The following is a 48,855-nucleotide window of genomic DNA, read 5'->3' as shown; positions in this document are numbered from 1 at the left end:
TGAACCATGCGGTTCAAAATATTATCCGGTATTAGCTCCGGTTTCCCGAAGTTATCCCAGTCTTATAGGTAGGTTATCCACGTGTTACTCACCCGTCCGCCGCTAACATCAGAGAAGCAAGCTTCTCGTCCGTTCGCTCGACTTGCATGTATTAGGCACGCCGCCAGCGTTCATCCTGAGCCAGGATCAAACTCTCCATAAAAATTATGATGTTTGATTAGCTCATAAATACTAAATAATGTTTGTAACTTATAGTTACGTTTTTTGGAATTAACGTTGACATATTGTCATTCAGTTTTCAATGTTCATTTTTCTTACCGACAAGAATTAATTATACATTTTATTAACATTTAAGTCAACAACTTTTTAAAATTAATTTTCGTTAGTAATTCAAGTTATTTCTTAAGTTGAATTGTTTTGTTTGCCTCAACAAATAAATACTATACAGGCTTTCAAACTGCTTAACAACAGTAAAAATTACACCTTTGTCATCTGTACTGAACGCCCTTATCCTAAAAATCGAACTTAAAAAAAATCCCCACTTATAAATAGTACGTTTTTTAGAACAAGAAACAGATTTTTTTCTAACCATATCAATCAAAAAAACCGCAAAACAGAACGTTATTTTTTTACCAGAAATTAAAAATAAATTTACAAGTTTTAAATAATCTCTCAAAACACCGCTATACAGGCTGATTTAATAAGCTTTAGACCAAAGAAGTACAACTTACTAAGCCAGCATCTATCATTTCAATTACAAAAGAATTTCATTTGCATAGTCATTAACCGCATTTATCAAATTAATAGCACCAACACACCATAACCATAGATCTAATTCGATAATCCAATTCACATCATTACTATTAGAAGTAACAAATCACAACCAACGGCTTGCTTCCTAAAGATTACCCATCCCTCAGTAAAACTAGGTAAACCATACCACCGCCACACCGCAAATAAAGTAGTACATCACACCACACCATAAAAAAAGCCACAATGATTACACTGTGACTTTTCTTACTATAGTATTAAAATCAAAAATGTTTAATAGAAGACATTACATTTCTGTTCTACCTGCGATTGCTTTAGATAATGTTACTTCGTCAGCATACTCTAAATCGCCACCTACCGATAACCCTTGTGCTAATCTCGTCACTTTGATACCTATAGGCTTAACTAATCTAGAAATATACATGGCTGTAGATTCCCCCTCTAAGTTCGGGTTCATAGCTAAGATTAATTCGCTAACTTCATCGTTTTTCAAGCGTTCAATCAATGAAGGAATATTAATATCTTCTGGTCCAATGCCATCCATAGGCGAAATAGACCCATGTAAAACGTGATATAAACCTTTGTATTCTCTCATTTTTTCCATAGCTATGACATCTTTGTCATCTTCCACAACACAAATAACTGAACGATCTCTTTGCTTATCTTCACAAATATAACATGGATCATTTTCAGTAATGTGACCACATACGCTACAATATGTTAATTCTCTCTTAACATCTACTAATGCTTTGGCAAACTGAACAACATCGTCTTCTTTCATATCTAAGGTATGAAAAGCCAGACGTTGGGCTGTCTTTGGACCAATGCCTGGCAATTTCATAAAGCTATCAATAAGTTTTGATATAGGTTCTGGATAATGCATCTATGATCACATTCCAGGGATGTTTAAGCCTTGAGTATGTTTACCTAAACGTTCTTGAGTAAGCTCATCAGCTTTATTCATCGCTTCATTAGTAGCTGCTAACACTAAGTCTTGTAGCATTTCAATATCATCTGGGTCTACAGCTTCTTCTTTGATTTCAACGTCGACAACTTCTTTATGACCAGTTACAGTAACTGCAACCATGCCACCGCCAGCTGTTCCTACAATACGCTCTTCTTTAAGTTTTTCTTGTTCTTGAGCCATTTTCTTTTGCATTTTTTGCATTTGTTTCATCATTTGTTGCATGTTTCCGCCACCGCGCATATTCCATTTCCTCCTTGAAAATCAATAAATATTTATCAATAAAATGATGTTTCTTTCATTATACATACGATTATATCGCTTGTCATGTATCACTCTTCATCTATCACATGTACAGTTTCTTCACCGAAAAGATCTTTTGCTTTTTGAGCAATATCTGTTTGTTGTGCTTGTTGCTTTGGCATATCATCGCCTTCGTTTTTACGATTTTGTAAATACTCCGTTCGAACTCTTTGCCATTGATCTGATGGTACACCAACAACTTTAACGTTTTTATTAACGATATTACATACAACACTTTCTATACTACTACGTTTCTCGTCGTCTTTATTGACGATTTCACAATGGATCTCTTCCTCAAATTTCACAAGTACGTGATCTTCACTTGCCGCCACAGGTTCCGAATTTTGCAATAAACTAACGAGTGATTTTTTATCATTGTTTTTGGCATGATCAATCACTTCTTGCCAATGATCTTTCAACAATTTGATATCTGCCTTATTCGCTTTATCTAGCACTTTTGCAATTTGTTGCATTGAAAATGCATTTTTAGATTTTTGTATGCCTCTCGCAGGCTTTTTCGAAGATTTTTGAACAGGAGCGACACTCACTCCTTGTGCTTTTAGTGTTTTTAGTTCTTGCTCTAACTGTTCCATACGTTGCAACAATACATCTGTGTTTGGCGATGAAGCAATTTGTGCTGGTTCAGCTACATTCGCAATCACTTGTGGTTGACCCTTAATCTGCTCAGCTAATTTTACTAACAACACTTCAAAATGAACGTTTTGATTCACACTAAAACGAATCGACACTAATGTATCATTAATAAGATCAATCATTTGATATAACATATCTAATTCTAAGTTCATCAGTGCTCGATACTCAGTATCTTTCTCAGATGTTTTATTCATAATCGTATCTCTGACAAAATAAATCATATCATTTATTAGGCGATTCACTTCTTTACCCTCTGTTATAAACTGATGGTATTTTTTAAAAGATGCTTGTACGTCACCTTGTACAATATCATCAAACAAGTGATCCAACGCTTCATCATGTACGCTACCTGTGACATTCAACGCATCTTGCAATGTTAACGTACCATCACCAAATGCAATAGCCTGATCCATAATACTTAATGCATCACGCATACCCCCTTCAGACGCTTTAGCGATAAATGCCAAGGCTTCATCTTCACATTCAATTTGTTGTGCATCTGCTACAAATTTTAAACGTTCAACAATTTGATTTAGGCTAATTGCTTTAAAATCAAAACGTTGTGCCCTAGAAATGATTGTTGGAGGGATTTTATGTGGTTCTGTCGTTGCCAATATAAAAATAGCGTGTGCTGGAGGTTCTTCTAACGTCTTTAAAAGGGCATTAAAAGCACCTGTTGTTAGCATGTGCACCTCATCTATAATATAAACTTTATATTTCAATTCACTTGGTGCATATTTAACTTTGTCTCTAATATTTCTTATTTCATCAACGCCATTATTACTAGCAGCATCAATTTCTATCACATCTGAATTAGTCCCCTGCGTAATGCCTTTACAAATATGACATTCATTACAAGGTTCTCCATCAGTGCTATTTAAACAGTTGATTGCTTTAGCAAACACTTTGGCAATACTCGTTTTCCCCGTGCCTCTCGGACCACTAAAAATATAAGCATGCGACTGTTTTTCTTTAGAAATCGCATTGCGCAATGTCTTCGTGACATGTTCTTGTCCGACGACATCCTCGAAACTTTGGGGTCTGTACATACGATATAAGGCTTGATAATTCAAGTTAGCACCTCCATAAACAATTACCTCTCATTATAGCATGATAATACCTTTACTTCTTAATTGAACAATTAATAAAAATGTTCTGGAAATTTTACGATTCCGTGTGGTGCATCCGTCAAATTATCCCATAAATATTTTACAAGTAACGGTGCATCACCAGATTCTAATTTAATGTCATGCTCAGCAGCATTTTGATAACCCAACTTTTCAAAGTAGTCAAAACAATGGTCTACAACAACCGTACTATACTCTTGTGCTTTGGCACGCTCTTCTACTGCTTGAACCAAGCCACGACCTAATTTTTGTCCACGTAATTCAGGATGAACTGATAAAGAGGCAATCGCCAAACCATAATACGTCTTATCATCACTATTAATTTCTACTTCAATTAATAAAACGTGTCCAACGACATCGTTATTTTCATTTTTCGCTATTACTTCTAATTCAAAATTATAGCAAGGAGATTTTCTTAAATGTTTTACTTTCGCAAGTGCTTGCCAACTCGTTTCAGGATTATCATCAAAACTTTCTTCAATACTATTTAAAGATTTATCATAATCTAACTCTGTTAAAGTACTTAAATATATTTGCATATGTCCTCCGTAGGCATTTGATTGTCAATAATCATAACGTATCTCATTAATAATTCTATTGTAAGATACTCCCCCTCATTTCACCATCATTTCTTTATCATCAAATAATAACTTCTTACTTTTCATTGACACAAAAATCATTCAAACTGCACATCGATTTCACTTGAATCAAACTTCACATATAAAAAAGCTACTTCCCACAAACATGTTCCACGTATAATACGCTGAATTGTCTTCAAGAAAGTAGCTTCTATAAATAAATATATATTTTCAACTCTTAATAATCGGTTTAATATTTAAAAAATAAAAAACCGTGCACCTAAGCATCGAACGTAATTCACGAACGTAACCAAAGTCGTTAGCTAAATCTCGGCTACCCTACGGCACATATGATGATCCACTTAATGCTGCTTCCGTCAGGACCTGACATGGTTCATGGGTTCATATTGCATAGGACCGAAATCTTCAAACACTACGTGCTTTGGGCAGACTTCGCAAAAATACGGCCTCAACAAAGGAATTAAGCCTCGCATAAAGCGGATTTCGAGTACAGGGAACCGCTACCTCCCCACCTAGCACGGCAAGATATATATTACTATATTTTAATAGTTAATTGCAAGTATAAATCATTTATATCATTGTTTACTTTATACGACGTCTTGAGAAGTCGTTAAATTTAAATTCATTTGCAAGATGTTTTGAAATATTATATTGAAACGGCATTGTATTTTCTAAATACACAATACTTCGAACTGTTGCTGAATAAGCCACCGATACATCACCAAACAATTGATATGCTTGTTCATCAAACGGTTCAAAAGTAATAGACTTACTTGAATAACTAATATTAAGATTTAATACCTTTTCCAAATAATCATAAATAGAATCACTCGCAACATCATTACCTATGTCTGAAACAATCGACTTTAGAAAATAATCTTCATCAACAATCTTCACATGTTGGTTAAGCCGACGAGTTCTAACAATATGAATGAGTGATTCACTAGAATTGATGTTTAAAGCATGTTGAACTTCTGGAACTTCATGCGCTTCAACAACCTCATTCACAACAACTTCAGTTAAATATGCGACGCCCATTTCTTCTTGCATTTCTTTAAAACTAACCAGTTCAGAAAATGGAAACTCTGTAACCTCCTGATAAATGACAAGTGACCCTTTACCATGAATCTTTTGAATCATGCCGTCTAATGCCAACAAATCTAATGCCTTACGCACGGTCTCTCGAGATGACTGGTACAATTGCACCAAATCATGTTCAGACGGAATTTGTTCACCATATTGAATCTGCCCGTTTAATATATCTTCTTTCAACGCCTCATAAATCTTCATAAACTTTTTTTGTTTCGCCATATAAACGCATCCACTCAATTTATTTTACGCGTTTGTTTCGATTACAATTGCACCAAACCCGCTTATCGTATTATTTTCCACTGTGCCTGTTTGAATCACAACACGACCTTCTCTAGCCAATCCTTCTGGCAAATCAACAGCCGATGCTGAGAAATTCGCAATTACTAGCCATTGTTGATTCTTATAATGACGTTCATAAACAAATAAATGATCATGATCCATAAAACGTGGCACAATGTCTCCATACGTAATAATATCATGCGTATGTCTTAATTGTATTAATTTTTGATACGTATAGAAAATAGACTCTTTATTCTGAAGTGCTTGTCTAACGTTGACCTGATGATAATTTTCCGAAATATCAATCCAAGGCTTACCAGCTGTAAATCCAGCATTAACATCATCACTCCATTGCATAGGCGTTCTCGAATTGTCTCGTGACTTCTGTCCTAAAATCGTTAACACATCCGCTTCAGCATGCCCTTCACTTAACAACTGATGGTAGGCATTAATCGATTCAACATCGCGATATTGTGCTATTGATGTAAAATGTGGGTCCGTCATACCAATTTCTTCACCTTGGTAAATATATGGCGTCCCTTGCAACATATGCAGTGCGATAGCTAACATTTTAGCACTTTGTATCCTCATCTCTTCCGACGTATCATCACCAAATCTAGACACTACCCGTGGCTGATCATGATTACACCAGAAAATCGCGTTCCATCCGCCACCGTCATAAATACCTCGTTGCCATTGCATCAGAATTTTCTTTAACTTATGGAAATCAAGCTTCGCATTTGTCCACTTTTCACCATCAACATAATCAACCTTTAGATGATGAAAATTAAAAACACTATTCAATTCTTGGCGTTCTGGCTGTGTATACTTAATACAATTTTCAATCGTCGTCGAAGACATTTCTCCTACAGTCATCATGTCAGTGTTACCAAACGTTTGACGATTTAATTCATGCAGAAACTCATGCACTCTAGGACCATCCGTATAAAATTCTTTACCTATTTTGTCAGAGTCCTTAAATTCACCTTTAGAAATTAAGTTAATGACATCAAATCGAAAACCATCAACGCCGAAGTCTATCCAATGATTGACTATGCGATATAACGATTGACGTACTTCCGGATTATCCCAATTTAAATCAGCTTGACTGACATCAAATAAATGTAAATAATATTCATCTGTCTCAGAATCAAACTTCCATGCATTACCACCGAATTTAGAATGCCAATTTGTTGGCGGCCCGTCTTCAGATGATCTGAAAAAGTAATAATCTCTATAAGGGTTGTCTTTAGATTTACGGGCTTCTTTAAACCATTCATGCTCCGTCGACGTATGATTAATGACAATATCTAACATCACTTTCAAGTCTTTTTGATGAGCAACTTTGATTAACTTTTCAAAATCATCCATCGTTCCAAAGTCTTCATTGATTTCTAAATAATTGCTGATATCATAGCCATTATCATTCATCGGTGATTCATACACTGGTGTTAACCAAATATAATCAACACCCAATAACTTGATATAATCCAATTTTTCTATAATTCCATTGATATCTCCTATACCATTCCCCGTCGTATCATTAAACGACTTAGGATAAATTTGATATACAACGGATTTTCTCCAATCTATTTCTTTCGACACACAATTACCACCTTATAACGTAATAAAGGACGTCCAAATAACGAACGCCCCTTTTTTATTTTATTAATCTTCAACAATTTCTTTCGCTTTTTGTTTACTAAAATGAGACATCACAATTGTTAGTATACATGGTACAACAATAGCAATAGCTGTCACAATGAGATATACTGGCCAAAATTCTTTTTGAATTGAAATGAATGCTGGCACGCCACCAACACCAACTTTTCCAAGTACGTTATTCATACCAACGATTGCCCCCAATACACAAGATGTTGATATCGCAGCGATAAATGGATATTTCAGAGGTAAGTTCACACCAAACATGGCTGGTTCAGTAACACCTAACATACCAGAAATACAAGATGTTAATGCCAAGCCTTCTTCTTTAACCATTTTACGACGTTTATAGACAAACCATGCTCCAAATGCTGCAGAGCCCTGACAAATATTGGAAATCGCAACGATTGGCCATAAGTACGTACCACCTAAGCTGCTACCCATCAATTGGAAATCTACTGCTAAAAACATATGGTGTAGTCCTGTAATTACAAGTGGTGCATATAACAATCCATATATTGCTCCGCCAAGCCATCCTGCATGTTGGAATATAAATGTAACACCAGATGTAATACCTGTACCAATCAATAACGCAACTGGTCCAATGATAATAAATGCTAAAAATCCAGTAACTAAAAGCGCTACGGGTCCAACGACCAACATTTTTATCGAATCGTGAACGACTTTATTTAATCCTTTTTCAATTTTAGCTAGAACATAAGCTGCAATTAAAACTGGCAACACTTGACCTTGGTAATTCAACTGCTTAATCTCTAAGCCAAATAAGTTCCACGTCGGAATATTCCCTTTTGCCAAATCATACTGAGATACTAATTGCGGATGCATTAAAATCAAACCTAAGACTATGCCTAGAATCGGACTACCACCAAATACACGCATACTACTCCAACCAATTAATGCTGGTAAGAAAATAAATGCCGTACTCGCAATCACATTAATGATGTTTGAAATATCAGCAATTTGTGGATACATCTCAATAAGTGCTTTTGGACCAAATAAACCTTTCATTGTAAGTAAATTATTGATCCCCATTAACAAACCAGCTGTCACAATCGCAGGTAATATTGGTATAAAAATATCCCCTAACAATTTGATCAAACGTTGTACTGGATTCCCTTTTTGCGCAGCTGCTTGTTTCGCTTCATCTTTCGAAGCTTCTTGAGCACCTGTTTCATCAATAAACTGCTTATACACTTCATCGACTGTTCCTGGACCAATGACAATTTGATATTGATGGTCTGCTTTGAACTGCCCCTTGACCAACGCGTTATTACTTAATGCGTCTTTATCAACTTTGCTTTCATCTTTAAGCACTAAACGTAATCGTGTTACACAATGCGTTGCAGCTTCAAGATTTTCTTTTCCCCCAATAGCGCTTACGATGGCTTTTACATCTTCTCTTTTTACAGCCATATATTTCACTCCCTTAATGTCTTAAAACGAGTATAACTTGTCTAGACAAGTTATGTAAAGGCTTTCAACAAATATTTTTTATTTTGTCACAATTATCTGGGGTAGCCATTTCAGAAAATCAATGAGCCATAACGACATATGTAGCAATAACTCCTCGCTACAATTGCGTGATTAACAATACCTCACCACGCTCTCACCATTATAAAGTGTAGATGCATGGCCAACTCCTAAATTGAAAAATGCATATCTATAAATAGCAAACTTGCCCACACAAGCCATCCATCATATTTCACAAAACAAAAAAGACATTTAGCTATGTATATTGCACAAGCCAAATGCCCTTCCAATCTCAATGCCCTATCATTTCTATAGCTAAAAAAACGAGCCATTCAAAGACAAATAAAAAAGGCAAATACTCAAAATTTGAGCACTTACCTTCATTATATATAGTATTTAATATAAATATTGATGGCGGAGGAAGAGGGATTCGAACCCCCGCGAGCCGTTAAGCCCCTGTCGGTTTTCAAGACCGATCCCTTCAGCCGGACTTGGGTATTCCTCCTAAACACAATATTTATCATATATGAACGTTCTGTAAAAGTCAATATTGTTTTTAAGCATTACATGATTACCACAAATCATTGTCTTCCACTACAGTTGACCTATAAACGAATGTAAAAAATCACTACTTATAATTAATCGATTTGTTGTCTTACAAACCTTTGTTTTTAGGTTACAAAGATGGCATGTGACGTTGATAGATACTAGATTATTTCAAACTCGATTCAGCATGCCACAACGTCAACGTAACCACCATTTCCATACAAAGATTATACACAAACTTTACTCGCTAAATACTGATCTACTGCTTTCGCTACGCCTCTACCTTCTTTAATCGCCCATACAACTAAACTTTGACCACGTCTAGCATCTCCAGCAGCAAATACCTTTTCATTATTAGTTTGATAGTTTGTATCATCCGCCACGATTCGATTTCTATCCGTTTTAATGTTAAAAGCATTCGGTACTGTTGGTTCTGTACCTTCGAAGCCGATTGATAATAATACAAGGTCAGCAGGCCAAAATCTTTCAGGTCCTTCTTTCATGACCATACCATTTTCGCCTTGCTCTAAAATTTGAGTATACAAACCACGTATGTGTCCTTTATCGTCAACATCGTAACGCATTGTTTGAACACCATATGCACGTGGTTCCTTACCAAACTTAGCTTCGTACTCTTGGTGCGCATAGTCCATTTTAAACACCGGCATTGCTAAAGGCCATGATGCATTTTCTGTAAATGTAATTGCTTCTGGCAATTTCGTATATTTATTAAATTGAACAATCGATTTACAATTTTCTCTTAATGCTGTCGCTACACAGTCTGCCCCTGTATCACCAGCACCAATGATAATGACATTCTTATCTTTTGCAGTTATTGTTATATCATCAATTTCTCCATTTAACAACTGCGTTTGTTCAGTTAAATAATCCATAGCGAAATGTATACCATCACCCATGCGTCCTTCTAAAGGTAAATCTCTACCTTTTTGTGCACCAGTACATAATATAATGGCATCATACTCAGATTCTAACGTTGCTTTATCAATATCAACGCCTACTTCAACACCATTAATGAAAGTAATGCCCGCTTCTTCCATTAACTTAATACGACGTCGAACCACATCTTTATCAAGTTTCATATTCGGAATACCATACATTAATAAACCGCCTGATTCTCTAGCACGTTCATAAATAGTTACTTGATATCCTAGTAGATTAAGTTCTTCAGCAGCAGCTAATCCTGCTGGACCGCTTCCAACGATTGCCACTTTTTCATCTCTACGGCGACTCGGAACTTTCGGCGCTACCCAACCATTTTCAAAAGCTTCATCAATAATTGTGCGTTCAATACCTTTAATCGCAATCGATTCTCTATTAATCTTCATCACACAAGCACTTTCGCATGGTGCAGGACATACACGCCCTGTAAAGTCAGGAAAGTTATTTGTTTCGCTTAAGCGTTCATAAGCAGTTTTAAAATCTTGATGATACACTAAGTCGTTCCATTCAGGAATGTAGTTTCCAATTGGACAACCTATTGTTTCCCTACCATACTGTTGTCCGGTTTGACAAAACGGCGTTCCACAATCCATACATCGTGCACCTTGGATAGAGGCATCTTCTTTAGTAAATCGTTGTTGATATGCTTTATGATGCTTCAAACGGTCTACCAGTGATAATTCACCTAAGTACTGTTTGTCATACTTCATAAATCCTTTAAATTCACCCATCGTATCTCCCCCTTTCCTTAATACACAACGGCTGGTTTATGTTTAGCGTCGATTGTTTTACTGTCATCGTAAAATGCAGCTAACATCGCTTCATCTTCATTGTCATGTAATGATTTGTGCAAATGAATTTTTTGCATCATTAATTGATAATCTTTAGGAATAACTTTAACGACGACATCTTCAATGCGATCAAAATGTTTTAACACATGAATCGCTCTCGTACTATTCGTGTGTGACACATGTTCTTCCAGCATTTGCTTAATGAATGCTTTTTCTTCTTGGTGTTTAATCTTTGTAAACGAAAGCGTATCTAGTTGATTATTTTCAACAAAAGCTTCTACATCAGACGGGATAACGTAAGCAATACCACCACTCATACCTTGACCGAAGTTCTTACCTACATCACCTAAATTAATGACATGTCCACCAGTCATGTACTCTAATCCATGGTCACCGATACCTTCAACGACAACATCTACACCACTATTTCTAATACAGAATCTTTCTCCTGCACTACCGTTAATAAATGCCTTACCACCTGTCGCACCATAGAATGAGACGTTACCAGCAATAATTTCATTTTGTCGTTCTTCAAAAGGTGCTTTGACAATGACCGTACCACCAGATAATCCTTTACCAACATAGTCATTCGCATCTCCAGTATGATGAATCATTAAGCCTTTCGGTGCATATGCTGCAAGACTTTGACCAGCATGACCATTCGTATAAACATTAATTGTATTTTCAGGAAGTCCTGCTTCTCCATATTGTTTCGAAATCTCACTACCTGTAATAACTCCTACATCACGTTGTTCATTATTTACTGTAAAGCTACCTGTATAGCGACGCCCTTCAGCAATATACGGCTTCGTTACTTCATATAAATTTGTTAAATCAAATCCATGCTCAAGATTATGATTTTGTTGAATTTCTTTTGTGTTTGGCCCATCGAAAGGACATAACAGTTTTTCAACATCAATACTAGCCGCTTTGCTATTCACTTTTAATGTTGATGATCGTTGTAATAAATCAGTTCTTCCAACTAAGTCTTCTACACGTTTCAAACCTAAAGATGCTAAAATTTCTCTTAATTCTTGTGCAATAAAATGCATAAAATTAACAACATGATGTGCTTTACCTCTATATAAAGCACGTAAATCTTTGTTTTGAGTTGCAACTCCTACTGGACATGTATCTTTATGGCATACACGCATCATAATACAGCCCAACACCACTAATGGTGCAGTTGCAAATCCAAATTCTTCCGCTCCAAGCGCACATGCGTACGCTACATCTTTACCAGTTAATAACTTACCGTCTGTTTCTAACTTAACACGACTTCTTAAGTCGTTTAGTTTTAATGTTTGATGTGTTTCTGCTAAACCAATCTCCCAAGGAACACCGGCATGCTGAATACTCGTTTTAGGTGAAGCCCCTGTACCACCATCGTAACCACTGATGACAATTTTATCTGCAAATGCTTTTGCCACCCCAGATGCAATGGTACCAACACCTGTTTTCGAAACTAATTTTACCGCGATATCTGCATCTTTATTCGCATTTTTTAAATCATGTATCAGTTGCGCTAAATCTTCTATTGAATAAATATCATGATGTGGCGGTGGTGAAATCAGACCGATACCTGGCGTTGACCCTCTTGTCTTCGCAATCCACGGATATACCTTAGTACCAGGTAATTGACCACCTTCACCAGGCTTTGCACCTTGCGCAACTTTAATTTGAATTTCTTTGGCATGTTGTAAATAATCACTAGTTACACCAAAACGCCCAGAAGCAACTTGTTTAATCGCACTTACTTTGTTGCTTCCATCAACTTGTACTTCATAACGTTTTGCATCTTCGCCACCTTCACCACTATTACTCTTTCCACCTAATTGGTTCATGGCTTGTGCTAACGTTTCATGTGCTTCCGCTGAAATCGATCCATAACTCATCGCCCCTGTATTAAAGCGTTTGACAATGTCACTTACCGGTTCAACTTGGTCGATGTCAATCGGTGTACATGCTTTAAATTCAAGTAAATGTCTAATGTGATCTGTTCTATTTTTGTTCACCGCTTCAGAGTATGCTTTAAATTGCGCATAGTCATTTTCTTTACATGCGTGCTGCAATAAGAAAATAGATTCCGGATTAAAAGCATGATGTTGACCTTGTTGTCTCCATTGGAATGTACTACCTGATGCAAGATAATTATCATCACTTTGTTGACGTGCTTTATTTTCAGCATCAATTTGATCAATCGAAATACCCGATAACTTAGACTGTATCCCAGTAAAATAACGATCAATCACATCATGAGACAAGCCAATCGCTTCAAATATTTGTGCACCTTGATAACTTTGCACTGTCGAAATTCCCATCTTAGCCATTACTTTAATGACACCTTCGGACAATACATCCGTATATGTCTTAACATTATCGACAACGGTGCCTTGTAACCCTTCTGTCAATGTCAGTTGTTCAACTGTACGTTGCGCTAGGTATGGCACAATTGCATTCGCGCCATATGCGAGTAAACAAGCAACATGATGCACTTCTCGTGTCTCACCAGATTTAGCGACTAAACTTGTAGACATACGTAAATCTGCTTTAATAAGTAATTGATGCACATGACTTATTGCGAGTAACATCGGCATTGCAAAGCCATTGCTATCAACTAATCCACTATCATCTAACACTAGAATTTGAGCGCCTTGCTTTACAGCATTCACTGCTTCTCGGCCTAATGCTTCTAACGCATCTTCCAAATCCCCTTCATATACCGTTGATAAATAAGTTAATTTAAAATGTTCCTGATCAATCGCTGCTATGTGTGATTCATTCAATACCGGCCTTTTCAATTGAATACGATCTAAAACCGTTTCGTCAGGTGCTAGTAAGTTACCTTCGCCACCTAAATAAGAAAGTTCACTCGTTACGATTTTTTCACGATACGCATCAATTGGTGGATTCGTAACTTGTGCAAACAGCTGTTTAAAGTAATTAAATAGTGATTCTGGTCGCTCGTTCAACACTGCAATTGGCGCATCATATCCCATTGCACCGATAGGATCCTTCTTACCTTCTACAAGTTCCTGAATATACTTATGAATCTCTTCTTTCGTGTATGCAAACTGACGTTGTAATTTAAATAACGTCTCATCTTTCCATTGCGAATCTTGATATTGTATATTTTCAAAATCAAAGTCAACTTTATGGTTATCAATCCACGCTTTATATGGTAATTCTCCAGCAATCGCACCTTTCAAATCATTATTTTCAATGACTTTATTCTGTTTAAAATCAACAAGCAATAACTTTCCAGGATTCAATTGACCTTTAAAAGCAACATTACTTTCAGGTACGTCCACAACACCCACTTCAGATGAAAAGACAATAAAGTTATCTTTAGTAATCGTATAACGACCTGGACGTAATCCATTTCTATCTGTAAGCGCGCCAAGTTTGTCACCGTTACAGAACGAAATCATTGTAGGACCATCCCACGGTTCCATTAAATAACTATAAAATTCATAAAATGCACGTACATTTGCATCATTCGCTTCATTGTATAACCAAGGTTCAGGTATGAGTAACATCGCTGCCTTTTCTGGCTCCATGGCTAACGATAAGAACTCTAGCGCATTATCTACAATGGCAGAGTCACTACCATCCTCATCGACAATTTGAAACACTTTATGTTGATCCTCGCCAAATAATGTTTCGATTAATTTATGTTGGCGTGCTCGCATCCAGTTCACATTACCTTTAATCGTGTTAATCTCACCATTATGCATTAACATACGGTTAGGATGCGCCCTTTTCCAACTCGGGAATGTATTCGTACTAAATCTCGAATGCACTAACCCTAGCTTTGATTGATATAAATCATCCGATAAATCTGTATAGAGTTTTTTAATTTGGTCTGATCGTAACCAACCTTTATATACAATTGTTTTGCGTGATAAGCTCGTAAAATACAATTCTAAATCGCACTGAGTCGAATAGAACTCTAATTGTTTTCTCGCTAAAAACAAACGCTTTTCAACATCTTCAATGTCCCTAATATCAATAAACACTTGTTGAATGACTGGCATCGTATCTGCTACATGTTTAGCAATGGCATCTTTATTAACTGGTACATTACGATAACCAAGAATTGATAACCCTTCACCTTCAAAATATTTTTTAAAAACTGCTTCATGTTCAGAACCTAAAATGCGTTCTTTGGAAAAAAATAACCCCACGGCATATTCACCTTCACCTGGGATATCAAAGTCCGTTACATGTTGTTTGAAAAATGCAAAAGGTATTTCAGTCATAATACCTGCGCCATCACCAGTGATGCCATCTGCGCCGACCCCGCCCCTGTGATCTAAGCGTCGCAACATTTCAAGCGATTTATCAATGATGTCGTGAGACCTTTTATTATCCATATTCGCATAAAAACCAATACCACACGCATCATGTTCCTCACGATAGTCATATAAGCCTTTAATTAATTTCTCATTGTGCATGATGCACACCCCTTTTTTTAGAATATTCTGATATTAGTTATTAATGATAATTACTATAATCTAAAAAATTTATCTGTTCAATATATAAAATAGAAGATATTCATCTAAAAAATAGAACATTTATCAATAATATTGCTATAATAGTTACAAAACACTCATTTTTGGAGGTGCCTATATCACTATGGAAATTAAACAATTAAGATATTTTATCGAGGTCGCTAAAAGAGAACATATCTCCGAAACAGCACTTGAACTAAACATTGCTCAATCAGCGATAAGCCGTCAAATTACATTATTAGAACAAGAACTTAATGTGTCTTTATTTAAAAAGCAAGGACGCAATATTACGCTCACTTCTGAAGGGAAATTATTATTTAATGAAGCTCTGCGCATTATTGAACATTTAGATAGCACGATTGAACAATTTCAAAGCCATGGATTAACTAAAAATAAAAGTATCTACATTGGCTATGATGAGAGTGACGTATCCCACATGTTACTACCACTTATCCAAACGTTTCATTTACAAAATGATACACATGTCATACCGAACTTATTAGATCATGACACGATTATAAATAGCGTATTAAATGGGAATATAGACATTGGTTTCACGGAACTTACACCAGAAATACGTAAACACAAACAATTACATATGCTACCTTTATTCGAAGAGCACTATCATTTATATGCGCCTTCAGACGATCCAATTACGATGGCGACACACCCACCATTAATTCAGTTTGAGCATAGTCATATTTATTGCTTGGCACCATTTGCCGAAACTGTAAAAAAACAATTGCGCAAGATTACTAAATCAGATGTATACACAATCAGTAGCCAACCACTTGCGCAGTATCTCCTTCGTCAAAAAGAAGGTTACATCATTTCATCACAAAATATACATTTACCAGAATCTAAATCATGGATAGATATAAAATTAGATCATACTGAATTAAAAAGAACGATATGTGCTATTACGAAAGAACCTTATACGAAGAGTGATATTGGTATCTTATTAACACTCATTCAGCAATTAATGACTAAAACGTCTACATTCCATTAAGTAATTCGATGCTATCAATGATGATTTTCGTTTTACACTTAGCAGTAATATCTTTGAAAATAAAAAATTAAGGGCGTATAATCACCATATTAATTCATTCATAGAATTGGGGTTTTGTTTTTGAAATATAGAAATTTATTTACAAAGCCATTTAATATAATTTTAGGTTTGTTCTGCATCGCATTCATTGGTGCTATTTTATTTACATTCAATAATGAGAACTTTTACAACAAACCAATTGGTCAAATTATAGATGTCAAACATGTTTCTTCGACACCTACAAAAGATGCACAAAATAATCGTGATATTAAATATAAAAATCAATTAAAAGTCAAAATATTAAATGGTCAATTTGCTGGAGAAACGACGACGATTAATCATCAGTACGTCAAATCGCAAGCAGATTCTGAGGCATTTCGCACACACGAAAAAGTATTATTACATATTTCTAACAAGCCGAGTGATGCTTATATTATAGAAAAGAAGCGTGATACCTTAACGGTTATCATCACTGGTTTGTTCTTATTAACTGTATTATTGGTTGGTCGCAAAGTCGGACTGCAATCGATTTTATCGTTAATCTTGAATTCTATTGCCATATTAATCGCAATTTACATTCATATTCAACATAGCAATATTAATTTATTCTTACTCATGACCATTGCCATGATCTGTTCAACAATACTCACTTTATTGCTCGTTACAGGCTGGCATATGCGCACACTCATTACCATAGCCAGTACAATTATCGGAACTTTTTTGAGTATAGGTTTAACAGAATTAATCATATATATGACAGACGGTAAAGGCATTAAATATGAAACGATGAACTTTTTATCATTACCACCGAAAGATATCTTCCTAGCCTCAGTGTTAATAGGTTCACTTGGCGCTATTATGGATGTTGCAATTACAATTGCTAGTGGTATGCATGAAATTTTACAGCGTACGCCACACATTTCAATGAGGAGATGGGCGCTTGCTGGCCGAAACATCGGCCAAGATATTATGGGAACAATGACTAACATCTTATTATTCTCATATTTATCCGGTGCACTACCTATGTTTTTAATCTTTTTAAAAAATGCCAATACAGTGACTTATACTATTTCGATGAATTGGTCGTTAGAAATTGCGCGCGCACTAACAGGTGGTATAGGTATCGTACTTACAATTCCTATCACAATATTGTTTATGGAAATATTTGAAACATTAAGGAGGGCGAAACAATGAATGCTGTATTTATATTGGCGTTATTGCTCCTCTTTCTGATGATAATTTTCGGAGGTAGAAAGGGATTCATCTCTTATTTAACCCTATTTTTAAATTTTGCTATTTTAATTATTAGTATTGTGTTGATTATTTTTGGCGTACCGATTTATGTCGTCACATTCTTTTTCTGCATTATTATTGGCGCTTGTAATTTATTCGTACTCAATAGTTACAATGTTAAAACACAAGCTGCATTTATCAGCACTATCGTTACAACAATATTGTTGATTACACTCATTTATTTATCGGTCTACTTCGGTCATCTACAAGGCTTTTCAACCGAACAACAAGATGAAACATATGTGTATTCAATGAATATTGGCATTGATATGGTTCAATTTATGGTGTTCACTATTATTCTTGCTGTTATTGCAGCTGTGATAGATTTAACAATTACCATTAGTTCACCCATTTATGAATTGCATCAAGTGAATCCAACGCTTACGCAATACGAATTATTCCAATCTGGCATGCGTGTTGGTAGAGAAATTTTAGCGACATCTGCGAACACGATTTACCTTGCCTTTTTTGGTGGCCAACTTGCTTTATTTATTTGGTTTTTCAAACTTAAATATTCATTTGGTCATATTATAAACTCGAAAATATTTGCCCAAGAATTTATTTCTATTATTTTAGGCGGTATTGCCGTTGCAATCAGTATTCCGATTACGGCTTGGATTACGGCATTTTTAATAAAAAGACCATCTCGACAGCGCAAAAATGATGAGTCTATCAATTAATCGCAACTAGCAATATAACTTAAGTTAAGCGACCTGTGGATATATGTCAATTGTTCACTAGGTCGCTTTTTACTATAGTAAATTGTCCGATGATCTATAACAAAAAGCACCTTTATTCATCATTAATTGTTGTGGTCGACGATGAGTAAAGATGCTTTTAAATTTAATTTATTTTATAGTTAACGCCATAATATGAACAGGTCTTCCGATGAACATACTATCTCCCATATATTGATATCCTTGTTGGCGATAAAGTGCCATGGCATGTGGATTGTCAGTATTAACCGTTAACACAATCTCATTAATATCCTGAAATGTTGAAGTGATAAATGACGCCAATTTTTCCATTACCACTTTACCTATTCCTCTATTACGATAACGTTGATCAACACTAAATGACCTGAAAAATACTGCATCTTGGTTATCGCTAAATGGTGCGACCCCTTTTCCACGATGTAATGTAAAAAAGGCCACACATTGCCTGCCATCCATTACAACGATGGGATACCTTTCATTATCAGACATTGCAGCTGTAATATTTTCCTCTGGCGTTTTAACAAACTTCAAATCACTTTCACTTAATTGAAAAGCTTCTAACATCGAATAATCTTGTGGGACATAATGTCGTAACATGATGGTGTCATTATTTGTCATGTTTACCACCATACGTTTCAATCCAAACTTTGACAGCAGGCGCAATCAACGCATCATTATCTTTATCAATCCAGCGTATATCCGTAATTTCATTATTGATAGTTACGTTTTCCCAATCGATTTTGGTTAATGCGCGAAATCCATTTAACTCAGTTAACATATCCTGTTGTGGATATGCAGGACCTACAATTGTCCCGATATATTCAATTTCATCCATTGTTAATGTTAAATTTAATTCTTCTTTTACTTCTCTTAACAGCGCTTGTACTCGTGATTCCCCTTCTTCTATTTTACCACCTGGGAAATAATACTTTTCGCGATTCCTTACTTGAACAAGTAATATTTTATCAGCTGTTTCTTCAACTAAACAGACACATTTAATCATCTTTGACACCCCAACTTTGTGAAATCAATTTTTAAAATTATACTGTACAATTATGTTATCATATATGAGTAGTTATAGCGCAAAACGTTAGCAATTCAGCGCACCCAATTTTTCATATAAACAGAAGATACTAGGGGGAATTATTATTATGGCAAAACGTTCCAAATCACAACGTTTATCAAGTTTACTAAATGTCGCAGGTTTCATAGTCGACGGCTACAATGGCTATAAATATCATGCTAAAAATAAAAAATTAGTATATCTTTCATTAGGTTTAAGCACTGTAGGAACCGTGTTAGACTTTTACATTTCAATTAAGTCACCACGTAAGTTCAAAAAAGCAGTGGCAGTTGTTACTTTAATAACAAACGGTGCTAGATTATTTACAAGCATTCGCAAAGTAAAGCATGAATACTAATTCAGAAAAGGATTGGTCGAACATAGAACATGAAGTTCATTCGACCAATCCTTTTTCTTATACAAAAATTCCTATTACAACAATCACGACTTTGATAGCCCCGCCATAAAGTTTAGGATTCAATCCAACTTTTCAGCTTGTGAAATGTAATAGGAATTCATTATATATTTATATACGTAAGACTTTAGTGAATATATCTATAATTATTTACTTGGTAAGCTGGTACCGTTCTGTAAGTTAAAATACCTGGTGCAGCTGAATAGTTCATTTCTGAAACTAAAATACTACCATCGTTATTTACACGTTCTACAAACATAACATGACCATAATAACCTACATCTGTTTGAGCGATAGAACCTACAGTAGGTCTATTGTCGATAGTGTAACCATCTGCTGCCGCTGCGTTATCCCAGTTATTAGCATTCCACCAATAAGTACTAATACCTTTACCAATTTCAGCACGACGATTAAATACATGATATGTACATTGACCCCATGTATATAAGTTTTGGTGACTGAATACTGGTGTATTGTAACCTCTATTTGTCGTTGTTGCAGATCCTGAGTTCGTAGATGCATTACCAGTTACTTTCAATTTTTGACCCGGATATATAAAGAAATTATTTAAGCCATTTAAGCTCATAATTTTTTGATAAGTTGTACCATATTTTGATGCGATTAATGACAATGAGTCACCTGCTTGTACTGTATAGTATGATCCGCCACCTGAGTTCGTTGATGGACGGCTACTATTGCTCGCAGCGTTACTTGAGCTAGCAGTACCTGATACTTTTAATTTTTGACCTGGATAAATAAAGAAATTATTTAAACCATTAAGTCGCATAATGTTTTGGTAAGTTGTACCATATTTTGATGCGATTAATGATAATGAGTCGCCTGCTTGTACTGTGTAGTATGATCCGCCACCTGAGTTCGTTGATGGACGGCTACTATTACTCGTAGAATTACTTGAGCCAGATACTTTTAGTACTTGGTTTGGGAAAATTAGATTAGATGTTAAATTGTTTAATGACTTTAATTTAGCAATCGAAATCCCATACTTATTTGAAATTGCCCACACTGATTCACCCGGTTTTACTGTGTGAGTTGTAGCCGCATTTGCTTGAGTTGCCGCAACAGCGCTAATCGCGCTTGTCCCAATAATAGCTGCAATTACTTTTTTTTGCACTTTAAAATCCTCCTCTTGCTTAACTTTCCTAACATTCTTTTATCCGAATTTATGAATACTACATCATTATACGATTTTATTATGTATAATAGGTTGATGTTTGATGACATTATGATTACAAAAAAATCATATACTGTATCATCAAATTTTATAATTACCCCTTAAAATTATTACAACTTATTAGATTTTACAATATCTAAATTATTACAATTTCATAATATTTCACTATAAAATGATTACAATCCCTTTCTCTATTGGAAATAATTTTATTCTCCAACAATAACGCCCTACAAACATAAGCATGAACTTTGCTTGTAGGACGCAATATAATTTATTTTGCTAATGACGTTTCTATTGCCTTAATCTCATCTTTAGATAAATTAACAGGTTTCTCTCCATCTTTGACATCTTCCTGCAACGCTTTTTGAGCTTCTTTTGAATGATACAATTCTACGATTTTAGCATATGTTTTGTTATCCAAGTCTTTGTCATTAACTGCAACAATATTAATATATGGCTTTACAGCATCTGAATTTGATTTTTCTAAAAATATCGGATCATTTTTAGGGTCTTTCCCCGCTTTAGTTGCTACACCGTTATTAATAACTGCAATATCGACATCAGATAAAGCACGCGCAGTTTGCTGTGCATCTACTGCAGTAATTTTTAAATGTTTTGGATTTGACGTTATAGCTTTCACTGTACCTGCTAATCCGAAATCTTTTTTCAGTTTTATTAAACCAGCTGCTTCTAATAGTTTAAGTGCACGTGCTTGGTTTGATACATCATTTGGAATGACAACTTTAGCACCATCTTTAACCTTTTTGACATCTTTAATTTTATCTGAGTAAATGCCCAACGGTGCTAAAACTGTTGTACTCAATGCTGAAATCTTTGTTCCTTTATGTGCCTTCTTATACTGATCTAAAAATGCAAAATGTTGGAATGCATTCATATCAATATCACCATCGTTTAATGCTTTATTCGGTAAATTGTAATCGGAAAAGTGCTTAATCTCCACATCAATATCATCTTTTTTAGCTAATTCTTTAACCTTCTCCCAAGCCTTAGTGTCATTTGATGCGACACCAATTGTTACTTTTTTATCATTGTTACTACCACACGCTGCTAATAATACAAGTGCTACGATAACTAACCCAATCAATCTTTTCATTCTATCAATTCCTTTCAAAATCTTCACTATATATCATTAATGTCTACGTATGAATCTAGCTAGGACATTCCCTAGCGTTTGAATCACTTGGACAATAATGACTAATACAATAACGGTAATAATAATGACCGTCGTATCAAATCTTTGATAACCATACACTAAAGCTAAGTCTCCTATACCACCACCGCCAACAGCTCCTGCCATCGCCGTACTTCCAATAAGTCCAATAATCGCAGTGGTAATTGCTAATACTAATGAACCTAACGCTTCAGGAATTAAAAAATATCTAATGATTTGTAGTGGTGAAGCGCCCATCGCTTTCGCCGCTTCAATAATCCCCTCGTCTACTTCTAATAATGAGTTTTCAACAAGTCTTGCAATGTAAGGTGCCACATATACTGTTAAAGGCACGATGGCAGCAGTCGTACCAATTGAAGTACCTACTACTAATTTTGTGAATGGTACAATCGCAATTAACAAAATAATAAATGGTAGTGACCTTAAAATATTGATTATAGGATTTAAAACTTGATGTATCACTATATTCGGCCATATGCCTTGTTTTCGAGTAATTACCAATAAGACACCTAATGGAATACCAATCACTGCTCCTAAAAATAAAGCAATAGATACCATATATAGCGTTTCGTACAATGCTTGTAATAACTGTGCACTGTCTAAATCAGAACCAAACATATGTTAATGCACCTCCTCAAATTGAATATTTTTCTCTTTGAAATATTGATTTATTGCCGTGTCATCAAATTGTTGATCCATATTAAATCGAAGCCACATATAACATACGGTGTTACCTTGTATTTCTGACATAGATGAAAATAAAATTTTAACCTCTCTGCCACAAATTTGAATCAAGTCATTTATAATCGGTTGTGTCACCTGAGTTTCCTCGACGAAGATTTTATAATCTTTAAAATCGCCAACTTGTTCGTCATTCAATCGACGAATCAATGATGTACTTGGCTCAGTCTGTATAACTGTAGACACAAAATTTTGAGCAATCGTCGTTTTAGGATGACTAAACACCTCTTTAACAGTTCCTGTTTCAACCACTTGACCCTTTTCCATTACAGCAACACGATTACAAATGTCTTTAATAACGCGCATTTCATGTGTAATCATCATAATTGTAATGCCAAAGGTTTGATTGACATTCTTTAATAACGTCAATATCGAAGCAGTCGTTGCTGGATCCAATGCGCTTGTTGCTTCATCGCATAGGAGTATTTTCGGATTAGTAACAAGCGCTCTTGCAATAGCCACCCTTTGCTTCTGCCCACCAGATAATTCTTCAGGAAATTGGTCTTTTTTATCACTCAATCCTACAAATTCAAGCATTTCCGTTACTCGTTGCTTAATTTCTGTTTTGCTTTTCTTACTTAAAATGAGTGGCATTGCTACATTTTTAAATACGGTAGCTGAATTTAATAAATTGAAATGCTGAAATATCATACCGATATCTTTCTTAATATCCCTCATCATTTTATCGCTATAATTCGTAATATCATGTCCATCTACAATCACTTGTCCATTCGAGGCAGCTTCAAGATGATTCACGAGTCTTACCAACGTACTTTTTCCTGCACCACTATATCCAATCACACCAAAAATATCATTGCGATTGACCGTAAATGATACGTCCTTCAAAGCATCTATTTTTTGCTTCTTTTTATTAAAGGTCTTACTTACCTGTCGAAACTCAATCATGCAAAGCCCCCTCCTTCAAATTCTTATCATTCCACTAGGAATAAAAGCATTATATGTAAAATTGCATATATCGTCAATACAATTTGCCGAATTTTCTAAAAAATTAAAAAATAAGCAATTCATGTGACAATGACGAATTGTGAGACTACTATGACATTTATCAAATTAAATCCATACAAATGTCCACCAAACCTCCATAACTCAATCACGAATGATTAACATCGCACAAAAAAAGCACTAGCATATTCAAGAACAACAAACGTTGAACTCAAAATATATGCCAGTGCTGCTATTATTTATAACGTATCTAGTGCTTGTTTTAAATCATCGACTAAATCTTCAGTATCTTCAATACCTACAGAAATTCTTACAAGTCCGTCTGTAATACCTTCTTTAGCTCGAATATCTGCTGGAATGGATGCATGTGTCATCAATGCAGGTACTGAAATTAAACTTTCCACTGCACCTAAACTTTCAGCTAATGTGTAATACGATGTTGCTTTAATCAATTGTTTGGCACTTTCTGTATTTTTCACTTCAAATGCAATCACACCTGTATGGCCATCCGCTTGAGCCATATGGACATCATGATTTAAATGACTTTCAATACTTGGATGGAACACTTGTTGCACAGCTGGATGTGCTTGTAACATTTTAATAATTTCAATAACACTGCGATTAATTTGTTCCATACGTAAACCTAATGTTTTAATACCCCTCACAAGTAAATAGCTATCTTGAGGTCCTAAAATGCCACCTGTTGAATTTGAAATAAATGCTAAACGTTCTGCAAGCTTGTCATCCGATGTTGCAACTAAACCAGCAACGACATCACTATGTCCACCTAAATATTTCGTTGCAGAATGCAAGACAATATCGATGCCTAAATCTAATGGATTCTGATAATAAGGTGTCATAAATGTGTTATCAACGACTGAAATCAAACCGTGTTCTTTCGCAATTTCAGCAGACTTTTTAATGTCAGTAACACGTAATAATGGATTAGAAGGTGTTTCAATAAACAACATCTTTGTTGTTGGGCGTATCGCTTGTACAATTGAATCTGTATGCGTTGTATCTACAAAATCCACTTCAATGCCAAATCGTGTAAATACTTTTGTCAATGCGCGATAAGTACCGCCGTATACATCTGAATTTAAAATAATATGATCACCTTTGTCCAACAGCATAACAACTGCACTGATAGCTGCAACACCTGAACTAAACGCAAAGCCATGTTTGCCATTTTCTAATGCCGTAATAACGCTTTCTACAGAACTTCTTGTTGGATTCGCAGTACGAGAATATTCATATCCTTGACGTAAATCACCAATATCATCTTGTAAATATGTACTTGTTTGATAAATTGGTGTAGTAACTGCACCTGTATAGTCGTCCGTTGTGTGTCCACCGTGAATTAATTTAGTTTTCTTATTCATAATCATTCTCCTCATAATTAAATATTTGCTTAGACATATATCGATCGCTACCATCTGGAAATACGACAACAATCGTACCTTCAGATAATTGCGCTTTTAAATTCAATGCACCTTGTAATGCTGCACCTGAAGAACTGCCTACTAACAACCCTTCATTTATAGCCAAACTTTTGACATTTCGAAAGGCATCTTGATCTTTAATCGTAAATATCCCATCTACAAGACGTCTCTCTAAAAATATCGGCCATTTCTCAGAACCGATACCTTCAGTGTCATGTGCATGAGCTGGCCCTCCATTTAACACGGACCCTTCTGGCTCAACGGCATAACATTGCACGTGATGTTGCTTTAAATAACGTGCGGTACCTGTAAATGTACCGCCAGAGCCAATACCAGCCACAAAATAATCAATTTGCTGTAATGCTGAAGTCAATTCGGGTCCCAATGTATGAAAATATGTATCCGGATTATGTTCGGATTCAAATTGATTCATATAAACGGCACCATATTTTTCAGCATAGGAACGTGCAGCTAATTGTGCCCCATGCATACCTTCAGACTGACTCGTCCTTGAAACATCTGCACCAAGCGCTATCATAATATTAATCTTTTCTTCTGAAAAACCATACGGCGCAAAGATCTTACATTTTAAATGATGTCTATTCGCTGCAATAGCTAACCCTATGCCTGTATTACCAGCAGTCGCTTCAACAATAGTTTGACCTGCACGCACACGCCCTTCTTGAATTGCCTTCTCTACTAAATATTTCCCGAGTCTGTCTTTAACACTGCCTCCAGGATTCCATTGTTCAAGCTTGGCATAAATTTTAACTTTATCATCACTATAATGTTCTAACAGTACTAATGGTGTATCGCCAATTAAATCATAAGTAATCATAGATGCACCCTCATCTGACATGCCGATCAAATGAATGAAACCTTTCTTCATGTCTCAATTTTAATTCTTACTTTTCAGATAAGAATTATAAACGACATTTTGTTATTTTGCAATTATCTAAGTTTCGATTAATTCAGAACCAGTACTAACTTTTCAATTCCAAACAAAAAAACACCTGAGCAACACAAATACTTGTGTGTCAGATGCTTCTATATATTAACTAAATAATTGCACGATAAAGACTAAAATAATAACGACAGGCATCGCATACTTAATTAAGTAATACCAACCACTGAATAATCTAAATCGATCTTTACCAAAATATTGTTGTAATAATTTTTTATCTAATAATTGTCCTACGACAAGCGTAGTACCTAATGCGCCTAATGGCATCAATACATTCGAAACGATGAAATCCATATTATCAAAAATCGTTCCCGCACCGAATCTTACATCTTTTAAGATACCAAAAGATAAGGTTGCTGGAATACTAATGATAAATACTAAAATACTACCGATCACTGCGACTTTTTTACGTTTTGTATTGTCATTCTTCGTGAAGTTAGAAACATTTAATTCTAATAAAGAAATAGATGACGTTAAAGCCGCAAATAAGAACAGCACTAAGAATCCCAAATAGAATAATGTGCCTAGATGCATTTGACTAAAGACCATTGGCAGTACTTTAAATAATAATCCAGGCCCTTCTTGTGGTTCATAGCCAAAACTATGTAACGCCGGAAATATAGCTAGACCTGCCAATACAGATACAAAGATATTCATAACAACGATAGAAATAGCTGATGACTTAATCGTCATGTCTTTAGAGGCATAACTCGCATAAGTAATCATACCTGTAGTTCCTAATGATAACGTAAAGAATGATTGGCCTAGCGCAAACAAGATACCGTCAGCAGTAATCTCTGACACTCTTGGTTGTAAAATAAATTTCACACCTTCTAAGGCGCCATCTAATGTTAAAGACTTAATCACAATGATGATTAAAAAGACAAACAGCAATGGCATCATAACTTTCGATGCCTTTTCTAATCCTTTTTCAACACCTAACATGACAATAATCATCGTAGCGAATATGAATATACCTTGCCCTAGAACAGTTAACCAAGGATTTGATATTACCGCTTCAAAATTCATTTCTTGGAGATGATTGATGCGTTGAAATATAACTAATTGCCATAATACTTGTCCGATGTAAATGACAATCCAACCACCGATAACACTATAGAAGCCAAATAAAATAAACACGGCCAAATTACCGTTCCAGCCAATGATATTGAGCCATTTTTTACCAGTTAATTTACTATATATTTGTGTTGTATATGTCCGTCCCATTTTCCCAACAGTGAATTCCATAATGAGTAATGGTAACCCAACAAAAATGGTGAATATTAAGAACATAGCTAGAAAGGCACCGCCGCCATAAATCCCTGCCATATATGGGAATTTCCACATGGCACCAAGACCGATTGCAGAACCCGCACTAGCTAAAATAAATCCAGTTGATGACTTCCATTGTGATTGTTGTCTTTTCATCATTCACATCTCCTTTAAAGCGTTAAAGCGTCTACGTGTTTAAGTAACACTCTAACATGTATGTAAATAACATGCAATACACCTGCATCAAAATTGTTTCATTAATACGGTAGCGCCTGGATTTATCATAATATAGTCAACTCTTGTAATGTGTTGTCATTACGCTACATTAAAATTCCTGGTTCAACGCTGTATACGTGCGCCAATATCTCGCCACATACAACACCATCTATATCCCCAACATCTCGCCACATAACAACTTCAGGTGCAATGCCCATAAAATGCCCACAACATTACAATACAAATCAACTTCTGGTATAACTCCATAATATTTCCACGACATCACACTAAAAATTAACTTTAGCTAAGTTCCCTATACTATCACGCCACAAAAAACACTCAAATGACAAATATAATAACATCGTCACTCAAGTGTTAATTTTTAAAATCTTCAATTATGTTAAAGCATTGAAAAAGCGAATAACATTTTCTTCTAAAATATCTCTGCCTTCTCCATGCGTCATTAAATGATGCGAATCCTTCAGACCATTTAATTCTTTGTCTACTGATCCTAAATGTTCATAAATAAAATGTGCACTTGTTTCATAGGATGGCGCATCTTTACCACCAAATAATATATTAGCTGGCATTTTAATAACATTTAAATTTGTCATGATATCATCAATAAAATGTTGAAACTTCGTAATTTCACCTTCATAATCATCAATTGCTGCTAATTGCGCACTCGATGCTTGCTGATCTAAATTTAAAATATCCGACATGCGTTGACTATAATAAACTAAATGTTCTATTAAACCATCGTCACTCTTTTCCTTTGGTGCTGACATGACAGCGATACGTTTCAAAGGATAGTGTTGCGCCAATTTTAATGTCATTAATCCACCTAAAGACACACCCGTTGCACTGATAGATTCATAACCTTCATTGACTAAAAATTGGTAAGCTTTCTCAACTTCTTCCCACCAATCATCTACATTATATGTCATGAAATCTTTCAACAGTAAGCCATGACCTGGATAATTCGGTGCATAACAACTAAATCCTTGGTCATTTAACTCAGCTGCAAGATGCTTCACATCCCGATTTGTACCTGTAAATGAATGTAATAATAATATCGCATGTCCATTTGTGCCTTTTAAATAAGAGGGACTCGGTGTTTTAATTCTCATTTTTCTATATACCTCCACTATGTCTAAAGATGTTTGCTAAACGCGTTGTCGTCGATGATTAATAAAGTATGGGTATACCATTAAGAATAACGCTACCCAAATGATTGCTAGTGACGTGCCGCCAATGACATCTGAAAAGTAATGCGCATGAAAATAAAGGCGACAAAATAATATGCTAAGCCATAATATTCCCATAACTAGCGCACTCAACACTTTTGTTATTGTCTTAGCAGCAAGTGAAATAATTATGATCATTAAAGCGAAATATAATAATGTGCTGGCGTTGGAATGTCCACTTGGAAATGAAAAGCCTGTATCAACGGCTAAATGATTATATGGTCTTGGACGTAAAACAGTATCTTTAGTTAATTTGTTCATGATGACACCTGAAACCAAATATGTCACAAACCAAACCGCTAAATGCCTCTGTTTAATAAACAGTATGATTGTGACGATAATGGAAATCAACACGACACCTTTGACATCTCCAATTTCCGCACTAAACGTCATATAGTAATTAAATAAATTGTTAACATACTGACGTTGTGGCTCACCGAAATAATCTGTAAACCATGTTAATGATCCCATATCTATATTTTTAAGCCATTCTTGATTTGTCACTACACTGTAAAACATACCTATAAATACAATCAGCGCGATTAAAAATAAAGGCACTGTCATTTTCGGTGATGTTAATTTTTTATCTATCATCTTACAATCTCCTCGTATCATCATTTTCATTTTACAAATGTTATCCATAATATCAATGTGCCACAAATTTCACTTTACCGACAATATCAAAATTATAAAGTTCATATTGTTATGTATATTGCAAATAAAACATTGTATAATTGAAATAACAATATTTTGCTATTTTCAATTTAGTACGATCTATATTTATTATACAGAGGGGGTAAGGCGTATCAATAGAGTTATTTTTGTCTATATAGCGTTAATCATTACATTAGTTAGATTCTTTACCCCTATTCATCCATCGTTTTCAAATTTGATTTACTGGATATTTGTATTATATTTTATTCCTATTATACTATGCGTTATCGGTTTCAAGGCCGAAAAACTTATTGCAACAATGGTCATTATACCTAATTTTTTAGGAATACTTTATCGATTATATGCCTACGTCACACATATACTCTTTATGTAAAAGGATAGTGGGCATGTCTCGCAACAAATATGCTTGCGTCGACTTGTCACCATTCGCAAATTTTATGACATACGCCTTTCACGGGCTATATTCAGACCCACGCATTCATCCACGTAATAAACACATCATGTAATAGAAAAACAGCACACCCAAATATATGGCGTTGCGCTGTTTAACCAAGCATACTTCTATAGCTTTAATAAGCCAGCAAAAGCATACCTAACCTTCTTAAATATGCTTTTCCAAATTATCCTCAAGTTTGAATACGATAATACGTTCACCTGTAACTGTACTTAAATCACTATGGAAGCTCATCACTTTGATACCTGTAATTTTAAAAATGATATCATTCAAATCTTGCTCACCGGATTCAACTAATTCAGAACGTGTTCGTTTAATATTTAGTAATCCTTCATTCGTACTACACACACGATATTCTGCTGGCGTTAAGATACCTTGTAAACTAATAATCACCATATCTCTTAAAATGTCTGATTTAACTGACAAGGAACCTCTGCCAAGGAAATCTTTTTCCCATTGCGTAATGGCTTTACTGATTTCAGCTTCGATTTCACCTTTCGTTCTTTTCATATCACTAACTCCAATAATATTAAAATTGATTACTTCATCTTTGTATCGTTATCACGACATCAACTATTACATTAAGTTTATCATTTTTAGTATATTTTAAGAAGCTAGAACATTGTAGATATGATGATATATTAGTTACTTAGCATCGCAACATATCATCGTTAAATCCAACTTTTAAAACGCCCTTCCTCATTAACGCTCATTAAACGCAGCCAATGATTAGACACCTTCCTAGCGAAATGGTCATTATTCGCGAGTAGTCTTGCTACAACATAGTCGGGTGCCTGAACAACGACAAGCAAACGAATTGGCGAATGATACATCGTTCGATCAGCAGCCATAACAGATTGCCATGATAAGCCATACATCAGATCACTCGCATTACCTTGCATGACACCAACACCTGACGTGACGGTTTGTGTCGCTTTATTCCCACTTCCGTAAAAATGCGGCGCAACTGTCGACGCATAATATTGTAAATTAATCCATTGTGCCACAAGCGCCGGACCAGAAATGATAGTATTTAACAATTTGCCATCTTTATCTTTACGCCAATCATAATTGTGTAAAAATGTCCGCCCTTCTAAATCAATGCCTTTTGTTAATTGGCGTCGTCCAATTATAAATGATGCATTTTTAGCCAAGCCCCATTCTGGACGTACCTCACTCCAATCACTCGCAAACCGCTGCGCTTCTTCCACTGGATGATTCACACGACCAATCGTTGGCAGTTTGTCCAAACGTTCGCGATTCGCGTGTTCAGAAATCATCGGCATCGCGTCATTCAATGATTCATATGCATCTAAAGCAATAGAAGATAATGTGTCTGGCACATATACCCATGCCAACGTATCAGTAGACGTATGATGTTCTGCTGCCGCAAAAACAGTTGTCTCTGGAATATACACACCTGATTGTTTTAATCCTTGTCTGACATTTGGACGATTACATATCATCGCTAATAACTTAGCATTAAAACCGCTTGATGCGCCACCACAAGCCCCACATTCAAGTGATGCATGATGTGGATTATTGTGAGAATGACTAGCATGACCTGCTAACACAACGAACGGCGCAAATGCTTCGGTTAAATCCATCAATTTCAACGCTTGTAACGCGAAATCAATTTGCTCTTGCTCAGTAAATCCAACAGGTAAGTCTGATGTTCGGTCAAACTCACGATCAATCGTTAACTTTGTTTCAGGCTTTTTCAACCATTTTTGTGTTATTTTTTGTAAAGACGCGCGACTTTTTCTAGGCATAATCGAATTGACAATGGTACTCAAGCTTAAAAATGGCCCACTTAATTCAGGCAATAACAGACTAGGCATAACATTATTTTTCATCAATTTAAATGTGTAAAACATCGATGACATTGTCTGTTGCTGTTGTCGATAAACATTCATATCGTAGCGGTCTGCAAATTCTTTAATGCGATATGCCGGCGGTACCATGACAGGTAATGAATCATGTTTGAATTGTTCGTCTACGGCATCTTTTTGAATAGGTAATCCAAAGAAACCTGCAATACCAATCGTTTCAAAGGGCCCTGCTGCTTCGATATGTCTACGAAATGGTTCTGAACGAACATCTATACAAAATGCAATTTGCGCTTTCGTTGATGTGCCCACCTGATTTAGCTCGCTATTATTTTCATCAACTGCTTGTGTGTCATTTAATAATACTGAATGTGGCTGATTAGCGTTATCATTTTCTGAGACATTTACTTGGTTTACATCTAATGCGCCCGCCACACTTTCATGACCTGCTTTAATTTTTTGTTTTAACTGAGATTCGTATGTCATTTCCCAGGCAATTAGCCATAAATTTTTAAATACATTTTTATTCATAGTTGCTGCAAAATGAATAAACGTTTGAATTTCATTGACGTCATGTTGTAGTAATACATCGCTAGGCATATCACTGTAGTAACACCATGATGCAACAGTTTGCTTAAACCAATTTTCCGATCTACTTTCACAATCTTTAGTGACTGACTTAAACTCATCACCAACTAGCAATTGTTCGACAACTAACCGAATTGCCAAATAATCCGTTAACAAATGTTGTTCAAAGTGATGCTGTTGTGAACGGTAATACAACATACCTGCCCAACCCGGTAACGCCAAAAGATGTCCTTCAACATAAGCTTGGTAGTCTTCCTGATCTATTGAAAAATGAGTTAATACTGACTCTATCGTCATTTTAGGATCATTGGGCAAGCCTTTAATCACTTGGCGCTGTGCTTTAGTAAAACTATGATCATGTTGCGCTAAATGCAACCATGCATGGTAAAAACTTTGCTCACGCTTCGGCATTGTCCAACTCGATAGAAATTGATCGATATAAAGTTTCGTCCATTTAATCATTTGACGATTCACTTGTTCGCTAAGTGGCTCACCTTGTTCATCTATTATTGCATCACTCATCGGACGTACATCATAGTGATGATATGAATCAGCCATATCACGTTTTGATTTTTCTAATAGTAGATCAGCAACAACATCAACATTTGAATGATTCATATATGATGCAGGTACGTCTTTTAATGTTTTAATGTTATCAATATAAAGATTGATGTAGTGTTGCGGGATATTGTAGTGATGTTCAAGTAACATATCAGTAACAAGTTGATTAAAGACACTTTCGTCTAATTCACCACGTGCCACAGCACTTTCTATTAATGCTTTATTTGGAAAAATATCCACATCTCGAACATCACGTAACCATTTTGCAACATCTTCAAACGTATCCGCTTCTAATCCTTCCCATGGATTTCGTGCTGCAAAAATCGAAATCGGTGATAATGGTGTAATAACACGTTTCGCATTTTCAATGACTGAATTGATATTTAACTGTGTTGTCATACCTTTCACCTCCTATAAATACTTCTTCAAATAATTCGGATGACTTTCTATCGCTTTCGAGCGTGCTTCACCTAGATTAACTAACCACACGTACAATACCGCAAAACCCTTAGAGTATCGATGACGCGCCACCCAAATACTTAATAAACTACCAAATATTAAAATGACAACACTAATGATGACACTCACTGTAGGCGGCGTTGTCGCATGTGTTGTTATATTTTGTAATACATCGTAAAAATAATTGTGTGTGATGACGTAGATAAATGTCACAATTGCAATCAAAATCATGCCAACCAGACGTGCCATGCGCCCTTTACTAAAGGCTACCATCTGATTCCAAGATACAAGTAATGACCATGCTAGAATGAGTGCACTTAACACTTCATATGCACTTCTGTCACTACTCATCCAAAATAGAAATGCCACGATAATAGCTAATACACGTCCCATGACAATCCAGCCATAAGCGTCTTTAGCAGATGCTTGTTTTGGAATATTGAATCGCTTCACGATAGAACCTGATTGTAAAAATAATGTTGCTTTAAAAATACCGTGCAATATTAAATGAATAATCGCTGCTGAATATACACCCAATGCACATTGAACTAACATAAAGCCCATTTGACTCATCGTAGAGCCGACTAACTGTCTTTTGTAATCCACTTGAACCAAGCTAATACCCGATCCTAACAATACAGAAATACTAGAAAGGATAAGTAATAATGATAACGCAAATCCATTATCAAATATCGGCGCAAAACGAGTTAGAATAACACCACCTGCATTCACAATTCCTGCATGCATAATTGCCGATACTGGCGTTGGTGCTGTTACAGATTCAATCAACCATCGATGAAATGGAAATTGTGCTGCTGGTATCATGACAGCTAATACAAGTAGTACATTCGTCAACAATGACCATGTCGAATTAGACATATGTTGAGGCACGCGCCACTCGCCAGTCGCAATATAAATAGTTACAATTGCTCCAACGAATGCAAGCCAACCACATAAAAATGTCATACTTGATAATTTCGCAGACTCACGTGGCACTTTCCAAAAACGATTAACGTTCATCAGCAATGTTAAACATAATAATGTCATACCCCAGCAGAGTGCCATCAGTCTTAAGTCTTCAGACATCCATGCTAAAGATGCAAACGACGTAATCGCAGTGAACAATGGAAAGTAATGTCTATAATGATGATCACCTAGTAAATATCGCATTGAAAACTTTTGAATAATAAAACCAAGCGCCATTACAAAGCCAGCTAATAACCAAGATAAACGATCTATTTTAAATGGACCTAAGACATGTTGACCATGAATACCGAAAAAGCCAATGACTGCAAATAATACTGGCATGACTAGTATGTATAAATGTAATTTAATATATCTCATTGGCATAACTGGTGCTAAAAACAACAAGCCACTTATCAATGCAATGATAAGCGCAATAACAAACAGTGAAAATAGCAATTGAAAACTTAACACTGCATAACCTCCTTATTTCTAATCTCTCGCATAATTGCTTATGTATAAAATAAAAACCTACAATAGTAGATTCTGTACATAATGGCAGAAAATTTACTATTGCAGGTTTCAGTTTAACTAGACACTGCATCACGGTACGTTGATATACCTTGTTGCATTGTTCTCTTTAAGCGTGCTCCCATGCACATATGTATATAAAATGTTACTTCTGTCTGTTCAATTCATCTTCATAAATATGCTTTGCCTAGACGAGACCTAACGTGTTATTCGTTTTAAACTTATAACATAAAATATAATTAAATTTCTGCTTCATGTCAAATTCATGAGCTTAACCTCTATTAAACCAATGATTGTAAAGATTTTGTAAATGCACCTGTACAGTTAGGCAGTATTTCCCGTCCTTTTAAAATAAAAAATTCGCAGTTATGATCATAACAATTCAAGTTAGGAAAAAAAATCAATTACGCACAAGATAACTATGTACAATGAAGTTAACTCATAAGCAAAGGAGGTAATCTTAATGGGTATCATCGCTGGCATCATTAAAGTTATCAAAAGCTTAATCGAACAATTCACTGGTAAATAAGATTTCATAACAAACAAAGGAGGTCTTTCACATGGGTATCATTGCAGGAATCATTAAATTCATTAAAGGATTAATTGAGAAATTCACTGGTAAGTAAGTTATAAAAATCTCATAGATATGAACATCTTATTTGAAGGGGGCCATTCACATGGAATTCGTAGCAAAATTATTCAAATTCTTTAAAGATTTACTTGGTAAATTTTTAGGTAACAACTAATCTCAAACATTAACGATCAACAACTCATCACTATGTTAAATCAACATACAGGAGGACAAAACGATGGCTATTGTAGGTACTATCATTAAAATCATCAAAGCAATTATCGACATTTTCGCAAAATAATTTAAGCGAATTGAATACTTAAAATTCTCAGGCCACTATACCAATAGGGATGGTGGCTTTGCTTTGTGTTGATTTATTGATGTGAGGTGAGTCTTGTTAGTTTGTTGCAAATAAATGGTCTTGGTTTTTTGTATAGGATGTTCTTGGTGGGACGTACGGAATATTCGTGATCTTTGTAGTCTGACGCGTTATATTTTTGTGGCGTGTTTTATGTTTGATACTCGAGGTCTGAGACATTCATGATTTGGCATACGAAATCTTAATGATTTTCATAATCTATCCCAAGATATATTGGCCACGTGCAGAATTGCGTTGCACGTTTAGACTGAAACACTCGTGTGACCGTAAGTGTTAATAGTACATTGATAGCTGCATTTACTTCACTCATTTTTATGACTGTTAAACAATGATTGTACCTTCAATTAACAGTTGGTACGATGGTTTTGCCATTTTTCATCAAAGCAAACATAAAAAGGACTAAGACATATACATGTCCTAGCCCTATGGATAAAATGCAAATTTCTGCTTTATCAAAACTATCACACTTTAGATAGATTGAAAACAAAAAGATCCTAAGAACATCTTAACTTTTTATTAATTGTCATAAATTGCAAACAATTAAGCCACAATTTAAAAATGATTATACTTCATTCAACTTATCGTGCTGGTCTAATTTGCCATTGATATGGATCTTCAAATTGTTGCCAATCTGCATCAATTTCTTGCGCATTGACTAAGCATGCATCGAGTTCTTTTGTTAATTTTTCTTCATCTAAGTCGGTACCAATAATGACAAATTGTGTATGACGATCGCCATATTCTGGATCCCATTCAGCTGCGACGTCTTGGCGTTCTGCTAATATTTGCGTTTGTTGTGCTTCAGACATACTAGCCACCCAATATGTAACTGGATGAATATTGCAAGATGACCCTGCTTGAGATAATAAACATGCTACGTGATTGTATTGTGCTAGCCATACGATACCTTTTGATCGAACGACATTATTTGGCATGGTTTCTAACCAATCATTGAACCTTTTAGCATGGAAAGGAAGTCGACGTTTATATACAAACGATGATATACCATATTCTTCTGTTTCAGGTGTATGCGATGCATGCCCACCAGACTCAAGTTCTTTGATCCATCCTGCTGACTCGCTCGCTTTTTCAAAATCAAAACGCTGCGTATTTAAGACTTCTTTTAAATCCACTTCAGAATTTATTGTCTTAATAATTTTAGCAGTAGGTTGCAATGCACTTAACACTTTTTCTAACTTCGCAAGTTCTTCTTCACTAATTAAATCAATTTTATTAATAATCAATACATCACAAAATTCAACTTGGTCAATTAATAAATCAGCAATCGAACGCTCATCTGTTTCATCAACGCTTTGATCACGATCCATCAATAAATCTTCTGAGTTGATGTCATGTACGAAGCGGTTAGCATCCACAACTGTAACCATTGTATCTAAACGGCAAATCGCTGTAAGATCAATGCCAAGTTCATCATCAATATATGAGAAAGTTTGTGCAACAGGTACTGGCTCTGAAATCCCTGTTGACTCAATAACAATTTGATCGATGCCACCTTTTTTCACTAAACGCTCAACTTCTTTTAATAAATCGTCTCTAAGTGTACAACAGATACAACCATTAGAAAGTTCGACTAATTTTTCGTCTGTGCGCGATAGTCCCCCACCATCTGCGACAAGATCTTTATCGATATTGACTTCACTCATATCATTTACAATTACCGCAATACGTCGACCTTCTCGATTTTGTAAAATATGATTTAACAACGTTGTTTTCCCCGAGCCTAAATAACCACTTAATACCGTAACTGGAATTTTAGCCATATATATACCCTCACTTCAATTTATTTGTTTCGTTCGTTTGCAAATAGGAATAATTCCGTTTTACATTATATAGGAGCATTTCCTCTTTCGCAATCTTCGATAATAAAAAAATAGTATACTTAATTAAATTATTGAGCACTTTACTTTATAATGGAGACAAAGATATATCTCACGAGAGAGAATCGAGGTGTATAAACATGCTATTTGTCATTTTAGTTTTATATATCATTGGTATTACATTTATTCTACTCAGTGTTTTTGGTTCAAAGACTGAAGGATTATCTACGAAACATACTTTATATACCATTGGCAGTGCTATTATAACGATTGCTATTTTCATTTCAATTGGCTATGCCATTCAATACTTAACTGCAGCGCTTTATGGTTTGTAAGGTGAGGATGATTTATGGCGGATAGTTCGAGAGAGTTTGACTTGCGTTGATTTTGATAAAGAGGTCATAGCTTTTGGTACTTGAGGATTTTGTTGTTGCTGTTTGGAATTTGGATATGTTTAATGCGGGACAGTAATTTAAGTTGTGTTTTTACAATTGTAAGTGTGATATTTCGATTCAGTTCGAATTACTTCACATGGGAATAAAATAAAAAGAAGCGGCCTAGTGTCAGTTGTGAATACACTGAACATTGGTCGCTTTATTTAGTAGTACGATATGTAGTTTAGCTATTAATTTTTTTCAGGTCATCCTTAATGCTGTCTATCTCAGACATGGCACTTTTAACCCAATCTCCTTGAGCCGCGCCTTTAAAATTAGCTTTAAAAGCCTCGCAATGATGCGCCATTTGTTCAATTAATACTTTTTCTTCACCTTTTAATCCATTTTCAATATCTTTATATTTATGCTTATGTTCAGGTGCAACAACTGAACGAATGTTTTCTTTTTGAGCATTCATTTTAGATATGAGATTAAGTGTTTCTACTGTAGTACTTATATCTGGCATTCTTAAGGTCATATCTGGTTCTATTAGAGTCATTTAATCTCCTCCAAATTATCAGTCACTTAGTTTATCTAACTGCTTTTCATAAGACTTTTTTAAGTCTTCTTTATATTCTTCTAATTTCCATTCTTGCTTTCTAATTATCTCATTGATTTCTTGCTCATACGCTTCTATATTTCTCGTCATTTTCCTTTGTGCATCTTCACTATAATTCATTTCGTGTTTCAAATATTGAAAAACATCATAACTACGTTCATTTTCTTTTCGAGTTCTATGCCTAAGTTCATTTAAATTTTGCAGTTCATTCTCTATACGTTTTTTCTCAGATTCATATGATTCTTCTAATTCATTTTTATTATTAATTTGATTAAACATCATAGTAATCCACCTATTTGTGATGCAAGCACTTGATCTTTATCAACGATTTCATTAATACTGAGTCTAACTCTCATAATATAATTTGATACAGAAGACCCTATCGTTGAAAGTTGTCTTTCTTTTGCAGATATCATTTGTTCAGGTTCTCTTACCATACTACTTTCATTCACTTGACCTTCATCTAAAGCATTGAGAACTCCATTTACACTCAAATCTTCACCTACAGCTTTTCCAGCTTTTTGAGCGTCTTCCCAATTTTTTCCAAATTTCTTTTTCTTTTCATTATACATTTTTTTGATTTGATTAATTTCATCGTCTATCAGTTGACTGAATGACTGCGCAATTGTTAAAGCTGTTAAACTTTCTAAAACTTTTTGCTGCGAAGAAGATAATCCTCCTCCATTTGTAGTCATCATATTTGCTCTAAGTAATTCTATACTAGCTAATTTAGAGATAGCATTATTTGAATGCTTTACAAATGACTTATTATTTTCTTCTGCATAACCTTGTAGTTTTTTAAGTTCTTTTTTTATAGCTTTTTGTTCTTCTTCGGTCAGAAAGCCTTCCATTTCATGACCTTTACCATTTTTAAAGACTTTATCATTACCGAAAAAAACATAATGCTTATATTTCTTCAGATTTTCTGTCAATGCATCATTTTCTGCAACAAACCTAGTAATATTACCTTTATAATTTTTATATAACTCTAACAATCGTTTTCCATCTGGGGAATTAGGATTCAAACTAGTTATAGAAATAGGAGCTGGATTATAAACCACAATGTTCGGAATACCATTACTCATTCCTAGAACTACCGCATCTCTTCCACCTAGTGAATGTCCAGTAATAAAATCAATATCATACTTACTTTTTATTTTATTTATAAATTCTTGCGTATTCGCATATCTATAGTTTTGATCAGATGCAGGAGAATATAATATTTTAAGATCTGCATATCCATCTTTAACTGTTTCCAAAGCATTGGTAAAATTTTGTCTTGAAAATTCACCTTCTTTTAACTTTTTAAAGGCTTCGCCTTGTATATTAGTCCCAGTCATCCCAAGAGTTACTTTGCCTGTATCTTTATTTAAAAAAGCAGAAGTTGTTACTCCATTAAGAGAATCAGTATAACTATCAACATATTCAAGATTAGAAGGGAATTTTTTCGCTTCTTTTAATTGATCTATTTGTCTACCTATTGTTTTACTTTTAATTCCATATAATTTCGCATTTTCAATTTCATAACTTATTTTAGAAATAGCTGTAGTTTCCTCAGTATTATATTTAATAGGTCCTGGATCTATTTTGTATTTATCTTTCATCTTCATCCACCTTCGCCGGCTGGAAATTTAATGAATCTATTACTGACAAATCGCTTTTTTCACCTTTTGAAAAGTCAATTTCCAACTTTTTATAACCCACAGAACTTCCTTTCAAATTACCATCAATATGCATTTTTAATACCGGTGCTTTATCAGTAGGAATATTATAACGACTTCTTAATTGCTTAACATTTTCATCTTTATTGCTCATTTTAAATTTTGCGTCATAACTTGGAACATTCTCATTAATTGAGACATCACCATTGTTGTAATTTTTCAATTCTTTAAGGTTTGCATATTGTCCGAAAAATTTAAAGTTTTCTATTCTCTTTTTTAGTTTTGGATCTTCTACCTTGTCTAATAAGATAATTTTATTATTTTTCATTTCAACTTTATATTTTTTTCTATCTGGGAATTTATCCTTTTCATAAAATGTCTTAACAAAATAATGTCCCTTTGCTGTCCGTGTATTTCTATCTAAGTATAAGACCATACCTTCATTACTTAATTCGTCTGCTTTATTACTTTTGGCAAAATCTGTATATATCGTCCACATACCTTTATCACCTTTTTTAAACTCACCATCTCGATATCCTTCTTTGTCATATAGATCCTCGAGATTCTTAATTGGATACATATCTAACGTTTTCGCAAAACTCTTTTTGATTTGTTCTTCTTTTGAATCTGTTTTATTCGTTTGTTCCTCTTTTTTCTGTTCATCTTTCATATTTCCACATCCCCCAATAAAAATGATTAAAAGTAATACACTCATGTACAAAGCAATTTTTTTTATATACTCCATCATTTCACATCTCTCTGCTTTAATTTTATAAACATTTGAATATTTCATATAACTTATTAAAATAGTGATTATTCAACTTTTATGTTATCAAACAAAACTAACTTATTCAATTTAATACATGTAATTCATTTAACTTTATTATTAAATGTTCTAACGTCATTTTTTATAATAATAATTATACTTATTTATCCTCGCTTGGATTAAAGTAGACACTATCTGTGAAGTAAATATTTTCTTCCTTGTTTTCAACAAAGGTAAATTCAATATTTTTATATCCGACTGATGAACCTTTTAAATTACCTGAGCCTTTCAATAATAATTTAGGCGCTTTTTGCGTCGGGATATTATATCGCTTACGTAATTGTTCTACATTGTAATCACTGTTTTTCAATTGATATTGTGCAGAGTATATTGGTGCTTCTGGGTTATATGTCACTTCTCCGTCTTTATAGTTTTCCAATTCTTTGAAATTCCCGTATTGTACAAAGAATTTAAATTCTTCAATTTCTTTTTTTACTTTTTCATCATCGATTGGTTTTAATGGAATGATTTTATTATTTTCCATTTTCACTGGATATTTTCGTTCATCACTATATACCTTGCCCTCACTGTCTTCTTTAACTATCCTGACAAAATATTCACCAGTGCATGTTCTACTATTTCTATTTAAACGTATGACCATACCTTTAGATACCATATTTTCATTTTTCAGTTCTGTTGTCATTTCAGATCTAATAACCCAAGTACCTTTGTCGCCTTTTTTAAATTTTCCATCTCGATATCCCTCTTTGTCATAAAAGTCTTCTAGATTTTCAGTAGGATACATGTCTAACGTTTTTGCAAAACTCTTTTTAATTTGTGCTTCTTTTGAATCTCCTTTTGATTTTTCTGAAGTATCGCTTGATTTATCACAACCTATTATAAAAACACTCAAAACCATAACAATTATATAAAGTAAAACTCTTTTAAAATATCCCATCTTTTCACTTCTCTCTTGTTTTAAATTAGTTTATGCCCCTGGTTTTATTTACTAATTACTATGTGATGGTCCGAAGTTCAAAAAATCACTCATAAAAGTCTCATCCTCTTTCTCCTTAGAAAACATGTACTCTATCTGCTTATATCCAACTGAGCTACCTTTAATATCTCCGTCTATATGCAGTTTTAATATTGGAGACTGCTTGGTTGTAATTGGGTACTTTTCTCTAAGTTTTTTTACATTTCCATCACTATTATTCCTTTTGTACTCTGCTTCATAATACGGAACATTTTCATTGATAGATATTCTTCCATTTTTATAATTTTTCAAATCTTTAAAATCTGCATACTGACTAAAAAATTTAAAATTTTCAATTTTATGTTTAAGGTTTACATCTTCTACTTTATCTAAAACTACTATCTTATTATTTTTAAGTTCAACACGATAATTTTTTTCGCGTGTCATCTTACCCAATTCATCATAAGTTGTTCTTATAGTATAATGCCCAGTTGCCGTCCTCATATTTCTATTCAAATGTAGCACCATACCTTCACTATCCATTTCACCTGGTTTGTTGCTTTTAGCAAAATCTGTTGATATTGTCCACGTCCCTTTATCACCTTTTTTAAATTCGCCATCACGATATCCTTCTTTGTCATATAAATCCTCGAGATTCTTAATTGGATACATATCTAACGTTTTCGAAAAACTCTTTTTAATTTGTGCTTCTTTTGAACCTTCTTTTGGATTTTCTGCAGTATCGCTTTGACTATCACAACCCATTATAAAAATGGTCAAAATAATAACACTTATGAACAATGCAAGCCTTTTTAGATATTCCATTCCTTCACACCCTAATATTTAATTATCAGTACTATTTTTTCGCTGGCTTATAACTTAAATAATCAATGACTGAAATATCCCTATCTTCTTTTGAAAAATCTATTTCTAACCTTTTATATCCAACAGAACTACCTTTTAAGTCCCCGTCAATATGCATTTTTAACATTGGAGCTTTATCAGTAGGAATGTTATAACGACTTCTTAATTGTTTAACATTTTCATCTTTATTGCTCATTTTATATTCCACGTCATAACTTGGAACATTCCAATTTATTGACACGTCGCCATTGTTGTAATTTTCCAAATCCTTAAAATTTGCATATTGTCCGAAAAATTTAAAGTTTTCTATTCTCTTTTTTAGATTTGGATCTTCTACCTTGTCTAATAAGATACTTTTATTATTTTTCATTTCAACTTTATAATTTTTTCTATCAGGTAATTTATCCTTTTCATAAAATTTCTTAACAAAATAATATCCCTTAGCCGTTCGAGTATTTCTATCCAGATTTAAAACCATACCTTCATCATCCAATTCACCCGGTTTATTACTTTTAGCGAAATCTGTGTATATCGTCCACATCCCTTTGTCACCTTTTTTAAATTCGCCATCTCGATATCCTTCTTTGTCGTATAAATCTTCAAGATTTTTGATTGGGTACATATCTAACGTTTTCGCAAAACTCTTTTTGATTTGTGTTTCTTTTGAATCTCCAGTGATTTTATTACCACCACCGCAAGATGTTACAAAAATGATTACAATCAACAGGCTTATACACATTCCAATCCTTTTTAAATATCCCATCGTTTCACGTCTCTCTGTTTTAGAATTATTTCTACATCTAATTATCTTTAGCTAACTCCATCAGATGGTCCAAAATTCACAAAATCTCTAACAGCTGTTTCTTCGTCTTTTACTTTTGAAAAATTAAATTCTATATTTTTATATCCAATTGAACTTCCTTTTATGTCACCATCTATATGTAATTTTAATACTGGAGATTTTTTTGTTGTGATTGGATAAACCTCTCTAAGTTTTTTTACATTTTTATCCGTATTACTTATTTGATATTCTGCATCGAAACTTGGTACATTATCTGCACTTGATATATTTCCATTTTTATAGTTTTTAAAATCTCTAAAATCAGCGTACTGACTAAAGAATTTAAAATTTTCTATTTTATTTTTGAGCTTTGAATCTTCTACATTATCCAAAAGAACTATTTTATTATTTTTAAGTTCAACATGATATTTTTTTTGATGCTCTTTTTCATTAAATTCATCATGAACTTTGCTCGTGTAATAATATCCTGTTGCCTTCTTTATATTTCTATTTAAAAATAAAACCATGCCTTCATCATCTATCTCACCTGGTTTGTTACTTTTAGCAAAACTTGTGAGTAAAGTCCATGTACCCTTATCACCCTTTTTAAATTCACCATCTCTATAGCCTTCTTTGTCGTATAAATCCTCGAGATTTTTGATTGGATACATATCTAAAGTTTTCTCAAAGCTCTTTTTAATTTGTGCTTCTTTTGAATCTTCTTTTGTTTTATCACTTTTGCCACAACCTGCTATAAAAACTATTAAAATTAAGATACTTATGTACAATGCAAACCCTTTTAAATATCCCATCGTTTCACGTCTCTCTGTTTTATACTTCATTTATATTCTCTTTTCATATAAATAATTAATTATTTTGTATATTTCTCTTTTACGTTACCAAAATATACATATACAATCAATTTAATTTCTTAATTAAATTTGTACTTATTATTATGTTGCGTCATTTTTTTATTATTGTTTCATTTGATTTAAACCCTCTTTGAAATCAAGGTTTTAGTAGGAAAATCCATAACCATCGCATTAAAGATTAATTGCATTTAAACAATATTTGTCACTTTAACTATTTATTAAAATTATTAAATCGGCTTAATAAACGTAATTTTCTCAATATTCAGTGTTATGATAGAGTTACATTTTTTAGAGGAGTGATAGATATGAAATTTAAAAAGGTTTTAGTAGCTACGGCAATGGTAGGTGTTTTAGCAACTGGCGTTGTTGGATATAGTAATCAAGCAGATGCGAAAGTTTATTCTCAAAATGGACTTGTACTACATGATGATGCAAACTTCTTAGAACATGAATTAAGCTATATCGATGTGTTATTAGATAAGAATGCTGACCAAGCTACAAAAGACAACTTAAGATCATACTTCGCCGATAAAGGACTACATTCAATCAAAGACATTATCAACAAAGCTAAACAAGACGGCTTTGATGTTTCAAAATATGAACACGTAAAATAAACTCAATAATGCTTTGTAACAAAGCACAAAAAACAGCTCAATGACGTTGAAGTCAGTGATTAACTCACTAGTTTCATTACATCATTAAGCTGTTTTATTTTATTAATTATTTTTCTAATTTTGGTGCCTTACGTTCAACTTTCTTTTCACCTAATGGATAGAACCAAGTTGATGGATTACCTTGAACATCATAGCCGACAATTTTATCACCATGTAATTTATGATATGCAGGCGTGTTTTCAAGTTTCTCTTCAAATTCACGTTCTTTCTTTTCTTCCGGAGATTCATAAACATCGATATACTTAGAAACGAATCCTTGATGTAATAGCTCACCAGTAATAGGTTTAACTACTGCAAAATTCAATGTTTCTCCATTTTGTAATCTGAAACCAGCTTTTTCAGCATCAAAGCTAAATTTACCATTTTCATCTACTTGAATATCAGGAAACAGTTGCGCATCACCTAAGTCAGAATATACTTTCACTACTGCATTCGCGAATTTAGTCTTACCTGTAATTTCTTTAGTTCCCTGTTTATCGAGAATACCTTTACCTTGTTCTGTATGGTACAAACTTCCATAAATTTCATCTACATGTAAATCTTCTTTAACATCTTTCAATACTTTTACTTTTTCCACTTTAGTATGGTCATATTTAGTTTCTGCTTTATCAATATCTTCTAAACTCGTTACTTTAGTTTTGAAAATTAATGACTTCAATGCTTCATCTTCATCATCAGGTGCAAATGTTAATGAGATTTCATCATTTTTCTTTAACTCTAAGTTATCAAAAGGATTTTTTTTGAAATCAAAATCAAAATATCCTTTTTCATTAATAGGCATCCAAACACCATCGGAACTAGCTTTAGTATCTTCTTTACTAATTCCATCTTTAGCTCTTTCTTCAAAATTAATAAATTTATTATTAATAGATAGAGCAACTTTACCTTTTACAGACGTATGACCTTTAATAATACCTGAACCTTCAGTAATAGGTTCGATGAAAACTTGGTGATGTCCATCTTTTTCTTTTAGTTGTTCTTTCGGTATTTCATACGCTTTTTCATATCGTGGTGTTGTGTATGTAGCTTTAGCATCTGTGTTTTCTTCCTCAGTACCAGCTTTTTCAGTTGAATCTTCTTCTACTTCTTCATCTTCTTCATCATCACCTAAATCAGGACTGGATGACGAAACCTCAATTTCTTGATTATGAACAATTTTTCTATTGTGTAGTGGATACTCGAATCTTCCGTTTTCATCAGCAAATACTAAATCACTATTTCCTCCATCTACTGAATCAGCACTTTTACCATCTATATTCATTAGAATAATATGGCTGGGTAAAGTAGTCCCTGTTACCTTTTGAGCACCAGGTTTAATGGGGTCTAAATTAACAAAATTCTTTTTTGTTTGTTCCGAACTTACTTCTTGATTATTTTGAACTGGTTGTGATCCAACTTTGATTTCTTCAGTTGCATTCACCTTTGGGTTCTTAACAGTTTGGCTACCTTCAGATGCTTCTGCTTCGCCATTTGTCATGATATATAACATAGTAATTGCAACTGATACTAAACCGACTTTCATTTTACGTAATTTAAAATTTTCTCTCATGATATACTCCCTCGAATATTATTATAAATTCACTTCAATTTTCTTTATATTTCTACTATCAATCGTATCACCCATGCGATGAGGCTGTAATTTTTTATTTAATTCAAACGTATAGTAGCCGCCATTTTTCATAGAAACTTTAATTTTGCTGTCTTTAGGCTCTGTCTTATAAAGATCATGTTTATCAATTAATTGCTTTCTTAGTTTGAAATCAAGTTCTTTTAATGAAATTTCTTCTTTATTGATGCTATAGTATTCTGAAGTCACAGAAGCAGTATTTTGACCGTTACTCTTAGAAGTCAATAAATTAACGTTTTGTACAGGGTCTTTATATTGATTCTTATTTGTTTTTGTAATTCCACCAATTGATATATTATCTGCGTGTTTACCTGACCCTTCTCTTACAACAAATACATCAAGTCCTTCATAATCTTCATCGTCCTTAAACCTTTCTTTGTCTGTGCCAAGTAAAGTAACTACATTAAGTTGTGGTCCATCAATAATGTTCATTTTATTACCTTCTCTATAACCACTCACATTTTGAAAATTATATCCTGTTCCACTGTAGTATTTTTTTAATTCTTGTGTATCTTTTGAAGTAACTGATAATCTGCTTTGCTCAATTGCTTTTACTGGCTGAGCAGTAGTTGTAATCATCCCTGTTGTTAAAATCCCTAGTGCTAAACTTGCTTTAGCAATATTTTTTAATTTCATAATTCTATGCTCCCAATTTTTAGTCTATTTGATTTATTCTATTACGCAATACGAACAATCCTCATTCATTATAATGAGCAATGGTCGTGCTTCACATTAAACTTACTTTAACTAAAAATTAATCATTATTAAGTAATTTAATAAATAGTTAACTAATATCATTCAATTCCTATCGATCTACTCTCTTTTATTTACGAATAACACTTTATCTCAACTTAATCTTTATTTAACTACTTATTCTGTACACAATTTCGACACAAAAAAGACACTGTGCTATCACAGTGCCTAAATTTAATGTTCGTTTTTGATTTCATTGAACTTTATTTCTTATTTGTAAAAGTTACGCAATATGATGGTGAAACATCTGAAATAAACAAATAATAAAAACTATATTGCAGCGACAAATCAAATAAACATTTTCTGTAAAAACGCCTTTTTCCTCTCTTTTAATTGGTCTATCTTGTGCAATTGTTTAGTAGTTATTCCAGATAAAACTTCTAGAAACCCTCTTATTTTCTGTTGTTCTTCAAGAAGTGGCAATTGTATAGATATCAATTTAATAGATGAATAATTTATATAAACTTGGGTTGCTCCTTGCATCATACCTTTTATTTTATTTCTAATTAAATCTGTATTCATT

At 34.2% G+C, this 48,855-nt stretch carries 49 protein-coding genes, 1 tRNA gene, 1 rRNA gene and 1 other RNA gene; 11 read left to right on the top strand and 41 right to left on the bottom strand.

What is annotated here, in order from left to right; genetic code table 11:
- From IDG66_RS05560 to gltB, 14 genes are all read right to left on the bottom strand, one after another.
- Positions 1-202 (bottom strand): 16S ribosomal RNA (locus IDG66_RS05560); the annotation flags it as partial.
- A 552-nt stretch (positions 203-754) separates the two neighbouring features.
- The gene (locus IDG66_RS05555) at positions 755-853 is read right to left on the bottom strand and encodes a hypothetical protein (RefSeq protein WP_001791812.1); all 99 of its coding nucleotides are present in this window, start codon (positions 851-853) and stop codon (positions 755-757) included.
- A 204-nt stretch (positions 854-1,057) separates the two neighbouring features.
- Positions 1,058-1,654, bottom strand: coding sequence for a recombination mediator RecR (recR, locus tag IDG66_RS05550; protein ID WP_000559156.1), 597 nt, complete (start codon positions 1,652-1,654; stop codon positions 1,058-1,060).
- 6 nt (positions 1,655-1,660) lie between these two features.
- Entirely contained in the window at positions 1,661-1,978 is a 318-nt protein-coding gene (locus tag IDG66_RS05545) for a YbaB/EbfC family nucleoid-associated protein (RefSeq protein ID WP_001213992.1), read from the bottom strand.
- Between the two features lie 89 nt (positions 1,979-2,067).
- Positions 2,068-3,765, bottom strand: a complete 1,698-nt coding sequence (gene dnaX / locus IDG66_RS05540; protein ID WP_001109036.1) for a DNA polymerase III subunit gamma/tau — start codon at positions 3,763-3,765, stop codon at positions 2,068-2,070.
- Between the two features lie 68 nt (positions 3,766-3,833).
- Positions 3,834-4,358 carry a GNAT family N-acetyltransferase gene (locus IDG66_RS05535; protein ID WP_001167822.1) on the bottom strand — a complete coding sequence of 175 codons (525 nt, stop codon included), beginning with the start codon at positions 4,356-4,358 and terminating at the stop codon, positions 3,834-3,836.
- A gap of 137 nt (positions 4,359-4,495) precedes the next feature.
- Positions 4,496-4,597: a hypothetical protein gene (locus tag IDG66_RS05530; RefSeq protein ID WP_031775041.1), complete on the bottom strand. Its 102-nt coding sequence runs from the start codon at positions 4,595-4,597 to the stop codon at positions 4,496-4,498.
- Positions 4,598-4,669: 72 nt separating this feature from the next.
- Positions 4,670-4,939: signal recognition particle sRNA large type (gene ffs / locus IDG66_RS05525), an RNA gene on the bottom strand.
- Between the two features lie 61 nt (positions 4,940-5,000).
- Positions 5,001-5,729, bottom strand: a complete 729-nt coding sequence (gene treR, locus IDG66_RS05520; RefSeq protein WP_001118675.1) for a trehalose operon repressor — start codon at positions 5,727-5,729, stop codon at positions 5,001-5,003.
- A gap of 24 nt (positions 5,730-5,753) precedes the next feature.
- Positions 5,754-7,394, bottom strand: coding sequence for an alpha,alpha-phosphotrehalase (treC, locus tag IDG66_RS05515; RefSeq protein WP_000031502.1), 1,641 nt, complete (start codon positions 7,392-7,394; stop codon positions 5,754-5,756).
- 63 nt (positions 7,395-7,457) lie between these two features.
- Positions 7,458-8,885, bottom strand: coding sequence for a PTS system trehalose-specific EIIBC component (gene treP / locus IDG66_RS05510; RefSeq protein WP_000279365.1), 1,428 nt, complete (start codon positions 8,883-8,885; stop codon positions 7,458-7,460).
- Between the two features lie 469 nt (positions 8,886-9,354).
- Positions 9,355-9,447, bottom strand: a tRNA-Ser gene (locus IDG66_RS05505).
- A 268-nt stretch (positions 9,448-9,715) separates the two neighbouring features.
- Positions 9,716-11,179, bottom strand: a complete 1,464-nt coding sequence (locus IDG66_RS05500; protein ID WP_000503583.1) for a glutamate synthase subunit beta — start codon at positions 11,177-11,179, stop codon at positions 9,716-9,718.
- Positions 11,180-11,196: 17 nt separating this feature from the next.
- Positions 11,197-15,696 (bottom strand): glutamate synthase large subunit, encoded by a 4,500-nt coding sequence (gltB, locus tag IDG66_RS05495; RefSeq protein WP_000551334.1) that lies wholly within the window; start codon positions 15,694-15,696, stop codon positions 11,197-11,199.
- Positions 15,697-15,877: 181 nt separating this feature from the next.
- Here gltB and gltC point away from each other — a divergent pair, with 181 nt between their 5' ends.
- From gltC to IDG66_RS05480, 3 genes are all read left to right on the top strand, one after another.
- Positions 15,878-16,762 (top strand): glutamate biosynthesis transcriptional regulator GltC, encoded by an 885-nt coding sequence (gene gltC / locus IDG66_RS05490; RefSeq protein WP_000403911.1) that lies wholly within the window; start codon positions 15,878-15,880, stop codon positions 16,760-16,762.
- Positions 16,763-16,876: 114 nt separating this feature from the next.
- Positions 16,877-17,995, top strand: coding sequence for a YibE/F family protein (locus IDG66_RS05485; RefSeq protein ID WP_001794550.1), 1,119 nt, complete (start codon positions 16,877-16,879; stop codon positions 17,993-17,995).
- Complete coding sequence (locus IDG66_RS05480) at positions 17,992-18,774, top strand: YibE/F family protein (protein ID WP_000994681.1); 783 nt, start codon at positions 17,992-17,994, stop codon at positions 18,772-18,774. Before IDG66_RS05485 ends, IDG66_RS05480 begins: the two co-directional genes overlap by 4 nt.
- Before the next feature lie 168 nt (positions 18,775-18,942).
- Here IDG66_RS05480 and IDG66_RS05475 read toward each other — a convergent pair whose 3' ends face one another.
- Positions 18,943-19,428 carry a GNAT family N-acetyltransferase gene (locus tag IDG66_RS05475; protein ID WP_000183668.1) on the bottom strand — a complete coding sequence of 162 codons (486 nt, stop codon included), beginning with the start codon at positions 19,426-19,428 and terminating at the stop codon, positions 18,943-18,945.
- Positions 19,418-19,813: an NUDIX hydrolase gene (locus tag IDG66_RS05470; protein ID WP_000588530.1), complete on the bottom strand. Its 396-nt coding sequence runs from the start codon at positions 19,811-19,813 to the stop codon at positions 19,418-19,420. The genes IDG66_RS05475 and IDG66_RS05470 overlap by 11 nt, the downstream gene beginning before the upstream one ends.
- A 148-nt stretch (positions 19,814-19,961) precedes the next feature.
- On the opposite strand from IDG66_RS05470, the gene IDG66_RS05465 reads away from it, so the two are divergent.
- Positions 19,962-20,231 (top strand): hypothetical protein, encoded by a 270-nt coding sequence (locus tag IDG66_RS05465; RefSeq protein WP_001129473.1) that lies wholly within the window; start codon positions 19,962-19,964, stop codon positions 20,229-20,231.
- 184 nt (positions 20,232-20,415) lie between these two features.
- On the opposite strand, the gene aaa is transcribed toward IDG66_RS05465, so the two are convergent.
- The 10 genes from aaa to IDG66_RS05415 all read right to left on the bottom strand — a co-directional run bounded on the left by aaa (position 20,416) and on the right by IDG66_RS05415 (position 30,111).
- Complete coding sequence (gene aaa / locus IDG66_RS05460) at positions 20,416-21,420, bottom strand: autolysin/adhesin Aaa (protein ID WP_001170264.1); 1,005 nt, start codon at positions 21,418-21,420, stop codon at positions 20,416-20,418.
- Between the two features lie 331 nt (positions 21,421-21,751).
- Positions 21,752-22,594 carry a dipeptide ABC transporter glycylmethionine-binding lipoprotein gene (gene gmpC / locus IDG66_RS05455; RefSeq protein WP_000825528.1) on the bottom strand — a complete coding sequence of 281 codons (843 nt, stop codon included), beginning with the start codon at positions 22,592-22,594 and terminating at the stop codon, positions 21,752-21,754.
- A gap of 36 nt (positions 22,595-22,630) precedes the next feature.
- Positions 22,631-23,290: a methionine ABC transporter permease gene (locus IDG66_RS05450; protein ID WP_000467991.1), complete on the bottom strand. Its 660-nt coding sequence runs from the start codon at positions 23,288-23,290 to the stop codon at positions 22,631-22,633.
- Positions 23,291-23,293: 3 nt separating this feature from the next.
- Complete coding sequence (locus IDG66_RS05445; RefSeq protein WP_000569289.1) at positions 23,294-24,319, bottom strand: methionine ABC transporter ATP-binding protein; 1,026 nt, start codon at positions 24,317-24,319, stop codon at positions 23,294-23,296.
- Between the two features lie 296 nt (positions 24,320-24,615).
- Complete coding sequence (locus tag IDG66_RS05440; RefSeq protein WP_001036667.1) at positions 24,616-25,758, bottom strand: bifunctional cystathionine gamma-lyase/homocysteine desulfhydrase; 1,143 nt, start codon at positions 25,756-25,758, stop codon at positions 24,616-24,618.
- On the bottom strand, positions 25,751-26,656 hold the full coding sequence (locus IDG66_RS05435) for a PLP-dependent cysteine synthase family protein (protein ID WP_001837371.1): 906 nt from the start codon (positions 26,654-26,656) through the stop codon (positions 25,751-25,753). The genes IDG66_RS05440 and IDG66_RS05435 overlap by 8 nt, the downstream gene beginning before the upstream one ends.
- Positions 26,657-26,872: 216 nt before the next feature.
- Positions 26,873-28,210, bottom strand: coding sequence for a sodium-dependent transporter (locus IDG66_RS05430; RefSeq protein ID WP_000828722.1), 1,338 nt, complete (start codon positions 28,208-28,210; stop codon positions 26,873-26,875).
- A 164-nt stretch (positions 28,211-28,374) separates the two neighbouring features.
- The gene (locus tag IDG66_RS05425; RefSeq protein WP_000510434.1) at positions 28,375-28,488 is read right to left on the bottom strand and encodes a hypothetical protein; all 114 of its coding nucleotides are present in this window, start codon (positions 28,486-28,488) and stop codon (positions 28,375-28,377) included.
- A 177-nt stretch (positions 28,489-28,665) separates the two neighbouring features.
- Positions 28,666-29,400 carry an alpha/beta hydrolase gene (locus IDG66_RS05420; RefSeq protein ID WP_001220807.1) on the bottom strand — a complete coding sequence of 245 codons (735 nt, stop codon included), beginning with the start codon at positions 29,398-29,400 and terminating at the stop codon, positions 28,666-28,668.
- Between the two features lie 36 nt (positions 29,401-29,436).
- Complete coding sequence (locus IDG66_RS05415) at positions 29,437-30,111, bottom strand: phosphatase PAP2 family protein (protein WP_103143656.1); 675 nt, start codon at positions 30,109-30,111, stop codon at positions 29,437-29,439.
- Positions 30,112-30,148: 37 nt separating this feature from the next.
- Between IDG66_RS05415 and IDG66_RS05410 the strand changes: the two genes are divergently transcribed.
- Positions 30,149-30,565, top strand: coding sequence for a hypothetical protein (locus IDG66_RS05410; RefSeq protein WP_001789536.1), 417 nt, complete (start codon positions 30,149-30,151; stop codon positions 30,563-30,565).
- Positions 30,566-30,793: 228 nt separating this feature from the next.
- On the opposite strand, the gene IDG66_RS05405 is transcribed toward IDG66_RS05410, so the two are convergent.
- From IDG66_RS05405 to IDG66_RS05395, 3 genes are all read right to left on the bottom strand, one after another.
- Positions 30,794-31,156: a Na-translocating system protein MpsC family protein gene (locus tag IDG66_RS05405; protein ID WP_000831495.1), complete on the bottom strand. Its 363-nt coding sequence runs from the start codon at positions 31,154-31,156 to the stop codon at positions 30,794-30,796.
- A 161-nt stretch (positions 31,157-31,317) separates the two neighbouring features.
- On the bottom strand, positions 31,318-34,023 hold the full coding sequence (locus tag IDG66_RS05400; RefSeq protein WP_000211536.1) for a DUF2309 domain-containing protein: 2,706 nt from the start codon (positions 34,021-34,023) through the stop codon (positions 31,318-31,320).
- Between the two features lie 12 nt (positions 34,024-34,035).
- Entirely contained in the window at positions 34,036-35,520 is a 1,485-nt protein-coding gene (locus IDG66_RS05395; protein WP_000948299.1) for an NADH dehydrogenase subunit 5, read from the bottom strand.
- 520 nt (positions 35,521-36,040) lie between these two features.
- Here IDG66_RS05395 and IDG66_RS05390 point away from each other — a divergent pair.
- The 4 genes from IDG66_RS05390 (at position 36,041) to IDG66_RS05375 (ending at position 36,449) form a co-directional block, all read left to right on the top strand.
- Positions 36,041-36,106: a phenol-soluble modulin PSM-alpha-1 gene (locus tag IDG66_RS05390; RefSeq protein ID WP_014373781.1), complete on the top strand. Its 66-nt coding sequence runs from the start codon at positions 36,041-36,043 to the stop codon at positions 36,104-36,106.
- 31 nt (positions 36,107-36,137) lie between these two features.
- Positions 36,138-36,203, top strand: a complete 66-nt coding sequence (locus IDG66_RS05385; protein ID WP_014373780.1) for a phenol-soluble modulin PSM-alpha-2 — start codon at positions 36,138-36,140, stop codon at positions 36,201-36,203.
- A gap of 51 nt (positions 36,204-36,254) precedes the next feature.
- A complete protein-coding gene (locus IDG66_RS05380; protein ID WP_014373779.1) occupies positions 36,255-36,323 on the top strand; it encodes a phenol-soluble modulin PSM-alpha-3 in 69 nt (22 codons plus the stop codon).
- A gap of 63 nt (positions 36,324-36,386) precedes the next feature.
- On the top strand, positions 36,387-36,449 hold the full coding sequence (locus IDG66_RS05375) for a phenol-soluble modulin PSM-alpha-4 (protein WP_014532416.1): 63 nt from the start codon (positions 36,387-36,389) through the stop codon (positions 36,447-36,449).
- A 656-nt stretch (positions 36,450-37,105) separates the two neighbouring features.
- Here the strand turns inward: IDG66_RS05375 and IDG66_RS05370 are convergent.
- Positions 37,106-38,308, bottom strand: a complete 1,203-nt coding sequence (locus IDG66_RS05370; protein ID WP_001062985.1) for a GTP-binding protein — start codon at positions 38,306-38,308, stop codon at positions 37,106-37,108.
- Positions 38,309-38,439: 131 nt separating this feature from the next.
- On the opposite strand from IDG66_RS05370, the gene IDG66_RS05365 reads away from it, so the two are divergent.
- Positions 38,440-38,700 carry a hypothetical protein gene (locus IDG66_RS05365; RefSeq protein WP_072419840.1) on the top strand — a complete coding sequence of 87 codons (261 nt, stop codon included), beginning with the start codon at positions 38,440-38,442 and terminating at the stop codon, positions 38,698-38,700.
- Between the two features lie 283 nt (positions 38,701-38,983).
- On the opposite strand, the gene IDG66_RS05360 is transcribed toward IDG66_RS05365, so the two are convergent.
- From IDG66_RS05360 to IDG66_RS05325, 8 genes are all read right to left on the bottom strand, one after another.
- A complete protein-coding gene (locus IDG66_RS05360) occupies positions 38,984-39,298 on the bottom strand; it encodes a hypothetical protein (protein WP_000172545.1) in 315 nt (104 codons plus the stop codon).
- Between the two features lie 18 nt (positions 39,299-39,316).
- On the bottom strand, positions 39,317-39,640 hold the full coding sequence (locus tag IDG66_RS05355) for a hypothetical protein (RefSeq protein ID WP_000971498.1): 324 nt from the start codon (positions 39,638-39,640) through the stop codon (positions 39,317-39,319).
- Positions 39,637-40,962, bottom strand: coding sequence for a membrane protein (locus IDG66_RS05350; protein ID WP_000653711.1), 1,326 nt, complete (start codon positions 40,960-40,962; stop codon positions 39,637-39,639). The genes IDG66_RS05355 and IDG66_RS05350 overlap by 4 nt, the downstream gene beginning before the upstream one ends.
- A complete protein-coding gene (locus tag IDG66_RS05345; protein WP_014936986.1) occupies positions 40,952-41,764 on the bottom strand; it encodes a tandem-type lipoprotein in 813 nt (270 codons plus the stop codon). Before IDG66_RS05345 ends, IDG66_RS05350 begins: the two co-directional genes overlap by 11 nt.
- A gap of 181 nt (positions 41,765-41,945) precedes the next feature.
- Positions 41,946-42,743 carry a tandem-type lipoprotein gene (locus tag IDG66_RS05340; RefSeq protein ID WP_000540315.1) on the bottom strand — a complete coding sequence of 266 codons (798 nt, stop codon included), beginning with the start codon at positions 42,741-42,743 and terminating at the stop codon, positions 41,946-41,948.
- A gap of 51 nt (positions 42,744-42,794) precedes the next feature.
- Positions 42,795-43,586 carry a tandem-type lipoprotein gene (locus IDG66_RS05335; protein WP_000456136.1) on the bottom strand — a complete coding sequence of 264 codons (792 nt, stop codon included), beginning with the start codon at positions 43,584-43,586 and terminating at the stop codon, positions 42,795-42,797.
- 31 nt (positions 43,587-43,617) lie between these two features.
- A complete protein-coding gene (lpl5, locus tag IDG66_RS05330; RefSeq protein ID WP_000540916.1) occupies positions 43,618-44,388 on the bottom strand; it encodes a tandem-type lipoprotein Lpl5 in 771 nt (256 codons plus the stop codon).
- A gap of 47 nt (positions 44,389-44,435) precedes the next feature.
- Complete coding sequence (locus IDG66_RS05325) at positions 44,436-45,218, bottom strand: tandem-type lipoprotein (RefSeq protein WP_001826822.1); 783 nt, start codon at positions 45,216-45,218, stop codon at positions 44,436-44,438.
- 365 nt (positions 45,219-45,583) lie between these two features.
- On the opposite strand from IDG66_RS05325, the gene spn reads away from it, so the two are divergent.
- Complete coding sequence (spn, locus tag IDG66_RS05320) at positions 45,584-45,892, top strand: myeloperoxidase inhibitor SPIN (RefSeq protein WP_000669524.1); 309 nt, start codon at positions 45,584-45,586, stop codon at positions 45,890-45,892.
- A 106-nt stretch (positions 45,893-45,998) separates the two neighbouring features.
- Here the strand turns inward: spn and IDG66_RS05315 are convergent, their stop codons facing one another.
- The 3 genes from IDG66_RS05315 to IDG66_RS05305 form a co-directional block, all read right to left on the bottom strand.
- Positions 45,999-47,501, bottom strand: a complete 1,503-nt coding sequence (locus IDG66_RS05315) for an FKLRK protein (protein WP_001208892.1) — start codon at positions 47,499-47,501, stop codon at positions 45,999-46,001.
- A 21-nt stretch (positions 47,502-47,522) separates the two neighbouring features.
- Positions 47,523-48,215, bottom strand: a complete 693-nt coding sequence (locus IDG66_RS05310; RefSeq protein WP_000769141.1) for a superantigen-like protein SSL11 — start codon at positions 48,213-48,215, stop codon at positions 47,523-47,525.
- A 405-nt stretch (positions 48,216-48,620) separates the two neighbouring features.
- The coding region (locus IDG66_RS05305; RefSeq protein ID WP_070044649.1) for a restriction endonuclease subunit S at positions 48,621-48,855 on the bottom strand (235 nt) is incomplete at its 5' end.

Origin of the sequence: Staphylococcus sp. EG-SA-18 (assembly GCF_017151825.1) — a bacterium.
In the GTDB taxonomy this organism is placed as follows: Bacteria; Bacillota; Bacilli; order Staphylococcales; family Staphylococcaceae; genus Staphylococcus; species Staphylococcus aureus.
The sequence above is the reverse complement of the archived record's forward strand: the minus strand, read 5'-3'. Positions and strand labels throughout refer to the sequence as shown.

Bases quoted from the DNA above. Each gene is read 5' to 3' on its own strand.
- recR (WP_000559156.1), bottom strand. From the start codon at position 1,654: ATGCATTATCCAGAACCTATATCAAAACTTATTGATAGCTTTATGAAA.
- IDG66_RS05545 (WP_001213992.1), bottom strand. From the start codon at position 1,978: ATGCGCGGTGGCGGAAACATGCAACAAATGATGAAACAAATGCAAAAA.
- IDG66_RS05535 (WP_001167822.1), bottom strand. From the start codon at position 4,358: ATGCAAATATATTTAAGTACTTTAACAGAGTTAGATTATGATAAATCT.
- treR (WP_001118675.1), bottom strand. From the start codon at position 5,729: ATGGCGAAACAAAAAAAGTTTATGAAGATTTATGAGGCGTTGAAAGAA.
- treP (WP_000279365.1), bottom strand. From the start codon at position 8,885: ATGGCTGTAAAAAGAGAAGATGTAAAAGCCATCGTAAGCGCTATTGGG.
- IDG66_RS05500 (WP_000503583.1), bottom strand. From the start codon at position 11,179: ATGGGTGAATTTAAAGGATTTATGAAGTATGACAAACAGTACTTAGGT.
- gltB (WP_000551334.1), bottom strand. From the start codon at position 15,696: ATGCACAATGAGAAATTAATTAAAGGCTTATATGACTATCGTGAGGAA.
- gltC (WP_000403911.1), top strand. From the start codon at position 15,878: ATGGAAATTAAACAATTAAGATATTTTATCGAGGTCGCTAAAAGAGAA.
- IDG66_RS05480 (WP_000994681.1), top strand. From the start codon at position 17,992: ATGAATGCTGTATTTATATTGGCGTTATTGCTCCTCTTTCTGATGATA.
- IDG66_RS05475 (WP_000183668.1), bottom strand. From the start codon at position 19,428: ATGACAAATAATGACACCATCATGTTACGACATTATGTCCCACAAGAT.
- IDG66_RS05470 (WP_000588530.1), bottom strand. From the start codon at position 19,813: ATGATTAAATGTGTCTGTTTAGTTGAAGAAACAGCTGATAAAATATTA.
- IDG66_RS05465 (WP_001129473.1), top strand. From the start codon at position 19,962: ATGGCAAAACGTTCCAAATCACAACGTTTATCAAGTTTACTAAATGTC.
- gmpC (WP_000825528.1), bottom strand. From the start codon at position 22,594: ATGAAAAGATTGATTGGGTTAGTTATCGTAGCACTTGTATTATTAGCA.
- IDG66_RS05450 (WP_000467991.1), bottom strand. From the start codon at position 23,290: ATGTTTGGTTCTGATTTAGACAGTGCACAGTTATTACAAGCATTGTAC.
- IDG66_RS05445 (WP_000569289.1), bottom strand. From the start codon at position 24,319: ATGATTGAGTTTCGACAGGTAAGTAAGACCTTTAATAAAAAGAAGCAA.
- IDG66_RS05440 (WP_001036667.1), bottom strand. From the start codon at position 25,758: ATGAATAAGAAAACTAAATTAATTCACGGTGGACACACAACGGACGAC.
- IDG66_RS05435 (WP_001837371.1), bottom strand. From the start codon at position 26,656: ATGATTACTTATGATTTAATTGGCGATACACCATTAGTACTGTTAGAA.
- IDG66_RS05430 (WP_000828722.1), bottom strand. From the start codon at position 28,210: ATGAAAAGACAACAATCACAATGGAAGTCATCAACTGGATTTATTTTA.
- IDG66_RS05425 (WP_000510434.1), bottom strand. From the start codon at position 28,488: ATGGGCATTGCACCTGAAGTTGTTATGTGGCGAGATGTTGGGGATATA.
- IDG66_RS05420 (WP_001220807.1), bottom strand. From the start codon at position 29,400: ATGAGAATTAAAACACCGAGTCCCTCTTATTTAAAAGGCACAAATGGA.
- IDG66_RS05415 (WP_103143656.1), bottom strand. From the start codon at position 30,111: ATGATAGATAAAAAATTAACATCACCGAAAATGACAGTGCCTTTATTT.
- IDG66_RS05410 (WP_001789536.1), top strand. From the start codon at position 30,149: ATGTTATCCATAATATCAATGTGCCACAAATTTCACTTTACCGACAAT.
- IDG66_RS05405 (WP_000831495.1), bottom strand. From the start codon at position 31,156: ATGAAAAGAACGAAAGGTGAAATCGAAGCTGAAATCAGTAAAGCCATT.
- IDG66_RS05400 (WP_000211536.1), bottom strand. From the start codon at position 34,023: ATGACAACACAGTTAAATATCAATTCAGTCATTGAAAATGCGAAACGT.
- IDG66_RS05370 (WP_001062985.1), bottom strand. From the start codon at position 38,308: ATGGCTAAAATTCCAGTTACGGTATTAAGTGGTTATTTAGGCTCGGGG.
- IDG66_RS05360 (WP_000172545.1), bottom strand. From the start codon at position 39,298: ATGACTCTAATAGAACCAGATATGACCTTAAGAATGCCAGATATAAGT.
- IDG66_RS05355 (WP_000971498.1), bottom strand. From the start codon at position 39,640: ATGATGTTTAATCAAATTAATAATAAAAATGAATTAGAAGAATCATAT.
- IDG66_RS05350 (WP_000653711.1), bottom strand. From the start codon at position 40,962: ATGAAAGATAAATACAAAATAGATCCAGGACCTATTAAATATAATACT.
- IDG66_RS05345 (WP_014936986.1), bottom strand. From the start codon at position 41,764: ATGGAGTATATAAAAAAAATTGCTTTGTACATGAGTGTATTACTTTTA.
- IDG66_RS05340 (WP_000540315.1), bottom strand. From the start codon at position 42,743: ATGGGATATTTTAAAAGAGTTTTACTTTATATAATTGTTATGGTTTTG.
- IDG66_RS05335 (WP_000456136.1), bottom strand. From the start codon at position 43,586: ATGGAATATCTAAAAAGGCTTGCATTGTTCATAAGTGTTATTATTTTG.
- lpl5 (WP_000540916.1), bottom strand. From the start codon at position 44,388: ATGGGATATTTAAAAAGGATTGGAATGTGTATAAGCCTGTTGATTGTA.
- IDG66_RS05325 (WP_001826822.1), bottom strand. From the start codon at position 45,218: ATGGGATATTTAAAAGGGTTTGCATTGTACATAAGTATCTTAATTTTA.
- spn (WP_000669524.1), top strand. From the start codon at position 45,584: ATGAAATTTAAAAAGGTTTTAGTAGCTACGGCAATGGTAGGTGTTTTA.
- IDG66_RS05315 (WP_001208892.1), bottom strand. From the start codon at position 47,501: ATGAGAGAAAATTTTAAATTACGTAAAATGAAAGTCGGTTTAGTATCA.
- IDG66_RS05310 (WP_000769141.1), bottom strand. From the start codon at position 48,215: ATGAAATTAAAAAATATTGCTAAAGCAAGTTTAGCACTAGGGATTTTA.